Source organism: Streptomyces dysideae (genome assembly GCF_001514305.1).
In the GTDB taxonomy this organism is placed as follows: domain Bacteria; phylum Actinomycetota; class Actinomycetes; order Streptomycetales; family Streptomycetaceae; genus Streptomyces; species Streptomyces dysideae.
Map to the genome: position 1 here is coordinate 1 of NZ_KQ949123.1, position 54958 is coordinate 54958.

General features: G+C 71.8%; 48 protein-coding genes and 12 pseudogenes (1 of these 60 cut by a window edge). 40 read left to right on the forward strand and 20 right to left on the reverse strand.

Features of this window, described 5'->3' with window-relative positions; translation table 11 throughout:
• The 3 genes from AQJ91_RS43295 to glgB all read left to right on the forward strand — a co-directional run.
• The coding region (locus AQJ91_RS43295; RefSeq protein ID WP_199848178.1) for an alpha-glucosidase C-terminal domain-containing protein at nucleotides 1-313 on the forward strand (313 nt) is incomplete at its 5' end.
• 29 nt (nucleotides 314-342) lie between these two features.
• Nucleotides 343-1710, forward strand: a complete 1368-nt coding sequence (locus AQJ91_RS43300) for a maltokinase N-terminal cap-like domain-containing protein (protein ID WP_067034086.1) — start codon at nucleotides 343-345, stop codon at nucleotides 1708-1710.
• A 3-nt stretch (nucleotides 1711-1713) separates the two neighbouring features.
• Nucleotides 1714-3924, forward strand: a complete 2211-nt coding sequence (gene glgB / locus AQJ91_RS43305; protein ID WP_067034089.1) for a 1,4-alpha-glucan branching enzyme — start codon at nucleotides 1714-1716, stop codon at nucleotides 3922-3924.
• A gap of 9 nt (nucleotides 3925-3933) precedes the next feature.
• Here the strand turns inward: glgB and AQJ91_RS43310 are convergent, their stop codons facing one another.
• On the reverse strand, nucleotides 3934-4167 hold the full coding sequence (locus AQJ91_RS43310) for a DUF6480 family protein (RefSeq protein WP_067034092.1): 234 nt from the start codon (nucleotides 4165-4167) through the stop codon (nucleotides 3934-3936).
• 152 nt (nucleotides 4168-4319) lie between these two features.
• On the opposite strand from AQJ91_RS43310, the gene AQJ91_RS43315 reads away from it, so the two are divergent.
• Entirely contained in the window at nucleotides 4320-6227 is a 1908-nt protein-coding gene (locus tag AQJ91_RS43315) for an AMP-dependent synthetase/ligase (protein WP_067034095.1), read from the forward strand.
• Between the two features lies 1 nt (nucleotide 6228).
• Here the strand turns inward: AQJ91_RS43315 and AQJ91_RS43320 are convergent, their stop codons facing one another.
• Together AQJ91_RS43320 and AQJ91_RS43325 are read right to left on the reverse strand one after the other, a co-directional pair.
• Nucleotides 6229-6771, reverse strand: coding sequence for a fibronectin type III domain-containing protein (locus AQJ91_RS43320; protein ID WP_234383395.1), 543 nt, complete (start codon nucleotides 6769-6771; stop codon nucleotides 6229-6231).
• A 20-nt stretch (nucleotides 6772-6791) separates the two neighbouring features.
• Nucleotides 6792-7394, reverse strand: coding sequence for a hypothetical protein (locus AQJ91_RS43325; RefSeq protein WP_067034098.1), 603 nt, complete (start codon nucleotides 7392-7394; stop codon nucleotides 6792-6794).
• Nucleotides 7395-7707: 313 nt separating this feature from the next.
• Between AQJ91_RS43325 and AQJ91_RS43330 the strand changes: the two genes are divergently transcribed.
• The 7 genes and pseudogenes from AQJ91_RS43330 (at nucleotide 7708) to katG (ending at nucleotide 15317) form a co-directional block, all read left to right on the forward strand.
• Nucleotides 7708-9081 carry an NAD(P)/FAD-dependent oxidoreductase gene (locus AQJ91_RS43330; protein ID WP_067034266.1) on the forward strand — a complete coding sequence of 458 codons (1374 nt, stop codon included), beginning with the start codon at nucleotides 7708-7710 and terminating at the stop codon, nucleotides 9079-9081.
• 62 nt (nucleotides 9082-9143) lie between these two features.
• A pseudogene (locus tag AQJ91_RS43335) lies at nucleotides 9144-10546 on the forward strand (FUSC family protein); the annotation flags it as partial.
• A gap of 416 nt (nucleotides 10547-10962) precedes the next feature.
• Nucleotides 10963-11184 carry a hypothetical protein gene (locus AQJ91_RS43340; RefSeq protein WP_067034101.1) on the forward strand — a complete coding sequence of 74 codons (222 nt, stop codon included), beginning with the start codon at nucleotides 10963-10965 and terminating at the stop codon, nucleotides 11182-11184.
• A 15-nt stretch (nucleotides 11185-11199) separates the two neighbouring features.
• Nucleotides 11200-11767: pseudogene (locus tag AQJ91_RS43345) on the forward strand (ornithine decarboxylase); the annotation flags it as partial.
• A gap of 334 nt (nucleotides 11768-12101) precedes the next feature.
• The gene (locus AQJ91_RS43350; protein ID WP_067034104.1) at nucleotides 12102-12557 is read left to right on the forward strand and encodes a cyclic nucleotide-binding domain-containing protein; all 456 of its coding nucleotides are present in this window, start codon (nucleotides 12102-12104) and stop codon (nucleotides 12555-12557) included.
• Nucleotides 12558-12666: 109 nt separating this feature from the next.
• The gene (locus AQJ91_RS43355; RefSeq protein WP_067034106.1) at nucleotides 12667-13089 is read left to right on the forward strand and encodes a Fur family transcriptional regulator; all 423 of its coding nucleotides are present in this window, start codon (nucleotides 12667-12669) and stop codon (nucleotides 13087-13089) included.
• A 35-nt stretch (nucleotides 13090-13124) separates the two neighbouring features.
• Entirely contained in the window at nucleotides 13125-15317 is a 2193-nt protein-coding gene (katG, locus tag AQJ91_RS43360) for a catalase/peroxidase HPI (protein WP_067034109.1), read from the forward strand.
• 193 nt (nucleotides 15318-15510) lie between these two features.
• On the opposite strand, the gene AQJ91_RS43365 is transcribed toward katG, so the two are convergent.
• Nucleotides 15511-16125 (reverse strand): LysE/ArgO family amino acid transporter, encoded by a 615-nt coding sequence (locus AQJ91_RS43365; RefSeq protein ID WP_067034112.1) that lies wholly within the window; start codon nucleotides 16123-16125, stop codon nucleotides 15511-15513.
• Nucleotides 16126-16191: 66 nt separating this feature from the next.
• Here AQJ91_RS43365 and AQJ91_RS43370 point away from each other — a divergent pair, with 66 nt between their 5' ends.
• Nucleotides 16192-17091 (forward strand): LysR family transcriptional regulator ArgP, encoded by a 900-nt coding sequence (locus AQJ91_RS43370; RefSeq protein WP_067034115.1) that lies wholly within the window; start codon nucleotides 16192-16194, stop codon nucleotides 17089-17091.
• Between the two features lie 65 nt (nucleotides 17092-17156).
• Nucleotides 17157-17300 (forward strand): annotated as a pseudogene (locus AQJ91_RS56895) (GNAT family N-acetyltransferase); the annotation flags it as partial.
• Nucleotides 17301-17379: 79 nt separating this feature from the next.
• Here AQJ91_RS56895 and AQJ91_RS43380 read toward each other — a convergent pair.
• Complete coding sequence (locus AQJ91_RS43380; protein ID WP_067034269.1) at nucleotides 17380-18120, reverse strand: hypothetical protein; 741 nt, start codon at nucleotides 18118-18120, stop codon at nucleotides 17380-17382.
• Between the two features lie 286 nt (nucleotides 18121-18406).
• Between AQJ91_RS43380 and AQJ91_RS43385 the strand changes: the two genes are divergently transcribed.
• Nucleotides 18407-18748 carry a DUF488 domain-containing protein gene (locus tag AQJ91_RS43385; protein ID WP_067034121.1) on the forward strand — a complete coding sequence of 114 codons (342 nt, stop codon included), beginning with the start codon at nucleotides 18407-18409 and terminating at the stop codon, nucleotides 18746-18748.
• 22 nt (nucleotides 18749-18770) lie between these two features.
• On the opposite strand, the gene AQJ91_RS43390 is transcribed toward AQJ91_RS43385, so the two are convergent.
• A complete protein-coding gene (locus AQJ91_RS43390) occupies nucleotides 18771-20444 on the reverse strand; it encodes an FAD-binding dehydrogenase (protein WP_067034123.1) in 1674 nt (557 codons plus the stop codon).
• Nucleotides 20445-20461: 17 nt separating this feature from the next.
• Entirely contained in the window at nucleotides 20462-21088 is a 627-nt protein-coding gene (locus tag AQJ91_RS43395; protein WP_067034127.1) for a TetR/AcrR family transcriptional regulator, read from the reverse strand.
• A gap of 188 nt (nucleotides 21089-21276) precedes the next feature.
• On the opposite strand from AQJ91_RS43395, the gene AQJ91_RS43400 reads away from it, so the two are divergent.
• From AQJ91_RS43400 to AQJ91_RS43415, 4 genes and pseudogenes are all read left to right on the forward strand, one after another.
• A complete protein-coding gene (locus AQJ91_RS43400; protein ID WP_067034130.1) occupies nucleotides 21277-21903 on the forward strand; it encodes an alpha-ketoglutarate-dependent dioxygenase AlkB in 627 nt (208 codons plus the stop codon).
• 146 nt (nucleotides 21904-22049) lie between these two features.
• Nucleotides 22050-22649: an acyltransferase family protein gene (locus tag AQJ91_RS43405; RefSeq protein ID WP_107122698.1), complete on the forward strand. Its 600-nt coding sequence runs from the start codon at nucleotides 22050-22052 to the stop codon at nucleotides 22647-22649.
• A gap of 84 nt (nucleotides 22650-22733) precedes the next feature.
• Nucleotides 22734-23156: pseudogene (locus tag AQJ91_RS43410) on the forward strand (MBL fold metallo-hydrolase); the annotation flags it as partial.
• Between the two features lie 102 nt (nucleotides 23157-23258).
• Nucleotides 23259-24533 carry a DUF4032 domain-containing protein gene (locus tag AQJ91_RS43415; protein ID WP_067034133.1) on the forward strand — a complete coding sequence of 425 codons (1275 nt, stop codon included), beginning with the start codon at nucleotides 23259-23261 and terminating at the stop codon, nucleotides 24531-24533.
• Between the two features lie 3 nt (nucleotides 24534-24536).
• Here AQJ91_RS43415 and AQJ91_RS43420 read toward each other — a convergent pair whose 3' ends face one another.
• Nucleotides 24537-25409 carry a universal stress protein gene (locus tag AQJ91_RS43420; protein ID WP_067034136.1) on the reverse strand — a complete coding sequence of 291 codons (873 nt, stop codon included), beginning with the start codon at nucleotides 25407-25409 and terminating at the stop codon, nucleotides 24537-24539.
• A 63-nt stretch (nucleotides 25410-25472) separates the two neighbouring features.
• Between AQJ91_RS43420 and AQJ91_RS51235 the strand changes: the two are divergent.
• The 5 genes and pseudogenes from AQJ91_RS51235 to AQJ91_RS43435 all read left to right on the forward strand — a co-directional run.
• Nucleotides 25473-25631, forward strand: a pseudogene (locus AQJ91_RS51235) (VOC family protein); the annotation flags it as partial.
• 188 nt (nucleotides 25632-25819) lie between these two features.
• Nucleotides 25820-27496 (forward strand): NAD(P)/FAD-dependent oxidoreductase, encoded by a 1677-nt coding sequence (locus tag AQJ91_RS43425; protein ID WP_067034139.1) that lies wholly within the window; start codon nucleotides 25820-25822, stop codon nucleotides 27494-27496.
• Complete coding sequence (locus tag AQJ91_RS43430; RefSeq protein ID WP_067034142.1) at nucleotides 27493-28953, forward strand: ATP-binding protein; 1461 nt, start codon at nucleotides 27493-27495, stop codon at nucleotides 28951-28953. The genes AQJ91_RS43425 and AQJ91_RS43430 overlap by 4 nt, the downstream gene beginning before the upstream one ends.
• The gene (locus tag AQJ91_RS51240; RefSeq protein ID WP_079085648.1) at nucleotides 28950-29306 is read left to right on the forward strand and encodes a UBP-type zinc finger domain-containing protein; all 357 of its coding nucleotides are present in this window, start codon (nucleotides 28950-28952) and stop codon (nucleotides 29304-29306) included. Before AQJ91_RS43430 ends, AQJ91_RS51240 begins: the two co-directional genes overlap by 4 nt.
• 135 nt (nucleotides 29307-29441) lie before the next feature.
• The gene (locus tag AQJ91_RS43435) at nucleotides 29442-32396 is read left to right on the forward strand and encodes a helix-turn-helix transcriptional regulator (RefSeq protein ID WP_067034145.1); all 2955 of its coding nucleotides are present in this window, start codon (nucleotides 29442-29444) and stop codon (nucleotides 32394-32396) included.
• Nucleotides 32397-32536: 140 nt separating this feature from the next.
• Here the strand turns inward: AQJ91_RS43435 and AQJ91_RS56900 are convergent.
• Nucleotides 32537-32787, reverse strand: a pseudogene (locus AQJ91_RS56900) (winged helix-turn-helix transcriptional regulator); the annotation flags it as partial.
• Between the two features lie 137 nt (nucleotides 32788-32924).
• Here AQJ91_RS56900 and AQJ91_RS43445 point away from each other — a divergent pair.
• The 6 genes and pseudogenes from AQJ91_RS43445 (at nucleotide 32925) to AQJ91_RS43465 (ending at nucleotide 39722) form a co-directional block, all read left to right on the forward strand.
• Complete coding sequence (locus tag AQJ91_RS43445; protein WP_067034151.1) at nucleotides 32925-34148, forward strand: serine hydrolase domain-containing protein; 1224 nt, start codon at nucleotides 32925-32927, stop codon at nucleotides 34146-34148.
• Between the two features lie 77 nt (nucleotides 34149-34225).
• A complete protein-coding gene (locus AQJ91_RS43450) occupies nucleotides 34226-35644 on the forward strand; it encodes a CAP domain-containing protein (protein WP_067034154.1) in 1419 nt (472 codons plus the stop codon).
• Nucleotides 35645-35710: 66 nt separating this feature from the next.
• Nucleotides 35711-36382, forward strand: a complete 672-nt coding sequence (locus AQJ91_RS43455) for an AIM24 family protein (RefSeq protein WP_067034157.1) — start codon at nucleotides 35711-35713, stop codon at nucleotides 36380-36382.
• A gap of 127 nt (nucleotides 36383-36509) precedes the next feature.
• Nucleotides 36510-36617: pseudogene (locus tag AQJ91_RS58805) on the forward strand (tetratricopeptide repeat protein); the annotation flags it as partial.
• A gap of 301 nt (nucleotides 36618-36918) precedes the next feature.
• Nucleotides 36919-38544, forward strand: a complete 1626-nt coding sequence (locus AQJ91_RS43460) for a protein kinase domain-containing protein (protein ID WP_079085649.1) — start codon at nucleotides 36919-36921, stop codon at nucleotides 38542-38544.
• A gap of 152 nt (nucleotides 38545-38696) precedes the next feature.
• Nucleotides 38697-39722 carry a hypothetical protein gene (locus AQJ91_RS43465; RefSeq protein WP_067034163.1) on the forward strand — a complete coding sequence of 342 codons (1026 nt, stop codon included), beginning with the start codon at nucleotides 38697-38699 and terminating at the stop codon, nucleotides 39720-39722.
• A 16-nt stretch (nucleotides 39723-39738) separates the two neighbouring features.
• Here the strand turns inward: AQJ91_RS43465 and AQJ91_RS43470 are convergent, their stop codons facing one another.
• From AQJ91_RS43470 to AQJ91_RS56905, 3 genes and pseudogenes are all read right to left on the reverse strand, one after another.
• The gene (locus AQJ91_RS43470) at nucleotides 39739-40236 is read right to left on the reverse strand and encodes a DUF6328 family protein (RefSeq protein ID WP_107122699.1); all 498 of its coding nucleotides are present in this window, start codon (nucleotides 40234-40236) and stop codon (nucleotides 39739-39741) included.
• A gap of 89 nt (nucleotides 40237-40325) precedes the next feature.
• Complete coding sequence (locus AQJ91_RS43475) at nucleotides 40326-41309, reverse strand: aldo/keto reductase (RefSeq protein ID WP_067034167.1); 984 nt, start codon at nucleotides 41307-41309, stop codon at nucleotides 40326-40328.
• A 64-nt stretch (nucleotides 41310-41373) separates the two neighbouring features.
• Nucleotides 41374-41843 (reverse strand): annotated as a pseudogene (locus tag AQJ91_RS56905) (MFS transporter); the annotation flags it as partial.
• On the opposite strand from AQJ91_RS56905, the gene AQJ91_RS54910 reads away from it, so the two are divergent.
• The gene (locus tag AQJ91_RS54910; RefSeq protein WP_067034173.1) at nucleotides 41782-41961 is read left to right on the forward strand and encodes a hypothetical protein; all 180 of its coding nucleotides are present in this window, start codon (nucleotides 41782-41784) and stop codon (nucleotides 41959-41961) included. The pseudogene AQJ91_RS56905 and the gene AQJ91_RS54910 sit on opposite strands and share 62 nt — an antisense overlap.
• A gap of 64 nt (nucleotides 41962-42025) precedes the next feature.
• Here the strand turns inward: AQJ91_RS54910 and AQJ91_RS56910 are convergent.
• Nucleotides 42026-42234: pseudogene (locus tag AQJ91_RS56910) on the reverse strand (FAD-dependent monooxygenase); the annotation flags it as partial.
• 260 nt (nucleotides 42235-42494) lie between these two features.
• On the opposite strand from AQJ91_RS56910, the gene melC1 reads away from it, so the two are divergent.
• A complete protein-coding gene (gene melC1, locus AQJ91_RS43495; RefSeq protein WP_067034179.1) occupies nucleotides 42495-42866 on the forward strand; it encodes an apotyrosinase chaperone MelC1 in 372 nt (123 codons plus the stop codon).
• A gap of 32 nt (nucleotides 42867-42898) precedes the next feature.
• Nucleotides 42899-43723, forward strand: a complete 825-nt coding sequence (gene melC2, locus AQJ91_RS43500; RefSeq protein ID WP_067034182.1) for a tyrosinase MelC2 — start codon at nucleotides 42899-42901, stop codon at nucleotides 43721-43723.
• Here the strand turns inward: melC2 and AQJ91_RS43505 are convergent, their stop codons facing one another.
• Together AQJ91_RS43505 and AQJ91_RS43510 are read right to left on the reverse strand one after the other, a co-directional pair.
• The gene (locus AQJ91_RS43505) at nucleotides 43724-44407 is read right to left on the reverse strand and encodes a ribonuclease H family protein (protein WP_067034184.1); all 684 of its coding nucleotides are present in this window, start codon (nucleotides 44405-44407) and stop codon (nucleotides 43724-43726) included. It lies immediately after the preceding gene.
• 42 nt (nucleotides 44408-44449) lie between these two features.
• Complete coding sequence (locus AQJ91_RS43510) at nucleotides 44450-45250, reverse strand: VOC family protein (protein WP_067034187.1); 801 nt, start codon at nucleotides 45248-45250, stop codon at nucleotides 44450-44452.
• Nucleotides 45251-45396: 146 nt separating this feature from the next.
• On the opposite strand from AQJ91_RS43510, the gene AQJ91_RS43515 reads away from it, so the two are divergent.
• The gene (locus AQJ91_RS43515; protein WP_199848180.1) at nucleotides 45397-46404 is read left to right on the forward strand and encodes a zinc-binding alcohol dehydrogenase family protein; all 1008 of its coding nucleotides are present in this window, start codon (nucleotides 45397-45399) and stop codon (nucleotides 46402-46404) included.
• Between the two features lie 88 nt (nucleotides 46405-46492).
• Here the strand turns inward: AQJ91_RS43515 and AQJ91_RS54915 are convergent, their stop codons facing one another.
• Nucleotides 46493-47074, reverse strand: a complete 582-nt coding sequence (locus AQJ91_RS54915; RefSeq protein WP_067034194.1) for an effector-associated constant component EACC1 — start codon at nucleotides 47072-47074, stop codon at nucleotides 46493-46495.
• Between the two features lie 238 nt (nucleotides 47075-47312).
• Between AQJ91_RS54915 and AQJ91_RS43525 the strand changes: the two genes are divergently transcribed.
• Entirely contained in the window at nucleotides 47313-48200 is an 888-nt protein-coding gene (locus AQJ91_RS43525; protein WP_067034197.1) for an SGNH/GDSL hydrolase family protein, read from the forward strand.
• Between the two features lie 40 nt (nucleotides 48201-48240).
• Here AQJ91_RS43525 and AQJ91_RS43530 read toward each other — a convergent pair whose 3' ends face one another.
• Nucleotides 48241-48723, reverse strand: coding sequence for a VOC family protein (locus tag AQJ91_RS43530; RefSeq protein ID WP_067034203.1), 483 nt, complete (start codon nucleotides 48721-48723; stop codon nucleotides 48241-48243).
• A 163-nt stretch (nucleotides 48724-48886) separates the two neighbouring features.
• Between AQJ91_RS43530 and AQJ91_RS43535 the strand changes: the two are divergent.
• The 3 genes and pseudogenes from AQJ91_RS43535 to AQJ91_RS43545 all read left to right on the forward strand — a co-directional run.
• Nucleotides 48887-49597 (forward strand): annotated as a pseudogene (locus tag AQJ91_RS43535) (alpha/beta fold hydrolase); the annotation flags it as partial.
• 122 nt (nucleotides 49598-49719) lie between these two features.
• Entirely contained in the window at nucleotides 49720-50373 is a 654-nt protein-coding gene (locus AQJ91_RS43540; protein ID WP_067034206.1) for an ATP-dependent Clp protease proteolytic subunit, read from the forward strand.
• A 2-nt stretch (nucleotides 50374-50375) separates the two neighbouring features.
• Nucleotides 50376-50978, forward strand: a complete 603-nt coding sequence (locus AQJ91_RS43545) for a ClpP family protease (RefSeq protein WP_067034209.1) — start codon at nucleotides 50376-50378, stop codon at nucleotides 50976-50978.
• A 3-nt stretch (nucleotides 50979-50981) separates the two neighbouring features.
• Here the strand turns inward: AQJ91_RS43545 and AQJ91_RS43550 are convergent, their stop codons facing one another.
• On the reverse strand, nucleotides 50982-51374 hold the full coding sequence (locus tag AQJ91_RS43550) for a helix-turn-helix domain-containing protein (RefSeq protein ID WP_067034212.1): 393 nt from the start codon (nucleotides 51372-51374) through the stop codon (nucleotides 50982-50984).
• An 84-nt stretch (nucleotides 51375-51458) separates the two neighbouring features.
• On the opposite strand from AQJ91_RS43550, the gene AQJ91_RS57980 reads away from it, so the two are divergent.
• A complete protein-coding gene (locus AQJ91_RS57980) occupies nucleotides 51459-51644 on the forward strand; it encodes a hypothetical protein (RefSeq protein ID WP_067034214.1) in 186 nt (61 codons plus the stop codon).
• 5 nt (nucleotides 51645-51649) lie between these two features.
• Nucleotides 51650-51799 (forward strand): annotated as a pseudogene (locus tag AQJ91_RS57985) (class I SAM-dependent methyltransferase); the annotation flags it as partial.
• Nucleotides 51800-52168: 369 nt separating this feature from the next.
• Here AQJ91_RS57985 and AQJ91_RS53060 read toward each other — a convergent pair.
• Nucleotides 52169-52624 carry an ATP-binding protein gene (locus AQJ91_RS53060; protein WP_107122700.1) on the reverse strand — a complete coding sequence of 152 codons (456 nt, stop codon included), beginning with the start codon at nucleotides 52622-52624 and terminating at the stop codon, nucleotides 52169-52171.
• 756 nt (nucleotides 52625-53380) lie between these two features.
• On the opposite strand from AQJ91_RS53060, the gene AQJ91_RS43565 reads away from it, so the two are divergent.
• Entirely contained in the window at nucleotides 53381-54643 is a 1263-nt protein-coding gene (locus AQJ91_RS43565) for a streptophobe family protein (RefSeq protein ID WP_067034219.1), read from the forward strand.
• Here the strand turns inward: AQJ91_RS43565 and AQJ91_RS51270 are convergent.
• Nucleotides 54640-54958: pseudogene (locus tag AQJ91_RS51270) on the reverse strand (hypothetical protein); it runs 153 nt beyond the window's last position. The gene AQJ91_RS43565 and the pseudogene AQJ91_RS51270 overlap by 4 nt on opposite strands.

The window sequence follows — 54958 nt, forward strand, 5'->3', positions numbered from 1 at the left end:
CCCCGCCTTCGGGCTCGGCTCCTACACGGAACTCCAGTCCTCCAACCCGGCCGTACTCGCCTTCCTCCGCGAGGCCCCCTCGACAGAGGGAAACGCGGACGACCTGGTCCTGTGCGTCAACAACTTCTCCCGCTTCGCCCAGCCCACCGAGCTCGACCTGCGTGAATACGACGGGCGCCATCCCGTCGAACTCATCGGCGGGGTCCGCTTCCCGGCCATCGGTGAACTGCCCTATCTGCTCACCCTCGCAGGCCACGGCTTCTACTGGTTCCGGCTCTCCCGAGTCGCATCCCGCATCGGCCGACGACTTTGAGCGTGTGCCGGCGAAAGGACGCGTCCACCATGCAGAAGTCCGCATCCCTCAGACCGACCCGTACGGTCGTCGCCGACCCCATGGCCTCGCTGGCCGGGCTGCTGCGCGAGTGGTTGCCGCGGCAACGCTGGTTCGCGGGCAAGGACCGGCCCGTCACGGACCTCGCCCTGCTGTCCATGACCGAGCTGTTCCCGGGCTGTCTGCATCTGCTGATCCACGCCGATCACACGGGGATGCCCGCGCCCGGTGGCGCTTCCGCTCCCCCGGCCGGCGACTGCTACCAGCTCCTGCTCGGCATACGCCAGCACCTGTCCCCGCGTCTCGGCCGGGCCCTCATCGGCCGCGCGGAGCAGGGGCCGCTGGCCGGTCTGACGGTCTACGACGCGTTGCAGGACCCCCGGTCGGCGCAGCTGCTCCTGGAACGGCTCCGGCATCCGGGCACCTCGGGCCCCCTGCGTTTCGAGGCCGACCCGTCCGTGCCGGTGCCGGCGGGGCTCGCGCCGCGGGTGCTGGACGCCGAGCAGTCCAACTCCTCGCTGGTGTACGGCGACGCGTTCATCCTCAAGGTGTTCCGGCGCATCCAGCCCGGTGTGAATCCGGACCTGGAGGTGCCGGGTGCGCTGGCCGGGCAGGGCTGCCGCCGGGTTCCGGCGCCCGTGGCCTGGTTCCGGACGGCGCATCCGCAGGAGGCCACACTCGGCGTGCTCCAGCCCTTCCTGCCGGACGCGTCCGACGGCTGGACCCTGGCCCTGAACGCGCTCGCCTCCGGCGACGACTTCACGGCGGCGGCCCACGAACTGGGGCAGGCGACAGCGGAGGTGCACCTCGCGCTGGCGTCGGCGTTCCCCTCCCGGGCCCGCGCCGAGAACGGCCGTACGGCGGCGGCGATGACCGAGCGCCTGGACTCCGCCGCGCACTGCGTACCGGCGCTCCGGCCCTATGTCGCCGGCCTGCGCACCGCCTTCGGCGCGCTCGCCGCCTGCGATCCCGGACCGGCCGCCCAGCGCATCCACGGCGACCTGCACCTCGGCCAGGTGCTGCGGGCCGGGCGCGAGTGGTTCGTCATCGACTTCGAGGGCGAACCGTCCCGCCCGCTCGCCGAGCGGCGCGGTGCCCAGTCCCCGGTGCGGGACATCGCCGGCATGCTGCGCTCCTTCGACTACGCGGCCCGGCAGCGCCGCCCCTGGCGCCCGGAGTGGGCGCGCCGCTGCCGGGAGGCCTACTGCGCGGGCTATGCCGCCCGTGCCGGCTGGGACCCGCGCAAGAAACACGGTCTGCTACGTGCCTACGAGACGGACCGCGCCGTGTACGAAGTGCTGTACGAGGCCCGGCACCGACCCGACTGGCTTCCCGTACCGATGGCGGCGATCGAGCGTCTCGCCGTGAGAGGAGCCTGACTGATGGCCCTGCACGACACTTCCCTCCCCGAGCCGTCCGGACCGGGACGGTACGGCACCGCACCTCCCCTGGACCCCGCCGACCGCGGACGCCTGCTGTCGGGCGCCCACCACGACCCGCACGCGCTGCTCGGCGCCCACCCGGTCCCGGACGGCATCGCCTTCCGGGCGCTGCGCCCGTTCGCCCGTGCGGTGAGCGTCGTGATCGACGGGCAGCGCAGAGCGCTCACCTCGGAGGAGGACGGTCTCTTCTCCGGCGTACTGCCACTGGACGCCATCCCCGACGCCTACACGCTGCTGGTGTCGTACGACGACGGGGAGCACGAGGTCCACGACCCGTACCGCTTCCTCCCGGCCCTCGGTGAGCTCGACCTGCACCTCATCCGCGAGGGCCGGCACGAGCAGCTCTGGAAGGCGCTCGGCGCCGAGCCGATGACCCACCAGGGCGTGGCCGGCACCCGCTTCACCGTGTGGGCGCCGAACGCCCAGGGTGTCCGGGTCGCCGGGGACTTCACCTGCTGGGACGGGACGGCGTTCCCCATGCGGTCGCTCGGGGCGGCCGGGGTGTGGGAGCTGTTCCTCCCCGGTATCGGTGAGGGCGCGCGGTACAAGTTCGAGATCACGTCCCGGTACGGCCACCGCTTCCTGAAGGCCGACCCGATGGCCCGCGCCACGGAGGTGCCGCCCGCGACGGCGTCCGTCGTGACGTCCTCGCACTACGAGTGGGGTGACGCGGAGTGGCTGACGCGGCGCGGTGACGTTCCCGTGCACCAGGCGCCGTTCTCGGTGTACGAGGTCCATCTGGCGTCCTGGCGGCCTGGACTGACGTATCGTCAGCTTGCCGAGCAGCTCCCGGCGTACGTCAGGCAACTCGGCTTCACGCACGTCGAGCTGATGCCGGTCTCGGAGCATCCCTTCGGCGGCTCCTGGGGCTACCAGGTGACCGGCTTCTACGCCCCGACCTCGCGGCTCGGCACCCCCGACGACTTCAGGTACCTGGTCGACGCCCTGCACCGGGCCGGCCTCGGCGTGATCATGGACTGGGTGCCCGCCCATTTCCCCAAGGACGACTGGGCGTTGGCCCGGTTCGACGGGGATCCGCTGTACGAACCCGGAGACACCCGGCGGGCCGAGCATCCGGACTGGGGCACGTTCGAGTTCGACTTCGGGCGCATCGAGGTGCGCAACTTCCTGGTCGCCAACGCCGTCTACTGGTGCGAGGAGTTCCACATCGACGGGCTGCGTGTCGACGCCGTCGCCTCGATGCTCTACCTCGACTACTCGCGCGACTCCGGCCAGTGGGCGCCCAATGTGTTCGGCGGGCGCGAAGACCTGGACGCGGCGGACTTCCTGCGGGAGGTCAACGCCACGGTGTACCGGCGCGTGCCGGGCGTCGTGACGATCGCGGAGGAGTCCACGGCGTGGGACGGGGTGACCCGGCCCACCGACAGCGGCGGACTCGGGTTCGGTCTGAAGTGGAACATGGGCTGGATGCACGACTCGCTCGGTTACATCCAGCACGAGCCGATCCACCGCAAGTACCACCACAACGAGATGACCTTCTCGATGGTGTACGCGTACAGCGAGAACTACGTGCTCCCCATCTCCCACGACGAGGTCGTGCACGGCAAGCAGGCGCTGGTGTCGAAGATGCCCGGCGACTGGTGGCAGCGACGCGCCAACCACCGCGCCTACCTCGGCTTCATGTGGGCCCACCCGGGCAAGCAACTCCTCTTCATGGGCCAGGAGTTCGCGCAGGGCGCCGAGTGGTCCGAGTCCCAGGGGCCCGAATGGTGGCTGCTGGACCCGGCGTACTGCGCGGCGGGCGACCACCGCGGGATGCAGGACCTCGTCCGTGACCTCAACACCGCCTACCGTGCGGCCCCCGCCCTGTGGCAGCGGGACACCGACCCGGGCGGCTTCCGGTGGGTCGTCGGGGACGCCGCCGACGACAACGTGTTCGCCTTCCTGCGCTTCGCCGCCGACGGCACGCCACTGCTCGCGGTCTCCAACTTCTCCCCCGTGGTCCGCCACGACTACTGCCTGGGCGTCCCCGCCGACGCCGTCGCCTGGTGCGAGACCCTCAACACCGACGCGGCGTGCTACGGCGGCGGCGACGTCATCAACCCCGATCCGATCAAGCCGGAGGACGGGCGGATCGAGCTTACCCTCCCTCCCCTCGCCACGGTGTGGCTGACGCCGCTCCCCGTGTGAGGTCCCGTCTCAGAGGATGAGGACCAGGGCGTACACCAGGAAGAAGGCCGCGACCACCACGGCGAGGACGAGGATCGCTGTCAGGGGTGCCTTGGCCCAGCCCTTGGGAGGGTTGCGGGTCTCCCGCGGGCCCGCGCCGGGCATGCTGCTCTCCGCGGGCGGGGTCTCGCCCGGGGGTACCGCGCCTCCGGGTTCCAGGCCGGTGGTGCGTTCGGGTTCCGGATCGGGATTCGTGCCAGTCATGCCATCCGGGTTCCCCGAAAGCGCCGGGAGCACCAAAGCAGGTCTTCTTGTCGGTTCCCGGTACCGTCCGCTCCCACCTGGGCTAGATTCGAGCACCGCCGATAACAGAACTCATCGGTGGAGTCACACCCGGTACACAACAGGAGCAGCGCATGCGCGACTCGGCCCTCGCTCCCCCCGTGGCGCCGCCCCTCACCGGCGGGCTCGCCGACAGCCTCTTCGAGACGGCGGCCCTCGACCCCACCCGGCCGATGCTGGCGCGCCGCCCCGACGCCGCCTCCGACAGCTGGGAGGAGGTGACCGCCGTAGAGGTGCGGGACCAGGTGGTGGATCTCGCGAAAGGGCTGGTCGCGTCAGGGATCTCGCCGGGCCACCGGGTGGCCGTCATGGCCCGCACCCGGTACGAGTGGACGGTCCTCTGCTACGCGCTGTGGGCGGTGGGCGCCGAGGTCGTGCCGATCTACCCGACGTCGTCGCGCGACCAGGTCGAGTGGATCCTGCGGGACGCCGACTGTGTGGGCGTCGTGGTGGAGGACGAACAGGCGGTCATGACGGTCGGCTCGGTGTGCGGGGCACTGCCGCGGCTGCGGCATGTCTGGCAGCTGGACGCGGGGGCGCTGGAGCAGCTGGTGGGGCGGGGCGAGTTCATCCCGCTCGCCACGGTCGAGTCGCTGCGCCGGATCGTGCTGCCGGACTCCACCGCGGTCATCGCGTACACCTCCGGCACGACGGGGCATCCGATCGGGTGTGCGCTGAGCCACCGCGGGGTGGCGAGCCCGTGCGACACCCTGCTGGCGGGCTGGGGCCACACGGTGGTGCCCCCGGGAGGAGGGCAGCCCTCGGTACTCGCCTTCCTGCCGTTCTCCCATGTGTACGGCCTCATGGTGCAGGGCCTGTGCATCCGCGGCGGCATGCTGATGGGCCACGAACCCGATCTGAACGAGGCGGCGCTGTCGTCGGCGCTGCGGTCCTTCCGGCCCACGTACTTCTGTGCCGTGCCGTCGGTCTTCGAGAAGATCTACAAGAACTTCCTGCGCACCGCCCAGCAGGCGGGCCGCGGCGCGCTGTTCGAGCGGGCCGCCGACACCGCGCGGGACTTCGCCGCCGCCCTGGAACGGCACCGGCTGGGCGGCGGGCCCGGTCCCGGTTTCGATCTGCGGCTGCAGCACGCCTTGTTCGAGCGGACGGTGTACCGCAAGCTGCGCGCCGCGCTCGGCGGCCGGGTGGTCCGGGCGACGTCCGGCGGCTCGCCCCTGAACCGTGAACTCTCCCTCTTCTACGAGGGGATCGGCCTCTACGTGAACGACGGCTACGGGCTCACCGAGACCTGCGGCGGCGTCACCGCGCAGCCGGAGGGGCGGGAGATGTCGGGGACGGTCGGGCAGGCGCTGCCGGGCACGGACATCCGGGTGGCCGACGACGGGGAGATCCTGGTGCGGGGGCCGGCGGTGTTCCAGGGCTACGTCCACGACGAGGCCAGGACGCGGGCCGCGCTGCGCGGCGGCTGGCTGGCCACCGGGGACCTCGGCCGGCTGGACTCCCACGGCTATCTGACGATCACCGGCCGCAAGAAGGACGTCATCAAGACGAGCAGCGGCAAGAGCGTCTCCCCGGCCGCCCTGGAGGAGCGGCTGCGGATGCATCCCCTGATCCAGCAGGCGGTCGTCGTGGGCGACAACCGGCCCTGCGTGGGCGCCCTGATCACGCTGGATCCGGACTTCCTGGCGTACTGGCGCGGGTCCCTGTCGGTGCAGAGCGACGAGCGGAGCCGGCAGGCGCGCGAGGAGAACGCGCTGCGGGAGGAGGTCGGGCGGGCCGTGGCGGCGGCCAACAGCGTGGTGTCGCGGGCGGAGTCCATCCGGGTGTTCCGGGTGCTGGCGGAGCCGTTCGACGTGACCAACGGGCTGCTGACACCGTCGATGAAGCTGCGCCGGGACGCGATCGTGCGGCACTACGCGCTGGAGATCGACGCGATGTACCAGGCGCGCTCGCGCCTGCCGCGGCAGAGCGGGCCGGACGAGTTGGCGCAGTGGGACGACGCGGACAACGTGTTCCGCTGAGCTACTCCCCCGTGGTCAGCCGCACGGTGTTGGACCGCTCGCCGAGGACGAAGGCGCGGATCCGGTACGAGGCGTGCTGCTCGTCGGGCAGGGTGACGAGGTCGGTCGTGGTGGTGTTCGGGGCGAGGACGGCGACGGGGTCGTACCTGTCGCTGTTCCGTCTGCGGATCTCCAGGAGGAAACCGTCCTCGTCGGCGGAGCGGTCGGTCCAGGTGAAGCTGATGCCGTCCGGCAAGCCTGTCTGGAGGGGGCGGGACACGGGGCCGCGGTAGGCCCGCAGCCGGTAGTGGAAGGTCGTGTGCGGCACGAGGTCGGGGTGGCGGTAGTGCGTCACCTGCGGGGCCAGGTACCGCAGGACGGTGTAGGGACCGGCCTCCTCCGTCGCGAACTCCAGGACGTGGCCCGCGACTCCGGGCCTGGTGTCCCGCCAGTCGAGGTCGATGTCGGTGGGCGTCGCGAGGGCGCCTGCCAGTGGCTGTTCCTGCTCGGCCGAGCAGGCCGGCAGCGCCAGCGCGATCACCGCCGACGCTGCCAGGTAGGTCATCCTCCGCATCCGGCGGCCGCTTACTTGCGCCAGAAGCGGATGCCGCTCCATTCCACGGTGGCCGGCCCGGTGCCGCTGTTGGTTCGGTAGGCGCCGAGCTTGTCGTAGAAGCTGCCGCCGGGGCTCGCGTAGGTGTGCTTGAGCGAGCCGTTGATGTAGGTGCGGTGCTCGGCGCCGACCTGGTGGACGGTGTTGACGCGGACGGTCGCGCCGACGGTCCCGGCGTTGGAGAGGGTGGTGCCGCCATGGACGGCGTAGAGCCTGCCGCCGCGTTCCACGGCGAGCATGAAGTAGGGGCCGGCGGCGGATTCGTTGAAGGTCTGCTTCAGGCTGATGCGGGTGCCGCTGAGGCTGGTGATGCGGAAGTAGCCCTCGAACTGGCGGGTTCCGCCGGTGTAGGTGGCGTAGCGGCGTTCAGCCCGTTGGTCGCCGCTCGCGGTGGCGCAGGTGAGCCGGAAGGTCAGGCCGTCGGCCTGACCGCAGCCGCGTTCCTGCACGGTGTGGCCGGGTGAGACCGACTGCCAGCCGCCGGGCTCGACTTCGGCGAAGGCGTGCGGGGCGGCGAGCAGCGACGTGACGCACAGCGCCGTGGTGACGGTGAGCGTCCGCAGGCGCGCGAGCATCCTGCCTCCTGAGGGTGTGGGGGGTGACTACCGTTCACGTGAGTGAACGGCGACTCAGTATTCGCACGAGCGTCTCGGACGCTAGGTCCAGACCAATAGCCCGTCAAGACCTTGCGCGTACACGTCTTTCACTCCCGAACCGGTGTGCTTTCACGCCAGGTCGGGCAGGGTGGCCATCGACGGGTTCAGCTGCCTGCCGCACCCGGCTGGCGGAACGGCCGTGGGCGCGGTGGGATCGATGGGATGCGAAGCAGCGATCCAGGGGCAGGCGAACGACGTCAAGGCAGAACCGCCTGGAGCCGCAGGAAGGAAGATCACCGTGACACGACCCAGGATCCTGGTGGTTGGCGCAGGCTTCGCCGGTGTGGGGTGCGTTCGCCGCCTGGAGCGCAAACTCTCCACCGACGAGGCCGAGATCACCCTGGTGACGCCGTCCTCCTACCAGCTCTACCTGCCGCTGCTGCCCCAGGTCGCCTCCGGTGTGCTGACGCCGCAGTCGATCGCCCTGTCCCTGCGCCGCAGCCGCAAGTACCGCACCCGGATCATCCCGGGCGGCGCCATCGGTGTGGACCTCGCAGCCAAGGTGTGCGTCATCCGCACCATCACCGACGAGATCGTCAACGAGCCGTACGACTACATCGTGCTGGCCCCCGGCAGCATCACCCGCACCTTCGACATCCCGGGGCTGACGGACCACGCGTACGGCATGAAGACCCTCGCGGAGGCCGCCTACATCCGCGACCACGTCATCTCACAGCTGGACCTCGCCGACGCCAGCGACGACCCGGACGAACGGGCGGCGCGGCTGCAGTTCGTGGTGGTCGGCGGCGGCTACGCGGGCACCGAGACCGCCGCCTGCCTCCAGCAGCTGACCCACAACGCGGCCAAACGCTATCCGCGCCTCGACCCGCGGCTGATCCGCTGGCACCTGATCGACATCGCGCCGAAGCTGATGCCCGAGCTGGGCGACAAGCTGGGCCGCGACGCCCAGGAGATCCTGCGCCGGCGCGGCATCGACATCTCGCTGGGCGTGTCCATCGCGAAGGCCGGGCCCGACGAGGTCACCTTCACCGACGGCCGGGTCATCCCCACCCACACACTGATCTGGACCGCCGGGGTCGTCGCCAGCCCGCTCATCGGCACGCTCGGCGCCGAGACGGTGCGCGGCCGGCTGGCGGTCACCGCGGAGATGTGCCTGCCCCGCCGGGACGGTGTGTTCGCGCTCGGCGACGCCGCCGCGGTGCCCGACCGGGCCAAGGACGAGGAGGGCGCGATCTGCCCGCCCACCGCCCAGCACGCGATGCGCCAGGCCAAGCGGGTCGCCGACAACGTCATCGCGAACCTGCGCGGTCAGTCGATGCGGCCGTACGAGCACAAGGACCTCGGTCTGGTCGTCGACCTCGGCGGCCGCGACGCGGTCTCCAAGCCGCTCGGCGTCGAGCTGAAGGGCCTGCCCGCACTGGTCGTGGCCCGCGGCTACCACTGGTCGGCGCTGCGCACCAACGTCGCCAAGACCCGCGTCTTCACGAACTGGATGCTCAACGCCGTCGCCGGCGACGACTTCGTGCGCACCGGCTTCCAGGCCCGGCGGCCCACCAAGCTGAAGGACTTCGAGTTCAGCGACGCGTATCTGACGCCGGAGCAGCTGCGGGAGCGGGTGGAGGGCACCGGCGGGAAGGCGCAGTGAGGGCTGTCCCGCGGGCCTCGGGGTGATGTGTGGGAGCAGTGGGAGGGGCAGGCCGGGCGCGGCTGCGTGATCGCGTCGCCGCGCCCGATCCCGAACTGCTGCGGCTGGCCGCCGGGTTGCGGACGGTGGGCGCGATCGCCCTCGCGATCGCCCTCGCGATCGCCGTGCTGGCGCTGCTGCGGGCCGATGTGACCCATCTGGTGGCGGGGGCGATGGCGGCGATGGTCGCCACCTTCGCCATCCGGGAGCAGCAGCGCGGTGCTCAGGCCGTCACGCTCGCCCTGGGGCTGCCGGTGGCGCTGGCCGCCGTGTCGCTGGGGGCGCTGCTGCGCTCCCGGGTCGTGGCCGGTGACGTCTTCTTCGTCGTGCTCATCTTCTGCGCGGTCTACGGCCGCCGGTTCGGCGACCGCGGCACCGCGCTCGGGCTGGTCGGCTTCCAGGTCTACTTCGTGTCCCTGTTCGTCGGCGCCACCGTGTCCGGCCTGCCCGGGCTGTGCGGTGCGATCGCCGTCGCGTTCGTGTGCAGCGCGGTGGTGCGGTTCGCGATCGTGCCGGAGACACCGGCGGGGCTCCTCGACCGGCTGCGGGACGCCTTCCGCGCCCGGCTGGCCCAGCTGGTGACGGCGCAGCTCGAACTGCTCGGCGCCGGCCCGGACGAGGCCGACCGGGCCCTCACCCACCTACGCGAGGGCACCGCGCGCCTGCACGAGACGGCGTTGCTGATCCAGGGCCGGCTGGAGGAGGGGACCTCCGACGAGAGCGTGGCCCGGCTTGTGCAGCGGCGGGTCGCGGACGCCGAGATCGCTGCGGAGCGGCTCGGCCTGTTGCTGCTGACCGCGCGCAGCACCGAACGGGCGGACGCGCTCACCCTGCACCTGCCGGGCGCACCCGTGCCCTCCGGCGGCCGGCTGCCGTGCGGGACGAGACGACGGCCGCACTGCGCCGCGACCTCGATGCGCTGCGCCTGCTCGTGCTGCGCCCCGTGTCCGCGGACGGCGGCACCGCGCTGTCCCTTGTCCGCAACCGGCTCCTCGGCTACCGCGACGAGGAGAACCTGCCCGAGGCGCCGCCCGCCGTACAGGACGTCTTCCGCGGGATCGGCGAGGCCGCCCGGGCGGTCCTCGGTCTGCGCATCGCCCTCGGGGGCGCCCGGGACGAGTCGGACGACAGCCCGGCCACGGCCCGCTCGCGCGAGGAGCTGGACGCCGAGGACGTCGCCATCGACGCCGGCGAGGAGCCGGCCGAGGAGGAGACCGGGCTGCGGCGGCCCACGACGCGGGCGGCCGTGCAGGTGTCCGTGGGGTCGTCGCTGGCCATTCTGGGCGGTGAGCTGCTGTCCAGCCACCGCTGGTACTGGCCGGTGCTGACCTGCTGGATCGTGTTCCTCAACACCTCCTCCACGGGCGAGATCCTCGTCAAGGGCTACCGCCGGCTGCTGGGCACCGTGTTCGGTGTCGTGGCGGGCTTCACCGACCGCGTGCTGCGGCATCTGCAGCGCCTGGACGAGGGTGTGACCGGCCTGGCCCGGCCACTGCACGTTCCGGTCACGGCGGCGCGGGGGTGAGGTCCGCCGGCGCCCGGGTCAGACCCTGCGCCGGTGACGTCCACCAGCCGCCGCACCGGCGGGGACAACTCGCTCAGCTTCAGTGACACTCGCGGCGCGTCGGCCGTGCCCACGATCCACCGTCCGGCGGGCACGTCCAGCACTCTGGCCGTGACGTCCCGGGACCGCGCGTCACTCGACCCCCTCCCGCCGTCGTGGAACCGGTCGCCGCCCGTCCGGCTCCGATCCGGTCGGGCCGTGCCACGGTCCTCAGGTCCATCTCCGCCCCACACGCGGCGGACCCCGGTACTGGGCGGACATGTGGGTACGCGGATGCCATGACCGATGTCGTGGACTCAGACGAACTGCTGCGGCGCATCCAGCGCGCGCGGGCCTGTGCGCTGCGGGAGGAACGGACCTGGCGGGCACGGAGCGACGACCTGCGGCCGGCCGACCCGGACGGGGCCCGCGACGCAGCCGTACGGACGATGGCCTACGAGGCCGTGCTCACGGTGCTGGACGAGATCCTGACCCCGGGCAAGCACCCCGCACCACGCTGACCCCGGTCCCGGCCAATCCGCCTCCGGGGACGACTGTCGTTCACGCCGCCCGGGCACAAGCAGGCCCGCGGCGCCGATCCCGCGGCGCGGGAGGTGCCGGGTGACGCGGTGTTCCTCGGTGACGTGCCGGCGTCGGGCGGTCTCGACGACCGGCTCGCCCGCGGCCGCGTCCTGGAGCGCGCCGAGGAGCTGATGGCCGACGCCGTGCACGCCGAGCACACGTTCTTCACCACGTGCGGCAGCTCCCTGTCCTCAAGGCCGCGACGCCGGCCGTCGCGGGCCCGCACGAGAAGCTGCTGATCGGACGGGACGCCCACAAGTCCGTCGTGTCGGGGCTCATCCTGTCGGGCATCGAACCGGTCTGGGGCGAGCCCCAGTAGGCACCGAACGGCATCTCGCCCATCCCCGTCGGCCGAGGCGTTCGAGGAGACCTTCGCCGCCTGTCCCGACGCGAAGGGCGCGCTGGTCACCAGCCCGACGCCGTATGGCGGTGGCGCGGACCTGCGGGCGATCGCCTGCGATGGACGCCGTCGCCGACATCTGTGTGACGAGCATCCACAAGATGGGCAGCGGGCCGGAACAGGTGAACCTCCCCGACGCGAGCGACCCGCGGCTGGACACGGTCAGGGGGGGCGAAAACGGGCTCCGAGTGAAACCGGTCACGTACCCCGGTTATGGTTTCGCGAAATCCCCGAGATGGTTTACGGTTCACTCATACGTGGAACACGGAGTCGACCGCATCGGTCCTCCGCGCACCACCCTCTTACTGCCCTGGCTGGTCTCCCCCGTCCAGCCAGGGCTTTTCCATGCCCTCGCCATCCGGCCCCGCACGCCGAGGTGCTCACGGCGGCGGCAGCGGCTCAAATGGACACAGGGAAAGCACCGGAGACCGAAGCGTCGACGAGGAGCCCCGTGCCATGACCAAAGCGATAAAGCTGCTGACCGCCCTTCCCCCGCCCCAGCGAGAGCGCCTGATGTCCATCGCCCGGGAGGTCTCCTTCCCGGAGGACACCCGGATCTTCGAGGCTGGCGGCACGGCCGACCGCTTCTGGGTCGTCCGCTCCGGCGCCGTCTCCCTCGACCAGCGCGTGACGTCCCTGCAGCGGGTGACCGTGGCCAGCCTCGGCGCGGGCGATCTGCTCGGCTGGTCGTGGCTGTTCCCGCCGTACCAGTGGGACTTCGGCGCGGAGGCCTTCAGCCCCGTCCGCGCCTACGAGTTCGAGGCGGCGGCCGTGCTGAAGCTGTGCGAGGAGGATCCGCAGCTCGGTCTCTCACTGGTGCGGATCGTCGCCGAGATCCTCGCGCACCGGCTGGAGATGACCCGGGGCAAGCTCATGGAGCAGTACTCGACGCACCGGCGCGGCGTCCTCTAGTACACGTCAGGGGCGTTTCCCCCTGTGACAGGCGTTGCGCTGCGCGCCATCAAACTTGCACCTTTCGTTTTCTTGAACCTTTCGTGTTTCTGGGGGTAGGTTGGGTGCCATGACAGCGCCCCAGCCCCCGACCGCCGCCGAGGAACTGCGCGGTGCCGGCCTGCGGGTGACGGCCGCCCGCGTCGCGATGCTCCAGTCCGTCCGCGACGGTGACCACCTCGGCGTGGAGGCGATCGCCTCCGAGGTGCGCGAGCGCGTGGGCCACATCTCCCTCCAAGCCGTGTACGAGGCGCTCCACGCGCTGACCGCGGCGGGACTCATACGCCGTATCGAACCCCCCGGCAGCCCGGCCCTGTACGAGGGCCGTGTCGGGGACAACCACCACCACCTCGTGTGCCGGTCGTGCGGTGTCGTCGCCGACGTCGACTGCGCGGTCGGCCATACCCCGTGTCTGACCGCGGCCGACGACCGCGGCTTCTCGATCGACGAGGCCGAGGTCATCTACTGGGGCCTGTGCCCCGCCTGTTCCTGAGTATGTGATCCACCCCGTTCGGAAGGATTCCCCCAATGACTGAGAACCACGACAGCGCGGAAGCGAAGTGCCCGGTCGCGCACGACCGCGCCGCGCACCCGACGCAGGGCGGCGGAAACCGTCAGTGGTGGCCGGAGCGGCTCAACCTGAAGATCCTTGCCAAGAACCCCGCCGTGGCGAACCCGCTCGGTGAGGAGTTCGACTACGCCGAGGCCTTCAAGTCCCTCGACCTCGCGGCCGTGAAACGTGACATCGCCGAGGTGCTGACCACCTCGCAGGACTGGTGGCCCGCCGACTTCGGCAACTACGGCCCGCTGATGATCCGGATGGCCTGGCACAGCGCCGGCACCTACCGCATCAGCGACGGCCGCGGCGGCGCCGGCGCCGGCCAGCAGCGCTTCGCCCCGCTGAACAGCTGGCCGGACAACGGCAACCTCGACAAGGCCCGCCGTCTGCTGTGGCCGGTCAAGAAGAAGTACGGCCAGAGCATCTCCTGGGCCGACCTCATGATCCTCACCGGCAACGTCGCCCTGGAGCAGATGGGCTTCGAGACCTTCGGCTTCGGCGGCGGGCGCGAGGACGTCTGGGAGCCGGAGGAGGACGTCTACTGGGGCCCCGAGACCACCTGGCTCGACGACCAGCGCTACACCGGCGACCGTGAGCTGGAGAACCCGCTCGGCGCCGTCCAGATGGGCCTCATCTACGTCAACCCGGAGGGCCCCAACGGCAACCCGGACCCGATCGCCGCGGCCCGCGACATCCGTGAGACGTTCCGCCGGATGGCGATGAACGACGAGGAGACGGTCGCCCTGATCGCGGGCGGTCACACCTTCGGCAAGACCCACGGCGCCGGCCCGGCGGACAACGTCGGCGCCGACCCCGAGGCCGCCTCCATGGAGGAGCAGGGCCTGGGCTGGAAGAGTACCTACGGCACCGGCAAGGGCGGCGACGCCATCACGTCCGGCCTCGAGGTCACCTGGACCGCCACGCCGACCCAGTGGAGCAACGGGTTCTTCAAGAACCTCTTCGAGTACGAGTACGAGCTCACCCAGAGCCCGGCCGGTGCGAACCAGTGGGTGGCGAAGAACGCCGAGGCGATCATCCCCGACGCGCACGACCCGTCGAAGAAGAAGCTTCCGACGATGCTCACCACCGACCTGTCGCTGCGCTTCGACCCGATCTACGAGCCGATCGCGCGTCGCTTCTACGAGAACCCCGACCAGTTCGCGGACGCCTTCGCCCGCGCCTGGTACAAGCTGACCCACCGTGACATGGGCCCGAAGTCGCTGTACCTCGGCACCGAGGTCCCGGCGGAGACGCTGCTGTGGCAGGACCCGCTGCCGCAGGCCGGGGGCGAGGTCATCGGTGCCGAGGACGTCGCGGCCCTCAAGGCCAAGCTCCTCGACTCGGGTCTGACCGTCTCGCAGCTGGTCTCCACCGCGTGGGCGTCGGCGTCGACGTACCGCGGCAGCGACAAGCGCGGCGGCGCCAACGGTGCCCGCATCCGGCTGGAGCCGCAGCGCGGCTGGGAGGCCAACGACCCCGACCAGCTCGCGACGGTCCTGCGCACCCTCGAGGGCATCCAGGCGGAGTTCAACTCCGGCGCCAAGGAGGTGTCCCTGGCCGACCTGATCGTGCTCGGCGGTGCGGCGGCCGTGGAGAAGGCCGCGAAGGACGCCGGCCACGACGTCGAGGTGCCCTTCACCCCGGGCCGGGTCGACGCGACGGAGGAGCACACCGACGCGGAGTCGTTCGCCGCGCTGGAGCCCACCGCCGACGGTTTCCGCAACTACCAGGGCAAGGGCAACCGTCTGCCGGCCGAGTACCTGCTGCTCGACCGGGCGAACCTGCTGACGCTGAGCGCCCCCGAGCTGACGGTCCTCGTCGGTGGTCTGCGCGTCCTGGGCGCCAACCACGCCCAGTCGTCGCACGGCGTCCTCACCGAGACGCCGGGCACCCTGACGAACGACTTCTTCGTCAACCTGCTCGACCTGGGCACGACGTGGAAGTCGACGTCCGAGGACCAGACCACGTTCGAGGGCCGCGACGCGGACACCGGCGAGGTCAAGTGGACGGGCACGCGTGCCGACCTCGTCTTCGGCTCGAACTCCGAGCTGCGCGCGGTGGCCGAGGTCTACGCGAGCGATGACGCGAAGGGCAAGTTCGTGACGGACTTCGTCGCGGCGTGGGCCAAGGTCATGGACCTGGACCGCTTCGATCTCGTCTGATGATCACGGCCTGATGATCAGGACGTCCGGGCCGGCCCACGCGGGCCGGCCCGGACGTTTGCGTTTCCACGGACCAGGTCAGACGCGGTAGCGGCGCAGCGCCGGCACCGCGAGGGCATCCTGGCTGCTCGTTACATCTTTCGAACCAGGGTTCAGTGTCGCAGCCCTGACGGAGTGTTCGTGATCCGCAAGCTCAGGTTCCGGCGATGAGCGTGACGCCGAGGACGATCATCGTCGCGGCGACCAGTCCGTCCAGGACACGCCATGCCGCGGGCCGGGCGAGGTAGGGGCTCAGCAGCCGGGCGCCGAAGCCGAGGACGGCGAACCAGACGAGGCTGGCGAGTACGGCGCCGAGTCCGAACATCCAGCGCAGCGGGCCGCGGTCGGCGGCGATGGTGCCGAGCAGGAAGACGGTGTCGAGGTAGACGTGCGGGTTGAGCCAGGTCATCGCCAGGCAGGTGAGCACCGCCCGCCGCCGTGAGCCGGCCGTCTCACCGTCCGTCAGCAGGGCGCCGACGGGCTTGATCACCCGGCGGGCGGCGAGGGCGCCGTAGCAGAGCAGGAAGGCGCCGCCGATCCAGCCGACCGCGGTGAGCGCCCCCGGCCAGGCCACCACCACGGCGCCCACACCGCCGACGCCGAGGGCGATGAGGACGGCGTCGGACAGGGCGCAGATGCCGACGACGGGGAGGACCGCGTCGCGGCGGATCCCCTGGCGCAGGACGAAGGCGTTCTGGGCGCCGATGGCGACGATCAGGGAGAGGCCGGTGCCGAATCCGGCGGCCGCGGTGGTCAGGGTGCTGGGCATGGCATCGACGCTAGGGAAGCGATCACTCCACGTACAGCTAAAGATTCTTACGTATCATTAGCAATCATGATGACTGACCTTCCGCTCGACCACGTACGGACTTTGCTCGCGGTGGTCGACGAGGGCACGTTCGACGCGGCCGCGGCCGCCCTGCATGTGACGCCGTCGGCGGTGAGCCAGCGGGTCAAGGCACTGGAGCAGCGCACGGGGCGGGTGCTGCTGGTGCGGACGAAGCCGGTGCGGCCGACCGAGTCGGGCGAGGTCGTGGTGCGGTTCGCCCGCCAGCTGGCCCGGCTGGAGCGGGACGCGCGTGCCGAGCTGGGGATGAGCGGCGCGCGGGAACCGACCCGGGTGTCGGTCGCGGTGAACGCCGACTCCCTGGCGACGTGGTTCCTGGGGGCGCTCACCCGCGTACCGGAGGAGCCGCCGCTCAGCTTCGAGCTGCGCCGCGAGGACGAGGCGCATACGGCGGCGCTGCTGCGGGAGGGCCTGGTGATGGCCGCGGTGACCTCGTCGCCCGATGCCGTCTCGGGGTGTTCGGTCCGCCCCCTGGGCCGGATGCGGTATCTCGCGGCGGCGAGCCCGGAGTTCGCCGGGCGGCATCTCGACGGGCCGCTGCGGGAAGCGCTCGCGGTGGCGCCGGTGGTGGCCTTCGACCGGCGTGACGAACTGCAGGACGCGTTCGTGCGCAGGGTGCGGCGCGGGCGGGGCGGGGCGAGTGCGGTACGGCACTTCGTGCCCACCTCGGAGGGGTTCGTGGCGGCCGTCGTCGCCGGCCTGGGCTGGGGACTGGTCCCCGAGGTGCAGGCCGATCCGCTGCTGAGCGCGGGCCGTCTCGTGCCGCTCGCGCCGGACCGGACCGTCGATGTCCCGCTGTACTGGCAGCAGTGGAAGCTGGACTCGCCCGCACTGGCGACGGTGGCCGAGGCCGTGGCGGCCACGGCCGCCGAGGCGCTCCGCGGCTGAGGCATGTGTCGCAGACCCGTCCAAGGCGTTCGTGCGGCGCCTGAGTGTCATGTGATGCTGGCGTGGTGACTGATCAACGCGAGGTTGCCATAGTCCGGTGGCCGGGCCAGAACCCTTCTGCCGAGGACGGGCTCGCCGCGTTGCTGGCGGCCTACCATCTGCGGACGGAAGCCGAGAAAGGCAAGGCCGTTGCCGACGTGAACGGCTTGGCGGCGGATGAGTTCGGCCTGCATCTCGTCGTCCTCGGCGACCAGCACATGTGCGCACACGCGGCGGATCCTAAGGGGTTCAGCGCGCCAGGGAGCCCGCGTCGCCCATGACGACGACGGGGTGGCGGTCGGGGTCCAGGGCCAGGAGCAGCTCCTTCATGTGCTCCTTGGCGATGCTGACGCAGCCTTGGGTGGGGCCGTCGTGGTCGACGTGGAGCCATATGCCGCCGCCGCGGCCCGCACCCAGGGGGCGCGTCCAGTCCAGGGGTGAAGTACCGGGCTTCCGGTTGTAGTTGATGGCGATCACATAGTCGAAGGAGCCGGCCAGCGACTCGCCCTCGAAGCCTGTGCCGGTCGCGGTGAACCCGGGGCCGTGGTGGTACGGGAGGCGGGTGCCGGGGTCGCTGAGCCGGCCGCCGGCGTCGGTGAGGGCGTAGACGCCGACGGGCGAGCGCAGGTCGCCGACGCGGTGGTGATCGGTCCAGCCGCGCAGCGCGTTGTGCGCGGGCCGGCTCGCGCCGGCCTTCCAGCCGGCGTCGGTGCGTTCGTACAGGACGACCGTGGCCTGCGGGGAGTTCTTGCCGCGACCGGTCACGACGACGGCCTGCCGGGTGCCAGGGGGCACCTTGGCCCACGTCCTGGGCCCCAGGCCGGGCAGCTGCTGCGGCGCGACCTCCAGCGAGATCGAGGGCGCGGGCGTGCTCGTCGTGGCCGTGGCGACGCCGGACGGATGGCCCGGCGTCGCCACGGCGCCGCCACCGCAGCCGGTGAGCAGCAGGGAGGCGGCCAGCAGGACGGCACGAGATCTGGGCGTGATCATGCCTCGACCCTGACCGGCACATGTGAGGAACTCGTCAGGATCCACGGCCCGTTGGGCTCCCCCGGGGCACCGGAACGGGGCCGCGCGACGCAGCAGGGTGAGCGCGACGAGCCGGCCGGCGATGCAGACGAGTCCTGCGGTGAGCATCGCGGCGTAGCCCACCGAGGGGCGCGGTCACGGCTTCCCGGCGGAGGACGGTGGTGCGTCTGACGGGCTGTCTTCCCGTGTCGGCAGCGGCCGCGGCACTACGCTCCGGGCAGCACCTTCACCCCAGAAAGGCACGATCGTGAGCATTCGCGTCCGCCGCGTCTACGAACCTCCCGAGCCGGAGGACGGCGTGCGCGTCCTGGTCGACCGGCTGTGGCCGCGCGGCCTGTCCAAGGAGGCGGCGCGGGTGGACGAGTGGCCCAAGGCGCTCACCCCGTCGACCGAGCTGCGCCGCTGGTACCACGCGGGGGAGAGGTCGTACGAGGAGTTCGCGCGCCGCTACGAGGCGGAGCTGGCCGCGCCGGAGGCGGCCGAACTCCTGGAGCGGCTGAGGGCGCTGGGCGACATGACGCTGCTGACCGCGTCCAAGTCGCCCGAGCGGAGCCACGCCACGGTGCTGGCCCGCCTCCTCCAGGAGTGAGGAGACGGGCCGTGAGACACCGTCAGCCGGTCTGCTTGGCCGCGGCCCGGCCCGCCGCCCGGCCGGAGAAGAGGCAGCCGCCGAGGAAGGTGCCCTCCAGGGCGTTGTAGCCGTGGACACCGCCACCGCCGAAGCCGGCGACCTCGCCGGCCGCGTACAACCCGTCGATCGGCGTGCCGTCGGCGCCCAGGGCTCGGGAGTCCAGGTCGGTCTGGATCCCGCCCAGCGTCTTACGGGTCAGGACGTGCAGCTTGACGCCGATCAGGGGGCCGGCGGCCGGGTCGAGGATGCGGTGCGGGGTGGCGACGCGGCCGAGACGGTCGCCGATGTAGCGGCGGGCGTTGCGGATGCCCTGCACCTGGGCGTCCTTGCTGTACGGGTTGGCCATCTGGAGGTCGCGGGCCTCGATCTGGCGGCGGATCGTGTCCGCGTCGAGGAGCGGCTTGTCGGTCAACTGGTTCATCTTCTCGACCAGTTGCTCCAGGTTGGGGGCGGTCACGAAGTCTGCGCCCTTACGCAGGAAGGCGTCGACCGGTCCCGGTGCGCCCTTGCCGAGCACCCGCTCCTTCAGGAACCCGGCGCGGTCCTTGGCGGTGATGTCGGGGTTCTGCTCGGAGCCCGACAGCGCGAACTCCTTCTCGATGATCTTCTGGGTGAGGATGAACCAGGAGTGGTCGTGGCCCGCGATGTCCGCGTCGGTGCGCAGGTGCTTGAGGGTGCTGAGGGTGTCGTAGCCGGGCAGGCACGGTTCGGGCAGGCGGCGGCCGAGGGCGTCGAACCACATCGAGGACGGTCCGGGCAGGATGCGGATGCCGTGGCCGGGCCAGATCGGGTCCCAGTTCTGGATGCCCTCGGTGTAGTGCCACATGCGGTCGCGGTTGACGAGTCGTACGCCCGCGTCGGCGCTGATGTCGAGCATGCGGCCGTCGACGTAGGCGGGGACGCCTGTGACCATCTCGGTGGGCGGGGTGCCGAGCCGTTCGGGCCAGTAGCGGCGCACGATGTCGTGGTTGGCGCCGATGCCGCCGGTGGTGACGACGACGGCCTGGGCGGTGAGTTCGAACTCGCCGATGCCGTCGCGGCTGGAGGCGACACCACGCGCGGAGTTGTCCTCGGCCAGGACCGTGCCGCGTACCCCGCGCACAGCGCCTTCCTCGAGGACCAGCTCGTCGACCTGGTGCCGGTGGTAGAAGGTCAGCAGCCCGTCGCGGGCGGCCTGCTTGGCGTAACCGACGAACGGCGCGACGACGCCGGTGCCGGTGCCCCAGGCGATGTGGAAGCGGGGCACGGAGTTGCCGTGGCCGTGGGCGCGCAGGTCGCCGCGCTCGGCCCAGCCGACGGTGGGCAGGAACTTGATGCCGTGCCCGTCCAGCCAGGCCCGTTTCTCCCCCGCCGCGAACTCGACGTAGGCGCGCGCCCAGCGCACTGCCCAGGAGTCCTCGTCGTCCACCCGGTCGAACTGGGCGCTGCCCTGCCAGTCGTTCCAGGCCAGGTCGAAGGAGTCCTTGATGCCGAGGCGCCGCTGCTCCGGGGAGTCGACGAGGAACAGCCCGCCGAAGGACCAGAACGCCTGTCCGCCGAGGTTGGCGGCGTTCTCCTGGTCCACCAGGGCGACCCTGCGGCCCTGGCTGGTGAGTTCGTGTGCCGCGACCAGGCCGGCGAGGCCGGCTCCGACGACGATGACGTCCGCGTCCATGGCGTCCGTTCCCTTTCTCATGCGGGGTGGTGGCTGCCGTCGGTCAGCAGCGCGGTGAGCAGTTGCCCCAGCCAGGCGCGAGCGTGCTCGACGTCCTTGTCCAGCAGCAGTTGGGTGGTGACCCCGTCGTAGGCGGCGACCACGGCGTGGGCTGCGCCGTCGATGTCGCCCAGTACGGCGGGCAGTTCGGTGTGTCCCCGGGCCCGGGCGAGGCGCTCGGCGACGGCCCGCCGCAGCCGCGTCCGGTGTTCCAGCAGGGTCTGCGCCACGTCCGGGGCGCGGGCGGCGTGCACCAGGAAGTCGGTCTTCACCAGCAGCCAGTCCCGGTCCAGGAGCAGCACCTCGGTGACCCGGTCGACGGCGGCGGGCACGTCGAGATCCGGCCCGCCGAGCGCGAGCGCCCCGGACACCTGCTCGGCGATCAGGTCGGCGCGCTGCCGGTAGAGGGCGAAGAACAGCTCGTCCAGGCTGCCGAAGTTGGAGTAGAAGGCGCCCCTGCTGTAGCCGGCCGCCTCGCAGACCTCCTCGATCGAGACCCGGCCGAAGCCCTTGGCTGCGAAGACGTCGAAGGCGGCGTCCAAGAGGTTGGCGCGCGTACGGACACGGCGCTTGGTCACGCGCCTGGTCTTCTCCTCCACCGCCATGTCCGGACCTCCGTTCGATACACGAATGTATCCGATACATGAATGTATCCAAAGGCCTGCGCGTGGCACGGTTCAGACAATGCGAAGTTTGTTCACATGGCGAACCGCCATCAGCTCCACCCTCAGGCGGTCGAAGCCGCGAACCACCGAATGGGAACATCTATTCGAATCAGGGGTACGCTGGATCCATGACCCCGCACCTCCAGGCCTCCCTCTTCGACCAGACCGACCAGCTGCGGCTCGGCCCCCTGGACGGGATCCGCCGGACCGTGCTCGGACTGGGTGCCTGGATCGACGTACTGCCCGGATGGCTCGGCGGAGCCGACGCGCTGTTCGGAGAGCTGGCCGCCGAGGTGCCGTGGCGTGCTGAGCGCCGGAAGATGTACGACCACGTCGTCGACGTGCCGCGGCTGCTCGCGTTCTACGGCGCGGACGACGCGCTGCCGCACCCGGTGCTGGCCGAGGCGCGCGACGGGTTGTCCGCGCGCTACGCCGCGGAGCTGGGCGAGCCGTTCACCACGGCCGGGCTGTGCTACTACCGCGACGGCCGGGACAGCGTCGCCTGGCACGGAGACCGGATCGGACGCGGCGCGCGCGAGGACACGATGGTCGCCATCCTCTCGGTCGGCGCACCCCGGGATCTGCTGCTGCGTCCGGTGCGCGGCGGCGAGACGGTGCGCCGTCCGCTGGGACACGGCGACCTGATCGTGATGGGTGGCTCCTGCCAGCGGACCTGGGAGCACGCCGTACCGAAGACCACACGTGCCGCGGGACCGCGCATCAGCGTCCAGTTCCGCCCGCACGGCGTGCGCTGAGGCGGCGAGGCGGCCGCTGCGCAAGCACGCGTGGGCTGCCTCCGGCGGGCGGTGCCGGAGGCAGCCCTGCCTCGGTGACCGACGGAAGGCTGTCGTCCCCCGCTCGCGCTCCCCCACACTGACGGCAGCGGGGGGGAGGGCCGGAGATGAGCGCGGAGACCGAGCGGGCGGCGGTGATCAACGCACTGCTGGGCATGGAGGAGGGCTTCGCGGGCTGGAACCGCTGGGCCTATCTGGTGTTCTTCCTCATCGGCCACGCCCTCGCCGACGGCGAGCGGATCCGCGTCGCGATGCGCCGGCTCGCCGTGCCGGCCGGGGTGCTCGGAGTCGTGCTGTTCGTGGGGACGGCGCCCGGGTTCATGGACGGGGACGACCCGTTCACGGCCCGGACGCCGTTCGCGCTGTTCACGCGGGCGCTGTTCGGGGCGGCGGGCTGGTGCTGGGTGGTGGCGATCCTCGGGCTGCTGGACCGGCCCCGGCTGCGCCGGGATCCCGGTCGGGTGATGCTCTACCTCGTCCTGGCCGCGCTGCCGCTGTACGTTCTGCACCAGCCGGTCGTGGTCGCCCTCGCCTACGGGGTGGTGGGCTGGTCGGCGCCGATCCCGGTCAAGTACGCGGCGATCGTGGCCGGTTCGCTGGTGGTGATTCTTGTGGTGTACGAGTGCGCGGTGCGCAGGACGCGGGTGACGCGTCTCCTTTTCGGGATGCGTGCCGCCCCCAACCCCGGTGGGACGCAACGCGGTTGATGCGGACCCGCTGATTCCGCTCCGGTGGGGATCTGCTTTGCTGATCCCGTCGGGCAAAGACCTCAGCAAAAGTCGGGGACAGTCATGCGGGCAGAGGTGCAGCAAGTCGGCGACAGCACATATCTGGTGCACGGCAGCAACACCAACTGGGTGATCCTCACCGAGGGGGACGCGGTCACGCTGGTCGACACCGGCTACCCCGGGGACCGGGAGAAGCTCCTCGCGTCGCTGGCGGAGGTGGGGAGTTCGCCCGAGGCAATCACGGCCGTACTGATCACGCACGCCCACAACGACCACCTGGGCTCGGCCGAGTACCTGCGCGCCACCTACGGCACGCCCGTCTATCTGCACGAGGCCGAAGTACCGCACGCCCGTCGGGCCTTCCTGCACCAGGTGACCGTCGGCGAGGTCATGAAGAACGGCTGGCGGCCGGGTGTCCTGCCGTGGGCGGTGCACGCGATCCGGTCCGGCGGCACCGCGCACGTCCCGGTCACCGCCCCGCAGCCGTCCCGCGCATCACGGTCCGGTCCGTGAAGCGGCTCTACAAGCCCGGGAGCGCGCGCTTTAAGGTGAGGTGACGATCACCGGCGAGGCGAGGACGAACGGCCCATGGCACTGCAGATCAGCGCGACCAACCCGGAGCACCCCGCGCTCCTGCTGGAACTGCCGTGGCAGCTGCCGCTGGAGGAGTGGCCGGACGAGTACCTGGTGCCACTCCCCCGCGGTATCTCCCGCCACGTCGTGCGCTACGCCCGCGCCGGCAGCGAGGTGATCGCCGTCAAGGAGCTCGCGGAACGCCCCGCCCTGCGCGAGTACGAGCTGCTGCGCGACCTGGACCGGCTCGGCATCCCCTCGGTGGACCCCCTCGCGGTGGTCACCGGCCGCACCGACGCCGGCGGCGACCCGCTGGAGCCGGTCCTGATCACCCGGCATCTGGGCGGCTCGATGCCGTACCGCTCGATGTTCGAGACGACCATGCGCCCGGCGACCATGCACCGCCTGATGGACGCGCTGGCCGTGCTGCTGGTCCGCCTGCACCTCGCCGGGTTCGCGTGGGGCGACTGCTCGCTGTCCAACACCCTCTTCCGGCGCGACGCGGGCGCCTATGCCGCGTATCTGGTGGACGCCGAGACCGGCGACCTGCACCCGCAGCTCAGCAACGGCCAGCGCGACTACGACCTCGACCTCGCCCGGGTCAACATCAGCGGCGAACTCCTCGACCTGGAGGCGTCCGGGGCGCTGCACCCCTCCGTCGACCCGATCGAGTTCGGCATGGAGATCTGCGCGCGCTACGGCAGCCTGTGGCAGGAACTGACCCGCACCTCCGTCTACCCGGCGGGCAAGTACCACTACATAGAACGCCGGATACGCCGCCTCAACGACCTCGGTTTCGATGTCGCCGAGATGCAGATCGAGCACGCCCCCAACGGCGACACCGTCACCTTCGTGCCCAAGGTCGTGGACGCGGGCCACCACCAGCGCCAGCTGCTGCGCCTCACGGGCCTTGACGCGGAGGAGAACCAGGCCAGGCGGCTTCTGAACGACCTGGAGAGCTGGATGGCCACCCAGGACGACTACGCCCCGGGCGACCCTCCCCCAGGCTCTCAACTTCGTTCGAGCCGGGGGGACCCCCATGGCGCCCGCCCCGAGGTCCTCGCCCACCGCTGGGTGCGGGACGTCTTCCGGCCCACCGTGCGGGCCGTACCGCTGGAGCTGCGCGGCTCCATGGACCCGGCCGAGATCTACCACGAGCTCCTCGAACACCGCTGGTACCTGTCCGAGCGCGCGCAGCACGACATCGGCCTGGACACGGCGGTCGAGGACTACATCGCGAACATCCTGCCGACGGCGCGGGAGACGCTGCAGCCGACGGCCTCGGACTGACGCTCAGTCGTGCGGGACGACGGCCACCGGGCAGTCCGCGTGGTGCAGGACGCCGTGGGCCACCGAGCCGATCCGGGCGCCCACGGCCGTACGGTGGGCGCGCCGGCCGACCACCATCAACTGGGCCCGCCCCGCCACCGACAGCAGCACCTGCCCCGCACTGCCCATCTCGACGTGCTCGACCACATGGACGCCCGGGAAGCGCTCACGCCACGGCCGCAACGCCTCGGCCAGGGCCTTCTTCTCGTACGGCTCCAGGCCCCCCGCCTCGTCGAGCAGCTTGAGCGAGGCCGGGCTGTACGCGAACAGCGGCGGCAGCGTCCAGGCCCGTACGGCCCGGACCGACGCGCCACGGGCCGCCGCCGTCTCGAACGCGAACCGCAGGGTGGCCGCGCTGTCGTCGGGGTCGCCCTGCTGGCCTACGACGATCTCGCGGCCGCCCGCCTCCGCCGAGGCCTGGTCCCCGGCCCGTACGAGTACGACGGGCCGCGCGGCCTCGGCGATCACCTGCTGTCCGACGGAGCCGAGCAGGAAGCCGACGACGGGACCGTGCCCGCGTGAACCGAGGACGAGCATCTCGGCGTCCGCCGCCGCGCCGACCAGCGTCTCGACGGGACCGTCGCCGAGGACGTCGGTGGACACCGCCAGCCCCGGATGCCGCTCGGCGACTCCCCGGACGGCCTGCGTCACCGCGTCCCGCGCCCACCGGGCCTGGGTGTCCGGGTCCCCGGCGTCGATCCCCTCGTGCGGCTGGAACCGCCAGGCGTGCACCACACGCAGCGCCAGCCCTCGCCGGACCGCCTCCCGGGCGGCCCAGTCCAGCGCGGCGAGGCTCTCCTCCGTACCGTCGACCCCTGCCGTGATCGGGCGCGTCATGTGCGGCTGCCTCCTTGTGTCGTGGTCACGTCTACAGGGGCCAGTCTTCACTACGCTGTCTCCATGGCATTGGAGTGGGAGCAGGTGAACGTGGACGCGGCAGATCCGGTGGCCCTGGGGCGCTGGTGGGCCGAGGCTCTGGGCTGGGTCGTGGTCAATGACTCGGCCGACGAGTACGAGATCCGTCCCGAGAAGGATCGCCTGCCTGGGCTCCTCATGGCGCGCCCCGCCCGGACGACCACGCTTCGCCGAGATTGCCGGGATTCTCCCGGCGGTCACGCCGCGCAGTCGCCGCCGGTGCGGGCCCGAACCCGAGCGAAGCGGACGGATCGAACATACGATGGGCCAGAGCTGGCGCGGTGGCGACAGTGGCGTCGTGCCCGATGGCCGGCACTCGGGGTGGGAGACGTATGGCACAGGCCGCCGACGCAGCGCGGACCGTCATTCTGACCGTGGACGACGATCCGGGGGTCTCCCGTGCCGTCGCCCGCGATCTGCGGCGGCGCTACGGCGAGTCGTACCGGATCGTGCGCGCGGAGTCCGGCGAGTCGGCCCTGCAGGCGCTGCGGGAACTGAAGCTGCGCGGCGATCTCGTGGCCGTGATCCTGGCCGACTACCGCATGCCGCAGATGAACGGCATCGAGTTCCTCGAACAGGCCCTGGACGTGTATCCGGGGGCGCGGCGAGTGCTGCTGACCGCGTACGCGGACACGAACGCGGCGATCGACGCGATCAACGTCGTCGATCTGGATCACTATCTGCTCAAGCCCTGGGATCCGCCGGAGGAGAAGCTCTATCCGGTCCTGGACGATCTGCTCGAGGCGTGGCGGTGCAGTGACTACCGGCCGGTGCCCAGCACCAAGGTGGTCGGGCACCGCTGGTCTGCGCGGTCCTCGGACGTACGGGAGTTCCTGGCGCGGAACCAGGTGCCCTACCGCTGGTACTCGGCGGACGAGCCGGAGGGGCGGCGGCTGCTGGCCTCGGCCGGGCAGGACGGGGAGCGGCTGCCTCTGGTGATCACGCCGGACGGGACGCCGCTGGTCGCGCCGGAGGCTCCCGAGCTGGCCGCACAGGTGGGGCTGGCGACGACGCCGACGGCCGAGTTCTACGACCTCGTCGTCATCGGCGGCGGTCCGGCCGGGCTCGGTGCGGCCGTGTACGGGGCGTCGGAGGGGCTGCGGACCGTGCTGGTGGAGCGGTCGGCGACCGGCGGGCAGGCCGGGCAGAGCTCCCGGATCGAGAACTATCTGGGCTTCCCGGACGGCGTGTCGGGGGCGCAGCTCACCGAGCGGGCCCGGCGGCAGGCGGCCAGGTTCGGCGCCGAGATCCTCACCGCGCGTGAGGTGACGGGACTCGAGGTCAGCGGCGCCGCCCGGATCGTACGGTTCTCGGACGGGTCGGCGGTCGCCGCGCACAGTGTGATCCTGGCGACCGGCGTGTCCTACCGGCAGTTGGACGCGCCGGGCGCCGACGACCTGACCGGCTGCGGGGTGTTCTACGGGTCGGCGCTGACGGAGGCGCCGTCCTGCCGGGGGCACGACGTGTACATCGTCGGCGGCGCCAACTCGGCCGGGCAGGCGGCGATGTATCTGGCGCGTGGCGCCAAGTCGGTGACGCTGCTGGTGCGCGGGGCGTCGCTGTCCGCTTCGATGTCGCACTATCTGATCCAGCAGATCGACGAGGCGCCGAACATCTCGGTGCGCACCGGCACGGTCGTCGAGGCCGCGCACGGCACCGGGCACCTGGAGCAGCTGACGCTGCGCGACGTGGAGAGCGGACGGAGCGAACTCGTCGACGCGCAGTGGATGTTCGTGTTCATCGGCGCGGCCCCGCTGACCGGCTGGCTGGACGGCACGGTGCTGCGGGACGAGCGCGGGTTCATCCTGGCCGGGCCCGACCTGACCGTCGACGGGCGGCCGCCGGCGGGCTGGGAGCTGGACCGGCCGCCGTACCACCTGGAGACCAACGTCCCTGGCGTGTTCGTGGCGGGCGACGCACGCTCCGAGTCCGCCAAGCGGGTCGCGTCCGCCGTCGGAGAGGGAGCCATGGCCGTGATGCTCGTCCACCGCTATCTGGAGCAGTCATGAGCGGGCAGTTGATTCCGTGCAGCCCGGCGGAGATCGGTTCGCTCTTCCTGTTCGAGAAGCTGTCGCCGGAGCAGCTCGGCCGGCTGTGCGGCGAGGGGCGGGTGGAGAGGTTCGAGCCCGGGCCCGTGTACGCCGAGGGCGAGCCCGCCACCTGCTTCTACGTGATGATCGAGGGGACGGTCGTGCTGTCCCGCCGGGTCGGCGGCGACGACGTGGAGGTGACCCGGACCTCGCAGCGCGGGGTGTACGCGGGGTCCATGCAGGCGTACCTCGGGGACCGGGTGCAGCAGACGTACAACAACTCGATGCGGGTCACGGAGCCGTCGCGGTTCTTCGTGCTGCCCGCCGACTCGTTCGCGGCGATGATGCAGGACTGGTTCCCGATGGCGGTGCATCTGCTGGAGGGGCTGTTCTTCGGTTCGAAGAGCACGCAGCGGGCGATCGGGCAGCGGGAACGGCTGCTGGCGCTCGGCTCGTTGTCCGCGGGTCTCACGCACGAGCTGAACAATCCCGCGGCGGCGGCGGTGCGGGCCACGGCCACGCTGCGGGAGCGGGTGGCGAAGATGCGGCACAAGCTCCGGGTGATCTCCGGGGGCTCGTACTCGCGGGAGACGCTGGCGAATCTGATCGACATCCAGGACCGCACGGCCGAACGGGTCGCCAAGGCACCCCAGTTGAGCCCGCTGGAGGCCTCGGACCGGGAGGACGAGCTCACCGACTGGCTCGACGACCACGGCATCGCGGAGGGCTGGCGGATCGCGCCCACGTTCGTGCAGGCGGGGCTCGACATCGACTGGTTGGACCAGGTCGCGGCGGCCGTCGACGAGGAGATCCTCCCGGGGGCGGTCGGCTGGCTCAACTACACGGTCGAGACCGAGCTGTTGATGGACGAGATCGAGGACTCCACCAACCGCATCTCGCACCTCGTCGACGCGGCCAAGCAGTACTCCCAGCTCGACCGTGCGCCGTACCGGATGGCCGACGTGCACGAACTCCTCGACAGCACGCTGCTGATGCTGTCGGGCAAGATCGGCCGGCAGATCAAGGTCGTCAAGGAGTACGACCGTACGCTCCCGAAGATCCCGGCGTACCCGGCGGAGCTCAACCAGGTGTGGACCAACCTGATCGACAACGCGGTCTCCGCGATCAACAGCACCGGCGGGGAAGGGACGTTGACCGTGCGGACGGCGCCCGACCACGACCGGCTGCTGGTGGAGTTCCGCGACACGGGGGGCGGGATCCCGGCCGAGGACCGGGGGCGGATCTTCGATCCCTTCTTCACCACGAAGCCCGTGGGCGAGGGCACCGGGCTCGGACTCGACATCTCCTGGCGGATCGTCGTGAACAAGCATCACGGCGGTCTTCAGGTCGAGTCCGTGCCGGGCGACACGCGCTTTCAGGTGCTGCTTCCGCTCACCGCCGCAGACGACGACACCGCCCCCGAGGAGACCGTATGACCGACGGCAACGGCATCGATCCCAGTGTTCCGCCCAGCGGGAGTGGTTGCGTGGAATGCGACGCGGACGGGGGATGGTGGTTTCATGTGCGACGCTGTGCGGAGTGTGGGCACGTGGGGTGTTGTGACAGTTCGCCTGCGCAGCATGCGACTGGGCATTTCCGGGCCACTGGGCATCCGTTCGTGCAGAGTTCTGAGCCGGGGGAGGTCTGGTTCTGGAACTACGCCACGAATGAGTTGTTCGAGGCCGGGCCTGAGTTGGCGGGGCCGGTGAGTCATCCGGTGGATCAGCCTGCGCCGGGGCCCATGGCGCGGGTGCCGGCTGATTGGGCTGAAGCGCTGCGTGCCCAATGACCCGGGGCTCTATGGCGGCTGCGGGTTGTCTGGGGCTGGTCGCGCCCACGCGGCGGAGCCGCACATTGATACAGCCCCGCGCCCCTGAAGAAGGTCGGCAAAGGTCCTGTCAGTGTTGCGTGCCAGGATGGAATCGTGACGCAGACCTCCTTCAGCACGCCGTTCCTCGGGCGCGTGGACGAACTCGCTCGGCTCTCCGGTGTGCTGGAGCGTGCCCGGGGTGGTGAGGCTCGGGCTGTGCTGGTTGCCGGGGACGCCGGGGTTGGCAAGACGCGGGTGTTGGACGAGGTCGCGGGGCGGGCGGCTGCGGCCGGGATGACCGTGCTCAGTGGGCACTGTGTCGACCTCGGGGACGTCGGGCTGTCGTATCTGCCGTTCACCGAGGTGCTGGGGGTGCTGGCCGGCGACGAGCGGTGCGCCGGTGTGCTCGCGGCTCATCCGGTGGTCGGGCGGCTGCTGGGCGGTGGGAGGGATGCCGAGCGGGAGTCGGGCGGACGGCTGCGGCTGTTCGAGGGCATGGCGGGACTGCTGGCCGATCTGGCGGACATCGCCCCGCTGCTGCTGGTCCTGGAGGATCTGCACTGGGCCGACCAGTCCTCCCGGGATCTGCTGCGGTTCCTGCTCAGCCGCGGCATTCTGCAGCGGACGGCGGGCGGTGCGCGCACCCACCGGCTGGCGGTCCTCGCCTCGTACCGCGCGGACGACCTGCACCGCCGCCATCCCCTGCGCCCGCTGCTCGCCGAGCTCGTGCGGCTGCCCGCCGTGGAGCGGCTCGAGCTGCGGCCCCTGTCCGACGCCGAGGTGACCCGGCTGGTGCGCGCCCTGGAGGAGCGGCCGCTGCCGGACTCCACGGTCCGGCGGATCGTGGAGCGCGCCGAGGGCAACGCCTTCTACGCGGAGGAGCTGGTCGCGGCCACGGACACCGGGGCGGGCGGGATGCCCAGCGGGCTGGCCGACGTCCTGCTCATCCGGTTCGAGCAACTGTCCGACACCGCCCAGCAGGTGCTGCGTACGGCCGCAGTCGCCGGGCGCCGGGTCGGGTACGACCTGCTGCGGGACGCGGTGCGGCTCCCCGAGGACGAGCTGGAGTCGGCGCTGCGCGAGGCCGTCGGGCGACAGCTGCTGGTCCCCGGCGACGGCGACACGTACGCCTTCCGGCACGCCCTCGCGCGGGAGGCGGTGTACGCCGATCTGCTGCCCGGCGAACGGGCCAGGCTGCACGGCGCGTTCGCCCGTCTGCTCGCCGGGCGCGGCCATCCGGCGGAGACGGCGGCGGAGCGCGCCCACCACTACCGCGAGAGCCATGACCTGGCCGAGGCGTTGGCCGCCTCGCTGGAGGCCGCCGACCACGCCCACCGGGTCGGCGCGCCCGCCGAGGAACTACGGCACCTGGAGACCGCCCTGGACCTGTGGTCGGCCGTGGAGCCGGCCGCGCGGCCCTCCGGCGAGGGCGTCGACCGGGTGACGCTCACGCTGCGCGCCTCCGCGGCGGCGGCCCACGCCGGTGAGGCGCACCGCGCGGTCTCCCTGACCCGGTCCGCACTCGCGGGCGTCGGCGACACGGACTCCGAGCTCGCCGCCCGGGTCCGCTACACCCTCGCCGGGAATCTCATCGGCGTGGACAGCCTGACGGCGGCGTTCGCCTACAGCAGCGAGGCGCTGGCCATGATCCCCGCCGAGCCTCCGTCGCGGACCTGGGTGTGGGCGGCAGCCACCCATGTGCTGGCGGCACGTCAGGTCGGGGAGAACGAGACCGCGCTGCGGGTCGCCCGCCGGGCCCTGAGGGTCGCGGAGGAACTCCGGGTGACGGACGCCCGCGCGGACCTGCTGATCTCCCTGGCCGTCCTCGAAGGAGGCGGTCGCCGCACTCCGGAGGGCCGCGAGCAGCTCCGTGCGGCCCGGGAGGTGGCGCGGAGTGCGGGCAACGCGCCGGTGGAGATGCGGGCGCTGTTCAACCTCGCCGTCGGCTGCTTCGAGTCCGGTGACCTCGACGCGTGTCTGCCCTGGCTGACGGAGGGACTGGACCGGGCGCGCCGGGCCGGGCTGCTGTCCTCGCCGTATCCGCTGGAGATGCGGTATCTGCGGCTGCTGGTGCTGTACACGCTGGGCCGCTGGGACGAGTGCGTGCGTGCGGCCGCGGCGGACGCCGAGGTGCTGCCCGGGGCGGGCGGGTACTGGTCCGGCCCCGCGCTGTACGTGGCCCTCGCGCGCGGCGACGTCTCGGCCGCCGACCGGGCCCGGGCCCTGCTGGAGGGGCACTTCGACTGGATGGGCACGCTGGTCGCGGGCATCGCGCTCACCGACGCCGCCGCGCTGCGGGGGGATGCGGAGGCGGCGGTGGAGCGGATGCGGGCCACGGTCGCGGCGCTCACGGACGACGCGGGCACACATCCCGACGCCACGGTCCGGCTCGCCGCGCTCGCCCTGTCCGCGGTCGCCGACCGGGCCGCCGAACTGCGCCGCGCCGGCGACGAGGCCGGTGTGCGGCACTGGGCGGACACGGCGGCCGAGCTGGTCGAGCTCGCGCGGGCCACGGCCGTGCACGGCGAGGACGGCACGCCGCAGGGCCCGGAGGGCAGGGCGTGGCTGGCCCGCGCCGAGGCGGAGTGGGCGCGGGCCGGGTCCGGGCCGGACGCGGAGGCGTGGGCGAAGGCGGTCGGCGCGTTCGCCGACGGCGACGAGTACGAGCGGGCGCGCTGCCGGCTGCGGTACGCCGAGGCCCTGTTGGCGGCGGGCCGCCGCGAGGAGGCGGCCGCCGAGGCGGGGGCGGCCCGGGAGACGGCGGTCAGGCTGGGCGCCACGCCCCTGCTGGAGCGGACGGACGCCCTGATCCGCCGGGGCCGCCTCGCGGACACCGCCGACGCCGCGCACCGCGCCTCTCCCCTCACCGCCCGTGAACAGGACGTGCTGCGGCTTCTCGCGCGCGGCCGCAGCAACCGGCAGATCGGCGAGGAGCTGTTCATCACCGGCAAGACGGCGAGCGTCCATGTGTCCAACATCCTCGCCAAGCTGAGCGCGGCGAGCCGCACGGAGGCGGTGGCGATCGCGTACCGGGAGGGCCTGATATCCCCGGAGCCGTCGGTGTCCTAAGAGGCGTCGCTCGCGCTGTCGTAGGTGGCGCAGTCGAGGGCGGTGAGGTCGACGGCGTCGGCCATGGCCTGCATTCCCCTGTCGTTGGGGTGCAGATGGTCGCCGCCGTCGAAGACGGGGAGGATCGACGCCGATGAACAGCGCCCGCCCTCGACGCGGACCGGGTTCGCGGGCCGGCCGAGGACGGGGCGGGTCTCCTCGTCCACGTCCTCCACCAGGTACCCGGCCTCGATCAGGGGCCGGACCGCCTTGGTGACGGCGGCGGGGACAGCCCGGCGCGGCGGGCCACCTCCAGACGGGTGAGGGGCCCTTGGGACAGGACTGTGGTGAAGATCTGTGAGGCGGCGGGGGTGTTGACCGGAAACGTCTCCGCACGCGGCGTCGGGTGCATGGCAGGGAACCTGGAGCCCTTCTTTTCCGACATCAATAAAAGAAACAGGACTGCCGGATTCGCCCCGCCCAGTGATCCCTGTGTGTCCAACTGTGCGTCGGCTGTGGCGATCTGACGGGGTGCGAGAAGGTTGCCGGATGATCTCAGCAACAGCACGCAGGGGTACGGCGACGGCGACGGCCCTGGTGTGTCTCCTGGCGGTCCCCGCCCATGCCGCACCGGAACCGGCCGCCGCCGCGGCCAAGGCGCTGCCAAGTCCTGACCTCCCGGGACTGCATGGCGTCCTGCTCACGGCGCTGCGGCAGGGCGCGCCCGGCGCGATGGCCCGCGTCGACGACCACGGCACCACCCTCCGGACGGCCGTGGGCATCGCCGACCGGAAGTCCCTGCGGCCCCTCAGCAACACCGACCGGTTCCGGATCGGCAGCGTCACCAAGATCTTCTCCGCCGTCGTCCTGCTGCAACTGGCCGACGAGCGGAAGCTCAAGCTCGACGCCCCGGTCAACCGCTATCTGCCGGGGCTGCTGCCCGACGGCCGGATCACGGTGCGGCATGTGCTGAGTCATCGCAGCGGCCTGTACGACTACACGAACGACATGTTCGCGCGGACGGTTCCCGGCTTCGAGGCCGTCCGCTCCAAGGTGTTCACCTTCCGGCAGCTGGTGGACCGTTCGCTGCGCAAGCCGCGCACCACGCGGCCGGGCGGTGCGTACTCCTACTCCAACACCAACTTCGTCGTGGCCGGCATGCTGATCAAGAAGCTGACCGGGAACTCCGTGCGGACCGAGTACCAGAACCGGATCATCGAGCCGCTGAAGCTGCGCGACACCTTCTACGTGCACCCGCGCACCAAGATCCCGGGCCGCCACGCGCGCGGCTATCTCACGCCGGACACCGCGGGCGCGGCACTGGTCGACGCCACCCGGCAGACGGCGTCCTGGGCGCAGAGCGCGGGCGCCGTCATCTCCACCACACGGGACCTGAACACCTTCCTGTCGGCGCTGCTCGGCGGCAGGCTGATGTCCGCCACGCAGCTGGCCCAGATGCAGCGGTGGGTTCCGGCGGGCAGCACCCAGGCGTACGGGCTCGGGCTGCGGCGCAGGAATCTGTCGTGCGGGGTCTCCGTGTACGGGCACACGGGCGCCGTCCAGGGCTTCTACACCTACGCGTTCGCCTCCAGGGACGGCCGGCGCAGCCTCGCCGCGCTCACCAACACCTCCAACAACGGCGCGGTGCTCAACACCATGCTGGGCTCCCTGGAGTCCGCGTTCTGCGGCAAGCCGGCGAAGCCTCGGCGTGGTTCGGCGGTCGTCGAGCGGTACGAGGACATCGCTCCGGGGGTCGCGCTGAAGCTCGGCTGAGCGGGCGGGAACCCGCGCGTGCCGGTGGACGTTTTCCGGACATCCCCACCGGATCACCAGCACACCAGGACGGCCCGATGAGCGAGTTGGTCCCCGGGGGCAATGTGCCCCTTCCCGGCGGCTCCGTGGCCGTCCGGGTGCCTGGCCCCTTCGATGTGTCCGCGCTCATCACCGACGACGGCGGCAGGGTCCGGGGCGACGGCGACTTCGTGTTCTACAACCAGCCGTCCGCCCCGGGCGCCCGGCTGCAGGCCGACATCCTGACCGTCGACCCGGCGCGGCTGCGCCCCGGAGCCACCCGGGTCACGGTGGTCGTCAGCCCCTCCGACCCCGGCACTCCCCTGGGCCGCCTGCCCGCCCCCATCCTCCAGGTCACCGGCCCGGGCGGCCACCGCATCGCCCGGTTCGCCCCGCCGCGGCCACGGCAGGAGACGGTGCTGCTGCTCGCGGAGCTCTACCGACGCGGCAACGGCTGGAAGCTGCGGGCCCTGGGGCAGGGGTACGCCGACGGGCTGGCGGGGCTCGCGCGCGACTTCGGTGTGGACGTCCTGGAGGACGCGAACCCGTCCCCGGCATCCGCCAGTCGGCCCGGGTACGCGGCACCTGCCACACCCGCCGCGCACGTCAGGCCCACCGCGGCGGCCTCGCCCTCCGTGCACCCCCGGCCCACGCACCCGCCCACGCCTACACCCACCGCACCAGGCCACCATCCCGTCCCCGACCCCGACGGCTTCCTGACGCTGGTCAACTCCGCCCGCGCCAGGGCCGGTTCACCCCCGGTCGTCCTCGACGCACGTCTCGCCTCCGCCGCCCGCGCCCACGCCTGCGCCATGGCGTCCGTCGGCCGCCTCGGCGTGGAGGGCCGGGACGGTGTCTCCGTCCACCAGCGCATCACCGCCGCCGGCTACTCGTATCTGACCGTCGGTGAGCATCTGGTGTCCGGCCCGCGCACCCCCGCCGAGTTCGTCGAGTACTGCCTGGGCGCCGACCAGCCCCGGCGCACGCTGCACGACCCGGTCTTCACCCACGCCGGTCTGGCGTATGTCTCCGGAGGCCGCTCCGGGGACACCTACTGGACGGCGCTGTGGGCCCGGCCGCTCACGCCGGACGGTCTGTCCCGGACGGCGGCGGAGGTCGTCGAGCTGACCAACCGGGAGCGGGCCCGGGCCGGGCTGCCTCCGCTGGCCGTCGACCCCGCGCTCGCCAGGGCCGCGCTGGCGTACAGCGCGGACATGGCGGCGCGCGCCTTCTACTCCCACACCTCGCCCGAGGGGACCCAGCCGTGGGACCGGGCGGCCGCCGCGGGTGCCCGGCGGCGCTCGATCGGCGAGAACATAGCCTGCGGCCAGCGCTCCGCCGCCGAGGTCGTCGACGGCTGGATGAACAGCCCCGGCCACCGCGCCAACATCCTCAAGCGCGACTTCACCCACATCGGGATCGGTTTCGCGGGCGGCGGCCCGGCGGGCACGTACTGGACCCAGCTCTTCGGCGCCTGACGTCCGAGGACGACGACACCCACCGTGTGCTAGGCAGAACGTGTCCCACCGGGACAGGATGCCCGCATGAAGGGTGACCTCTTTTCCAACGAGCACATGGTCCAGCCCGCCACCGCGCCGGGCATGACGGTCGAGAACGCCAAATGCATCAAGTACGCGGTGAACGGCGAGATGCTCGCCCGCCAGGGCGCGATGGTCGCCTACCGCGGCAACCTCCAGTTCGAGCGCAAGGGCCAGGGCGTGGGCGGCATGCTCAAGCGGGCCATGACCGGTGAGGGGCTGCCGCTGATGGCGGTGCGCGGACAGGGCGAGGCCTGGTTCGCGCACGAGGCGCAGAACTGCTTCGTCGTCGACGTCGACCCCGGCGACGAGTTCACCGTCAACGGCCGCAACGTCCTGTGCTTCGACGCTTCGCTGTCGTACCGGATCGCGACGGTGAAGGGCGCGGGCATCACCGGCGGCGGCCTGTTCAACAGCGTGTTCTCGGGACAGGGCAGGCTGGGACTGGTCTGCGAGGGCAACCCGCTGGTCATACCGGTGTCGCCGCAGTTCCCGGTCTTCGTCGACACGGACGCGATCGTCGGCTGGACGGCCGGCCTGCAGACCTCGCTGCACCGCTCACAGTCCGTCGGTTCGATGCTGCGCGGCGGTTCGGGGGAGGCCGTGCAGCTGATGCTCCAGGGCCAGGGCTATGTCGTCGTACGGCCGAGCGAGGTGACACCGCACAAGACCCAGTAGTGCCGAGGTCCCGTGCAGTGACCTGCGCCTCACAGGCAACCCGGCAAGCCTTGCCGACGTCTTGATCGACAACAGTTGATGCCCCGGCCCGCTGGGCCGGGGCACATTTTCGACGAGCTATACAGACGAGCAGGCGCTCGCGGAGTTCCGTGCGATGAGCGAGCCGCGCGGTGAGGCGCTGGCGCGGCTGGGGCTGGCCAAGTCCCGGGCCCGGCTGGGCCGCGAGCGGGCGGCCGGTCGGCGGCGCTGGCCGAGGCGCGCCGGCACGTCGACGCCGTGGCGGCGGCCCTCGGCGACGTACCGCTGGAGGCGGGAGCCGCCGACGAACTGCGGGCGCTGCTGGACTTCCTCGTCGGGCGGGACCTCTGAGACAGGTCGGGTCCAGTCTCAATTCTCGTCATTCGTCGGCCAGTTCCGCGCACGACAGGACCAAAAGGGAAGAGACGCCTTTTGGTCGCGGATTCATTGAACATACACAGTCGTGCGCGTCGTACCTCTGGGAAAGGTGAGAGCCACGGGTTCAACGAGGGATGAACATGGTCGAGGCGCACGTCTCCGCTGCCGAGTTGGTAGCCGAAAGGTACCGGCTCGTCGATGTCGTCCACCGCGAGGCGAATCGCGTCTGCTGGTACGGCGAGGACGTCGAGACCGGATGGCCTTGTCTCATCACACAGACAGACCTCCCGGAGGACGCGGGCGGGGACAGCGCGCGCCGGGCCACCGCCCGGGTGGTCCGCACGTCCGAGAAGATGAGGCTGCTGCGCCCCAAGCAGGTCGCCGCGGTGCTGGCCGCCGTCGAGGTGTCGGGCACCCTGTGGGTCGTCACGGAGTGGATCGACGGCACGCCGCTGGGCGAACTCCTCGCCCAACAGGGCGCGTTCACCCATGTGCGGGCGGCGCGCATCGGCCTGGAACTGCTCGACGTGCTGGAGGCCGCGCACGGTCAGGGCATCACGCACGGTGAACTCAGTCCGGGCCAGGTGTTCGTGCGGGACCAGGGCTCCGTCGTGGTCACCGGCTTCGGGCTGGCCGGCGCGACCCTCGCCCCGCGGGTCGCGGCACCGTCGTACGCCTCCCCCGAGCAGGCCCGCGACGAGCGCATCGGGCCGGCCGCGGACCTGTGGGCGCTCGGCGCGATCCTCTACACGATGACGGAGGGGCGTCCGCCGTTCCGGGAACGGGACCGGGCCGAGTGCACGTTGAAGGGGGTGGACCGACTGCCGCTGCGCCAGCCGCTGCGGTCCGGGCCGCTCACCCAGGCCGTGCAGGGGCTGCTCCGCAAGGACTCCCGGGAGCGGCTGGGCCGCCCGGTCGCGCGCGAGGCGTTCGTGCGGGTGCTCAGCGAGGACCCCGACGCGGTCGTGCGGACGGTGCCGAGTGCGCGCCTGCGCCGCCGGGTGTACGGCACCGGTCCGGGGTGGGGCAGGCGCGCCATGGTCGCCGGCACTGCCCTGGCCGTGGTCACCATCGCGGGCGCCGTTCTCGCCGCGACCACCCGGCCGGACGACTCCGGGGACGCCACGGCGGGGACGGAACCGCGCCCGACCGTCTCGGCCAGCAAACCCGCCCCCACCCCCACGCCGACGCCGACGCCCACCCCCTCGCCCACCAGCCCGAGCCCGAGTCCGACAGCGACTCCCACCACCCCCACTCCGACCTCCACCCCGTCCCCTCCGGCCAAGGATCCGGATGCCCTTCCCGACGGCTTCCGCCGTTACACCTCACCGGAGGGCTTCTCGGTCGCCCTCCCCCAGGGCTGGCGCCCGCTGAGCACCACACGCATGTCCGACCTGGCGTACCGCGTGGTCTTCGGCGCGGCCGACGACCCGCGCACCCTCGCGGTCACCTACAGCGAGCGTCTGGGCCCGGACCCCGTCGCCGTGTGGCGTGACGACGTCGAGCCCGGGCTGAAGAAGGCCGGCGGGTTCCGGCGGATCGGCGAGATCCGGGCGACCACGTACCAGGGCTACGAGGCCGCCGACATGGAGTGGACGGCGGAGGGCGACGGCACCCGGGTCCGTACCTTCGGCCGCGGCTTCCTCATCGGCGAGCACCGGGGGTACTCGCTGCGCTGGACGACGCCGGCGGGGGACTGGGAGGACCGCGACAACCAGCAGGCCCTCGACGTCTTCCTGCGTACCTTCCGGGAGCCGTCGGACTGACCCGCGGGGTGCTCCCCTCGCGTGGAGCGGCCGGTGGTGCCCCACGGCGGTGGGCGTGGTGTGGTCCCTGGCGAATCACTGCCCATGGGCGCACATAGGATTCCGGTCTGCACGTGCGCAGTCCGACCAGACCTGTACCAGGAGAGTCATCCGTGACCCTAGCGATCGTCCCGTCCGAGACGTCCCCCGCGCCCCTGTCCGACCTCGTCGCACGGGACGCCCGCGAGTTCGGGACCTATGCGCGGACCGGCGGCTGGGCCTTCGGCCTGATGGTGGCGCGGAGCGTACGGCCCGGCGGGCAGAGCGCGGACGAGACGCCGAAGGTGTCCGCGAAGGAGTTCGCCGAGCTCGCGGAGTGCTCCCCCGAGCGCGTCATGCGCTACTACAAGGCCTGGGACCGGGCTGCCGACGACGGTCTCGTGCCGCACTTCGAGGCGCTCGCGCCGGGTGCGGAGGTGGAGTTGCCGGACGCGGACATGTGGCTGAGCTACTACGTCTCCCGCAACAGCGCCACCTCCGAGCGCGGCACCGCCATCGCCGAGGCCGCCGAGGCCGAGGGCATCCGCCCGACGAAGGCCCTGGAGGTCGCGGAGAACCCCACCGCGCTGCGCGCCGCGATCCTCGCCGACCCGTCCACGGCCCGCGCGGCCCGCCAGGCGCTCCTCGACCGGGTCCGTGAAGACCCGGAGCTCCAGGCCGAGTTGGCGCGGGACGTGGTCCGCACCGACGACCTGAAGAAGGCCGTCGCCAGCGAGAGCCGGGCGGCCGACCGGATCGGCTACGTCCGCCAGATCGCCGAGTCGGGACAGATCAGGACGCCGGCCGGGCAGACCGTCGACGCGCCCGTCGATCTGCGCCAGGAGGCGGAGCGGCATCTGTCGCTGATCGAGGAACTGGACGAGGACGAGGACACCGGCGAGTGGGCCACCGAGGCGTACGACACCCTGAAGGGCCTCGTCGTCGAGACCGTGGAGGCCGATCCCGAACTGCGCGTCCAGGAGCGGCGGACGAAGTTCTACAGCAGCCTGCAGAAGGCGACGAAGGTGTTCGAGGAGCTGACCTTCGACGATGTGCAGGAGTTCGTCGAGGACGACATGGTGCAGCAGCTGGAGGACCTCCAGCAGGCCATCTCGTCGTGCATCGCGGCGCTGCGCGGGGCGGCGCCGCACCAGGGGTAGCCCGGCACGCCGGGGCTCACCTGGTCGTGTGGCGGCGGCGTGTCCACAGCGGGATTCCGAACCAGCACAGCAGGTACCAGACGACGACGGCCGTGACCAGCCACGGCACATAGCCGTCCTGGGTGGCGACCCGGAGGATCAACAGGAGCGAGGACGTCATCGTGGCGAGGAGCAGGACCAGGCCGACGAAGGTCAGCCTGGAGGCCCACTCCACCGCCCGTGGCTTGATACGCCGGCCGGAGACCAGGCGGTGCAGGGACACCGGCCCGATCAGGGCGCCGGTGGCGGCGGCGCCCAGCACGACCGTCACGATGTAGATCGTCTGGTCCGTGGAGTCCAGGGTGTCGTACTTCGGCGTGAACACGACGGTCAGCAGGAAGGCGAACAGGATCTGCACGCCCATCTGCGCCACGCGGACCTCCTGGATGAGCTCGCCCCACATCCGGTCCGCGCGCTCGTCCTCGGTTTCGTGACGCCCCCTGCGTCCGCTCGCGCCGTCGCCGCTGACCGGCACCGTTCCTCCCGGGTTCGAACGACCTGAGTCTTCCGCTCCCGCCGAGTACCCCATGAGCGGGGGTTCTGTCGGTCACCGGCCGAATGGCCCTACCAGCGGCTCTCCACCTGGTCCTTGATCCGCCGGTCGTAGAGGTCCCGGACGGCGGCCAGCGTGGCCTCGGACAGCTCCGGGAGCTCGGCGGCGGCCGCGTTGGCGCGGGCCTGCTCGGGTGAGCGGGCGCCGGGGATGACGGTGGTCACGCCGGGCTGCTGGATGATCCAGCGCAGGGCCAGCTGGGCCGGGGTGACGCCCTCCGGGGCGAGGGCGGCGAACTCGACGGCCGCCTCGACGCCCGTCCCGTAGTCGACGCCGGAGAAGGTCTCGCCCTGGTCGAAGGCCTCGCCGTGGCGGTTGTAGGTGCGGTGGTCGTTGTCGGGGAAGACGGTGTCCTTGGTGTACTTGCCGGACAGCAGGCCCGAGGCCAGCGGGACGCGGGCGATGATGCCGACGCCCGCCTCCCGGGCGGCGGGGAGCACCTCGCGCAGCGGCTTCATACGGAACGCGTTGAGGATGATCTGCACGCTCGCCACACCCGGGCGGGCGATGGCGGTCAGCGCCTCCTCGCAGGTCTCCACACTGACGCCGTACGCCGCGATGCGCCCCTCGTCGACCATGGTGTCCAGCGCGTCGAACACCTCGTCCGTCGAGTAGACCGGCGTCGGCGGGCAGTGCAGCTGGACCAGATCGAGGCGGTCGACCCCGAGGTTCCGCCGCGAACGGTCGTTCCAGGCGCGGAAGTTGTCGAGGACGTAGTTCTCCGGGATCTGGTCGACCCGGCGCCCCATCTTGGTCGCCACGAAGATGTCCAGCTCGGGCCGGCCGCGCAGGAACATGGCGATGGTCTGTTCGCTGCGTCCGTCGCCGTACACGTCGGCGGTGTCGAAGAAGGTCACCCCCGACTCGACGGCCGCGTCCAGCACCGCCAGGGCTTCCTTGTCGTCCACGTCTCCCCAGTCGGCGCCCAGCTGCCAGGTGCCGAGACCGACGACGGATGCCTGCCGGCCCAACCTACCGATTACACGCTCGTCCATGGCGTCAGTCTGTCATCCGTCTCGGACACCTGCGGAACGGGCTCCTCCAGCCGGGATTCCGGCCGGCTCCCTCCGACGTCTCGTCGCGGGCGACGCGGGTCCCACGTGTCCCGTCCCGTGCGGAGTCGCCAGGGATGGACAGGGCGGTCGCGCAGGCCGCCAGGGCGACCGAGCCGGCGATGGCGAAGGCGAGCAGGTAGCCGTGGGGGTGGGCACGGGGGCGTTCTCGACCATGCTGGTGTGGTGGACCAGTACGGCGGCGACGGCGGCGCTGGACACGGCCTGGCCGATCGTGCGCATCAGGACGTTGACGCCGTTCGCGGACGCGGTCTGCCCGGCCGGGACGGTGTGCAGGACGAGGGCCTGCAGCGCCGAGTACGCCAGCGTGGTGCCGGTGCCGACGACCGCCGCGCCCAGCATGATCATCCACAGGTCGCGGCTGTCCACGATCCGCACCGCGTAGCCGACGGCGATGACCAGCACCCCCGACCCGAGCGTGACGCGCGGGCCGCGGGCGGCCGAGATCCGGGCCGCGTCCCCGCGCGCCCCTCGGTCCGAGCCGGCGCTTGAGGCGGCGCAGCGCCTCCAGCAGGCCCTGTGGCGGGCCGCGCTCTGGATGGACAACAACTCCGGATTGCACCGCTGTTCGTAGCGGGCGAGGGCCTGCGGAGCGCCGGGGGGGCGCACAGCGCGTCAGCCAGGCAATGGCGTCCTCGGACCTCCAGCAGGCGGTGGCGGCCGATGCCGTGCCCCTCGTCGCCGGGCTGCCGGGCCGTCAGGTCCCGGACGTGGGCGACGTCTTCGTTCCAGCGGACGGGGCTCCCCTCGATGGTGCGCGCCGGCTCGGGGTCGTGTGCGTGGAGCCGTCGAGCAGTCCGCGCCACCAAATGACGCCCCAGCCGTAAGTGGAACCCTCCGGATCGCGTCAGCTTCAGCAGGTGAGACAGACCACTGAGGACACACCGGGCCGCGAAACACCACCAGGAACACGGCCTCCGCGAGAAGGAATTCCCCCTTCCGGAGGGCCACGGGTACCCGACACAGCAAGATCATCTTGGTTCAACCTTGCATGACATGTGGGCACTTGTCCGGATCACAGCCAACCGGGTGCGGGCGATTTCTCCCGCCCTCGGCGCTGCCGGTAGGCATGCGGGGTCGTCAACCGAACGAACCCAGGAGGTCCGTATGCCGGAACTCAGCCGTCGCCGCGCACTCACCGCCGCGGCCGCCCTCGCCACCGTGGCCGGTGTCCAGGCGGCCACCGCCCCCTCCGCGCCCGCGGAAGGGCACCGCCAGAACTCCCCGCAGGCCTTCGACGAGGTCTACAAGGGCCGCCTGATACAGGGCCGGCCTGCCGCACGCGGCGGCCACCACCACCACGGCGCCGGCTACGCCGTGTTCGTCGACGGAGTGGAGCTGCACGTGATGCGCAACGCCGACGGCAGCTGGATCAGCGTCGTCAGCCACTACGAACCGGTGGCCACGCCGCGCGCCGCCGCCCGTGCCGCGGTCGACGAGCTGCAGGGCGCCGAGCTGCTGCCGTTCCCCGCCAACTGACCAGTCCTGCAAGCACTCTGGAGCACCCGCACATGACCGTCCGCAAGAACCAGGCCAGTCTGACCGCCGACGAGAAGCGGCGTTTCGTCGCCGCCGTCCTGGAGCTGAAGCGCAGCGGCCGCTACGACGCCTTCGTCACGACGCACAACGCCTTCATCCTCGCCGACACCGACAGCGGGGAGCGCACGGGCCACCGTTCGCCGTCGTTCCTGCCCTGGCACCGCAGATTCCTGCTCGAGTTCGAGCGCGCGCTGCAGGAGGTGGACGCCACGGTCGCGCTGCCGTACTGGGACTGGAGCACCGACCGCTCGATACGGTCCTCGCTGTGGGCGCCCGACTTCCTCGGCGGCACCGGGCGCAGCCTGGACGGCCGGGTGATGGACGGGCCGTTCGCCGCGTCGACCGGCGACTGGCGGATCAGTGTGCGCGTCGACGGGCGGACGTTTCTGCGCCGCTCACTCGGCGGCGCCGTACGGGAGTTGCCGACCCGGGCCGAGGTCGACTCCGTGCTCGCCATGGCGACGTACGACATGGCGCCCTGGAACAGTGCCTCGGACGGCTTCCGCAACCATCTGGAGGGCTGGCGCGGCGTCAATCTGCACAACCGGGTCCATGTGTGGGTCGGCGGCCAGATGGCGACCGGTGTGTCGCCCAACGACCCGGTGTTCTGGCTGCACCACGCCTACGTCGACAAACTGTGGGCGGACTGGCAGCGGCGCCACCCCGGCTCCGGCTATGTGCCGGCCGCCGGGACGCCGGACGTCGTCGACCTCGGCGAGACGATGAAGCCGTGGAACGACGTGCGGCCCTCGGAACTGCTGGACCACACGACGTTCTACACGTTCGACGCGGCCTGATCAGGCCTCGGCCGTGCGGCACTCCGGGTGGCCCCAGCCCTGCGCGTTCTTGGCGATGGGCTCGCCCGCCGCGTAGGGACGGCCGCACACGCAGCGGCCGGGGAACTTGGCCTTGATGGTGCGGGACGAGGAGCCGCCGCTCTTCCGGGCCGCCGCCGGCTTGCGGCGCGGCGCCTTCGACGCCGGGGTGTCCGGGGAGGGCGGCGGCTCCGGGGAGCCGAGGTCGCTGCCCGCGGGCTCCTGGACGGTGGCGGCCTGGCTGGCGGCACGGTCGGCGAAGTCGTTCAGCGGGTCGCCGTCGACCTGGTGGGCGGGGACGTAGCGGAACTCGACCGAGCGGCCGTCGAGCAGTTCGTCGATGCGTACGACCAGGTCCTGGTTGGCGACCGGCTTGCCCGCGGCCGTCTTCCAGCCGTTGCGCTTCCAGGCGGGCAGCCAGGTGGTGACGGCCTTCATGGCGTACTGCGAGTCCATCCGGACCTCCAGCGGTACACCGGGGTCGACGGCCGTCAGCAGGCGTTCCAGCGCGGTGAGTTCCGCGACGTTGTTGGTGGCCCTGCCGAGCGGCCCCGCCTCCCAGCGGGCCGGGGTCTCCTTCTCGTCGGCGACGACCCAGGCCCAGCCCGCCGGCCCGGGGTTTCCCTTCGAAGCCCCGTCGCACGCGGCCACCACACGTTCACGCATGTGCCGATCATGCCATGGGCCGGCGGGCGGTCCGGTCTCGCCTCAGGAGACGTCCGTGGTCTGCGGCATCTCGCCCGAGGTCGTGGTGACGTCGATCACCGAGAAGCTGGCGCCCTGCGGGTCGCTGAGCGCCGCGAACCGGCCGAAAGGGCTGTCCATCGGGCCGAAGCGCAGGACGGCGCCGAGCTTGGTGGCCTTCGCGACGGCGTCGTCGCAGTCGGCGACGGTGAAGTAGACGTTGATGTACGGCGGCACCTCGGGCGGGAATTCCTCGGTCATCTTCATGCGGCCGAGGACGGTATGGTCGCCGACGTTGAACATGCGGAAGTCGATCCCGTCGTCCTCCATCTGCTTCGCCGTGTACGGGAAGACGGCGGAGAAGAACGGGTCGGACTTCTCGGGCTCGCGGGTGAAGACCTCGGCCCAGCAGAAGGCGCCGGGCTGCTCGGGCGGTGCCTCGAACCCCTCGTGCTGTCCCGCCTGCCACACGCCGAAGACGACGCCGCTCGGGTCGCGGCCCAGGCACATGGTGCCGAACTCGCCGACCTGCATCGGCTCCATCAGCACCTCACCGCCGTTGTCACGGATCTTGGCGGCGGTGCCGGAGGCGTCCGGGGTCGCGAAGTAGAGGCACCACTGCGACTGCTCCTCCTGGCCGGGCATGGGCGGCACGACCGCGGCGACCGCCTTGCCGTCCGCGTAGGCCTGGGTGTAGTTGCCGTATTCCGTCGACGCCTCGCCGAAGGTCCAGCCGAGGACGTCACCGTAGAAGCTCTTCGCTCCCTCGACGTCGCTGAACATCGCATCGGCCCAACAGGGTGTTCCCTCTGGTTGTACGGCCATGGCTGCGGCCCTCTCCGGATCGGTGGATGGTCCGCTTCCTCACGCTAGCCATCCGCCGGTCGAACCGCGCGCCGAACGCCTCCGGCCGTTTCAGACTGGGAGGGGACGGTCCACGGCGGACGGGGAGTGCTGTGACGGACGGGACGATGCATGCCTGGTCGGTGGTCGAGCCCGGCCCGGTGGAGGAAGGACCGCTCAGGTTCGTGGCGAAGCCGGTTCCGGTGCCGGGGGACGAAGAACTGCTGGTGCGGGTGCGCGCGTGCGGGGTGTGCCGGACGGATCTGCATGTCACCGAGGGTGACCTGGAGGTGCGTCGGGTCGGGGTGACGCCCGGGCACGAGGTGGTGGGGGTGGTGGCGGGCTTCGGGGCCGGGGTGAGCGGCTTCGAGGCAGGGGAGCGGGTGGGGGTGGCCTGGCTGCGGTGGACCGACGGCACCTGCGCCTACTGTGCGCGCGGGTCGGAGAACCTGTGCCCGGGGTCGCGGTACACGGGCTGGGACGCCGACGGCGGTTACGCGGAGTACACGACCGTGCCGGCCGCGTTCGCCTACCGGCTGCCCGGCGGCCTGGACGACGTGGCGTTCGCGCCGCTGCTGTGCGCCGGGATCATCGGCTACCGCGCGCTGCGCCGGGCGGCGCTGCCACCGGGCGGGCGGCTCGGGCTGTACGGCTTCGGAGGCAGCGCCCATCTGTGTGCGCAGGTGGCGCTGGCCGAGGGCGCCACCGTGCATGTGCTGACCCGTGGTGCGGCGGCGCGACGGCTGGCGTTGGACCTGGGGGCGGCGTCGGCGCGCGACGCGTACGACCTGCCGCCCGAGCCGCTGGACAGCGCGATCCTGTTCGCCCCGGTCGGCGACCTGGTCCCGGTCGCGCTGCGGGCCCTGGACCGGGGCGGCACGCTGGCGATCGCCGGCATCCACCTCAGCGACACGCCGCCGCTGCGCTACGAGAGCGAGCTGTTCTACGAGAAGCAGGTGCGCAGCGTCACCTCCAACACGCGTGCGGACGGCCGTGAGTTCCTGACGCTGGCCGCCCGGCACGGCGTCCTCGCCACCACGCACACGTATCCGCTGTCGCGGGCCGACGAGGCGCTCCGGGACCTCAAGGCGGGCCGCTTCGACGGGGCGGCCGTACTGGTGAACGACCTGTCCTGAGCGGCTCCCGGCGCCGGCCGGCAGACCGGGCCGGGGCGGTCGGGTGCCCCGTACGCCGCCCGTCCGGGTGAGTACGACCGGCGTGTGATCACGCCTGTGTTCGTGATGACGGCAGGCCGTGGCCGGCGAAGTGAAGCAGGAAGGCGCCCGTCGCCGGCCGTGCGGCGGTGCGTACGGTGTCGATGACTTCGGCGGACTCCGTCGGGTTGGGCGGGACGACGCAGTGCTTCCGCCCCCCCACACAGGGCGGGGTCGGTGACCGGCTCGGTGAGCCTCTTGATGTGGACGCCCTGCCGACCGTGGCCGCCTGGCTGGGGCACTGCACGGTCTCCAGGTCGTCCTGAGGCTGTCGCGTGCCGTCCGTGCGGCGGTCCAGCAGGTCCGCGATCAGCCGGACCGTCTCCTCGTCGCAGCGGCCCTGGAGCGTGACCGAGCTGCCGTCGACGGTGAAGGTGACGGACGGGGCGGCGGAGCGGGTCGCGCGCCATGCGGCGTAGGAGAGGGCGAGGTTGAGGGCGGCGATGCCGTGGCCGAGCACGAGGTCGATCAGGTCGGCGGCCCCCATGGCCCCGTCGCCGGGCCGTGCGGAGCCCAGGCTCAGGTCGGCGTGCCGGCGGATGTCCCGGTCCCGGCGCAGCCAGCGGTACAGGTCCAGGGGCCGACGCCCCATCGCCTTCGCCGACCTGGATCTCGATACGCATGGTTCTCCCCTGTCGCGGTTCCTTGCGGGCGCACCACGCCAGGGCTGGACGGCCTTCGCATTCATGGCCGTTGAGGGGCGTCACTCGATCGTGGTGGGCGGCCGCAGTACGTGGATGACGTCCCGAGGCCGCCGCGCATCTTCCCCCTTGGGCCCGGCTGTGCTTGCCTGGGGAGCCCATTTCGGTGGCCGGGGCGGGAGTTGCGGCATGCGGAGACCGTGGACCGTGGGGATGCTGCTGGCCGTGCTGCTGCTCGGCGCGTGCGGGGATCCGGCGTCCGAGCCGGTGGCGGCACCGCCTCCGGAGCTGCCGAGCGCGTCGGCGACCACGCACCAGCCGGCACCCGCCTCGCCGAGCGCGCCGGTCAAGGCGCCGACCGTGCTGTATCTGGGCGACTCGCTGGCGATGGAGGCCCAGAAGGTGCTGGGCCAGGAGTTGCGCAAGGACCTGCGCGCGCGGTACACGAGCGCCCCGTACTCGGGGACGACCCTCTGCGACTATCTGGAGGGCACGGGCGAGCAGTCCCTCGTACCGGTCGCGGACAAGGCGGCCGCCCTGGTGCGCGGGCTGCGGCCGGACTTCGTGGTCCTGCAGTTCTGGGGGAACGCGTGGGGCTACACGCCGTGCATGGGCGGCATCACCCACGACGCCTCACCCGAGCGGTACTTCAAGCGGTACGCGGCCGACATGAAGCGGCTCACCGACCAGATCGCCGCGGCCGGAGGCCCCCGGATCGTCTGGGTGCTGCAGGGCCCCGACCCGATCACGCCCGACCGGGTCCGGCGGGTCAACGCGCTCTACGAGGAGCGGGCCGCGGCCTCGGGCGATCTGGTCGCCGACGCCGGGAAGGCGGTGAGCGCCGCCGACGCCCGCCACCGCTGGGTCCAGTACCTGCCGTGCACGGCGTACGAACGCGATCACCCCGACTACTGCACCCAGCCGGGACGCGACCGGACCGCCCTGCACCGGGACGACGACTATCTGCACTTCTGTCTGGCGCCGACGACGTCCACGCCGAAGCCGTGTCCGGTCCGCTCCCCCGGCATCCTGCGGATCGCCCGGGAGATCACACGGGTGATCGGCGCGAACCCGTAGCGTCGGCCGCCCTTGGCGCGGGCGGCCGACCCGCTACAGCTCACTCGCCCGCGGCCGCCTGCTCCAGGGCCGCGATGTCGATCTTGCCCATCGCCAGCATGGCCTTCATCGCGCGAGCCGCCTTCTCCGGGTCCGGGTCGGTGGTCAGCTCGATGAGGCGGTCGGGGACGACCTGCCAGGAGACGCCGTACCTGTCCTTGAGCCAGCCGCAGGGTCCGGGCTCGCCGCCGCCCTCGGTGAGCCTGGTCCAGTAGTAGTCGACCTCCTCCTGGTCCGCGCAGGCGATCATGAAGGAGATCGCCTCGTTGAACGTGAACTCCGGGCCGCCGTTGAGTCCGAGGAACCGCTGACCGTTGGCCGTGAACTCGACGGTCATCACGGAACCGGCGGGACGCGGACTGCCCTCGGTGTAGTGGGCGACCTTCCCGAGGCTGGAGTTCTTGAAGATCGAGACGTAGTAGTGGGCGGCTTCCTCGGCCTGGTCGTCGAACCAGAGACACGTGGTGAATCCGTCGGTGGCCATGAGTACCTCCTGGGCGTGGAACGCGGTCGTCTGTACCGACTGATCGACCCCCCGGAACTCATCGGCCGGACGGCGCCTTGATATGGATGGCTGTACCACCGATCGGAACTGGCATCGCGACCATGACGTCCTCGCCCGCAGACAGCACCGGCCCTTCCGCACCGAGCTGATGCGCCGCCTCGGCTACGAGCGGTTCGGCGCGCAGGGCGGCGACTGGGGTGCGGCCATCTCCCGCGAGCTGGGCCGCGCGCACCCGGACCGGGTGCTCGGCATCCACCTCAACCTGCTGCCGGGCGCGCAGGCGGCCACCGAGCCGACGCCCGAGGAACTGGCGGCGCTCAGCCCCGAGGAGCGCGAGCGGACGCTCCTGTCGTGGCGCCGGTGGGCCGAGTGGTCGCGCGAGGGCACGGGTTACTACGGCATCCAGCACACCCGGCCGCAGACCCTGGCGTACCGGCTCCATGACTCTCCCGTCGGTCAACTCGCCTGGATCATCGAGAAGTTCAGGGAGTGGACGGACTCGGCGGAGCTGCCCGAGGAGGCGGTGGACCGGGACCGGATGCTGACCGACGTGACGCTGTACTGGCTGACCGGGACGGCCGGTTCGTCGGCCCGGATCCACTACGAGCGGGCCCACGCCACCCACGGCCGTATCGCCCGGCCCGCCGAGCCGTCGACCGCGCCGACCGCACTCGCCCTCTTCCCGGCCGAACCACAGGTCGCGCTGCGGCACAAGGCGGAGCGGACCGAGAACCTCGTGCGGTGGACGGAGTTCGACCGGGGCGGGCACTTCCCGGCGATGGAGGAGCCGGACCTGCTGATCGGGGGCGTGCGGGCCTTCTCCCGGCAGCTGCGCGAGAAGGGCGACGGCTGACCGCTCTGCCCTCGGCGAATCTGCTGCGGGCCTAGAAATCCCCGCCGGGCTCGGGACCGGGCCGAGAGTGGAGATCGCGGCGACCTCCGCCGTACGACATCACGCCTCGACAAGGAGTGCTCATGTCCCCACTCATCGCCGGCCCCGGCCCGGCCCTGCTGCCCCGGGCCGAGGAGGGCGACACCGCGCCCACGCGGTTCGACGACCAGCTGGCCGGCCAACTGCTCGCGCAGCGCATCGTGTTGCTCGGCACCCAGGTCGACGAGGTCTCCGCGAACCGGGTCTGCGCCCAGTTGCTGATCCTGTCCGCGGAGGACCCGCGCACCGACATCAGCCTGTACATCAACAGCCCGGGCGGGTCCGTGCACGCGGGTCTCGCGATCTACGACACGATGCGGCTGATCCCGAACGACGTCTCGACGCTGGCGATGGGCTTCGCGGCCAGCATGGGCCAGTTCCTGCTGAGCGTCGGCGCGGTCGGCAAGCGGTACGCCCTGCCGAACGCGCGGATCATGATGCACCAGCCGTCGGCGGGCATCGGCGGCACCACGGCGGACATCGAGATCCAGGCGGAGAACCTGGAGCAACTCAAGCGGTCCATCGAGCGGATCACCGCCGAGCACACCGGGCAGAGCCCGGAGACGATCTCCCGGGACGGCGACCGCGACCGCTGGTTCACGGCCGAGGAGGCCAGGGAGTACGGCATGGTCGACCGGGTCGTGGAGTCCCTCGCGGACGTCCGCCCGGCCGCCTCGAAGCGACGGATGGAGCTGTAGCGATGGGGACGTACACGATTCCGAATGTCGTCGAGCGGACCCCGCAGGGCGAGCGGTCGTACGACGTGTTCAGCCGGCTGCTGTCCGAGCGGATCATCTTTCTCGGCACCGAGATCGACGACGGCGTCGCCAACGTCGTCATCGCGCAACTCCTCCATCTGGAGTCGGCGGCACCCGAGAACGAGATCGCGATCTACATCAACTCCCCCGGCGGCTCGTTCACTTCGCTGATGGCGATCTACGACACGATGACGTACGTACAGGCGCCGATCTCGACGTTCTGCGTCGGCCAGGCGGCGTCCACGGCGGCCGTGCTGCTGGCCGGCGGGGATCCCGGGCGGCGGTTCGTGCTGGAGCACGCGCGCGTGCTGCTCGGGCAGCCGGCCACCGGCGGCAGCCGGGGCACGGTCTCCGACCTCGCGCTCCAGGCCAAGGAGATGGTCCGGATCCGCGCCCAGGTCGAGGAGGTGCTGGCCCGGCACACACACCACGACATCGCGACGCTGCGCGCGGACATGGACCGCGACAAGGTGTTCACCGCCGAGGAGGCCGTGGCGTACGGCCTGGCCGACGAGGTGGTGAGCCGGCGTCTGGCGGCGGTCTGAGCGTCAGGCGACCAGGCAGAGTCCGTTGTACGGCGTGGTCGACGCCCTGCGGACGGCTGTGTGCCGCTGCCGGGTGAGCTCTCCCTGGGCCAGCGACAGCAGGTCGCCGAGACCGAGTCCCAGGGCGTGGGCGGCGGCCGCGAGGACCTCCGAGGAGGCCTCCTTGCGGCCCCGTTCCACCTCCGACAGGTACGGCATGGAGATCCGGGCCGCGTCGGCCACGTCCTTGAGCGTGCGTTCCTGGGCGAGGCGTTCACGGCGCAGGACGTCGCCGACCAGGTCACGCAACAGGGGTTCCCTGGGCGGGGGCTCGGTGGCGGGGCGGTCGGACACTGGGCGGGCGGTCCCTGGACGCAGGGGGATCACGCGGGCTTGGTTCGGCGCTTGTTCGCTCACCTCTTCAGCCTAGAAGCGTTGGACGCGAGGGGAAGGGGTCAGCATTCTGCCCTGGGTGGAATCGCGGAGGCGGAGGGTGCGGGCATGGCCGTGCGGGAGACCTTCGACGAGGACCCGAAGCTGTACGACCGGGCGCGGCCCCGGTATCCGTCCGCTCTGGTCGACGAGTTGGCACGGACGGCAGGTCTCGGTCCGGGGCGCCGCGTCCTGGAGGTGGGGCCCGGGAGGGCCAACTCACCCTTCCGCTGGCGGAGTTCGGCTGCCAGGTGACCGCCGTGGAGCTGGGGCCGGCCATGGCCACGGCGGCCCGACAGCGTCTGCGGGAGTTTCCTCAAGTCGACGTCGAGGTGTCGGACTTCGAGAGCTGGCCGCTGCCGGACGAGCCCTTCTACCTCGCGGTGTGCGCGACCGCGTGGCACTGGGTCGACCCGGCTGTGCGGGTTCCCAAAGCGGCCGACACACTGCGTCCCGGCGGGCGACTCGCGCTCGTCTCGACCGAGCATGTGGCGGGCGGCAGCGTCGGCTTCTTCGCCGAGGCGCAGCGCTGCTACGAGCGCTGGGACCCGGCCACTCCGCCCGGTCTGCGTCTCCAGCCGGAGGAGGAGATCCCCTCCGACACCGGCGAGCTGGAGGATTCCCCGAGCTTCGGGGACGTGGCGGTGACCCGCTACCGCCAGGACACCACGTACACCGCCGACGAGTACATCGACGTCCTGCTGACGTACTCGGGCCACCGTGCGCTCCGGGAAGACCTCCGGCACGGCCTGCTGACGGCAACTGCCGGTCCGCCGCCCTCACTCCTCGCTGAGTCGCAGCACGGCGCGCACCCGCTTGCCCACCGGCACCCGCTCCACGGCGATCTCGGTGGCCAGCGCGTGCACTATCTCCAGGCCGTGCCGTCCGACGCGTTCCGGGTCCTTCGGGAAGAGCCGGGGCACGGCGGAGCTGCTGTCGTAGACGGAGACCGTCAGTGAGTCGTCCGTGCCTTCGAGGTCCAGGATGTACGGCCCGTTGCTGTGCCGGTCGGCGTTGGTGACCAGCTCGCTGACGACCAGGAGCACCTCGTCCTCGGCGCGGTTGCCGATCTCGGCGCACCACTCGGTCCTGAGCCGGCCGAGGAAGCGCGCGGCGAAGGACCGCGCCTCTGCGATGCATCCCGGTTCGCCGCTGTAATGCGCCGCCCGTCGTAGCGGTTCCACGGGCACGTCGAAACCAGTCGGAATCACTGCCCCGTCCACGTGCTCGATCATGCGTTTCTCTCTCGGAAGCCGGACTGGCCGGAAGCCTGCTGCACCAGTCCTCGTACCCAGTGCCGGGCGCCGCAGTCCCCGCGGCGGCCCGGTGACTCACAGTGCCGGTGACTCCGGAGCACTGTACGTGGACGCCGACTGGGTTGTGGGGGTCGTCGTGTCGGAGGCGAGCGGGGACTCCACGGGGGACGTCTCGGGCGTTTCCGGCTCCGTCGTCGGGGGCTCGGACGTCGGGGGTTCCGAGGTCACGGGCGGTGAAGGGGTCGGGGCCCGTCTTGCCCGCGGACTGGAGGAAGACCTCGCCGCCCTTGCCCGAGCCGCCGTCGCCGCGGCTGAAGACCACGGCGAGGATCACGGCGGCCACCACCACGGTGGTGAGCACCGCCATCCGGGGCACGGACCGCCACCAGGGGCGGTGCGGTCCGGGCTCGGGGGTCTCCCCTCCACCGCTGCCGCCCGGCGGTTGCGAGGGCGGGCCCGAGGGCGGCTGGGAGGGCGGGCCGGAGGGCGGCTGGGAGGGTCCCGACAGAGGCCCCGAGGGCGGTCCTGTGGGGCGACCGGAGGGCGGAGGTTCGACGCTCACGGGGCCTTCTTCCCGACGCGGAATTCCAGCGGCATTTCGATATGTAGTTACCGTTGTCACCGCTATCTGCTACTACCTCACTACTGCGTGCTCCGGGTCCGTGTCGCTCGCAAGCCGACGCGGACGGACCTCCCGGCGGGCGCGTCGCCCGGGCCCTGCTTAGCGTGGGCAGGGTGAGTTCGCGAACCCCCTCCGACCAGGCCGTCGCCCGTCACGGCTGGCCGCAGGCCGTCGCCGTGGTGCTGGCCGGGCTGGTCGCCATGGGGCTGACGGCCGCGCTGGGGCTTTGGGCGGCAGGCGCGGCGGAGCTGCCGGACGGTGCCTTCCCGCGGGTGGTCGCGGCGACCGTGGTCACGGCCGTCGGTGGCACGATCGAGCTCTCGGGGAACGCCGGCGGTCTCGCCGAGTCGGACGCGGGGCTCACCGTGATCCCGCTGTCCGTCACGCTGGTCGGGGCCCTGGTGATCGCCGCCGGCTTCCTGCGTCCGCTGCGGCACCGCGCGGTCGCCGGGGCCGCGGAACTGGCCGGCTGGGCCGGCCGGATCGCCGCACTGTGGCTGCTCGCACTGCTGGCCCTGGCCTTCGCAGCCCGCCAGACCTTCACGTTCTCCGTCGGCGACGAAACGATCGACGAGCTCGGCGACCTGTTCGGTGTCTCGCCGAAGGTCGGCTTCGAGACGGATGTGCCGGTGACCCTGTTCTTCGGGCTGCTGTGGCTGGCGGGTGTGCTGGTGCTGGCCCTGCTGGTGTCCCGCGCAGCGCCGCTGCCGCCCCGGCTGCTGCGGTTCCAGGAGTCGGTGCGGCCGGCCGCGTACGCCATGGTCGTGCTGCTGCTGGCGTACGCCTGCCTGGGCGTCGTCATCGGGCTGGTCGTGGCGGTGACGCGCGGTCATGCGGTGGAGACGCTGGCCGTGCTCCTGCTCGGGCTGCCGAACCTGGCGTGGCTCGCGCTCACGCTCGGTCTCGGCGTGACCTGGAACGGGCAGGTGGAGGGGCCGTTCGGGCTGCCGATGCCGCATGTGCTGGACGAGGTGCTGCGCGGCAAGGACGTCGCCGAGCTCAATCTGAGCACGCTCGGCGAGCAGGACGGCAGGGTGTGGTGGCTGGTGGCCGTGGACGCGGTGCTGCTGCTGGCAGCGGCCTTTGTGATGGCGAAGCGCTCGCCGGCCCGGATGCGCCTGTGGCAGCACGCCGTGCACATGGCGGTGGCGCTCGCGCTCACGGTGCTCATGATCTGCCTCGTCGGCCGGATCTCCGCGCACTACGGCCTGTCGGTGCTCGGCATCGGCGACCTCGGCGGTGATCTGGGCGGTGAGCTGTTCCTGGATCCCGAGGTGTGGACGGCGATCGGCCTGGCCCTGCTGTGGGGGCTGGTCACCGGCTTCCTCGGCGGCCTGCTGGCCAAACCGGTACGCAGGCGGGGTGCGGCCGGCTAGGGAAGCGGCCGGAACACCGGCTCGGCCCAGTGCGGCGGCTGCTTCGGCCCTTCCCTCGGGGGTGCCAGGACCCTCAGGTCCACCTCTGTCGGTGCGTGACCGGTCGCCGGGCCGCCGGCCATGGCGGAGCGCAGGGCGGCGACGAAGTCCAGGCAGGAGTCGTAGCGGTCGTCGGGGCTCTTGGCCAGGGCCTGGGCGAGCACGGCGTCGGCGGGCGGGGGGAGGTCGGGGCGTGCCTCGGTGAGCGGGGGCGGTTCGTCGTACTGGTGGGCCCACAGCAGGGCCACGTCGTCGTCGCGGCGGAAGGGTGGGCGT

Excerpts from the sequence above, each read along its gene's own strand:
- AQJ91_RS54915 (WP_067034194.1), bottom strand. The coding sequence starts at position 47,074 with ATGGGGCGTCGGCCCCTGGACCTGTACCGCTGGCTGCGCCGGGACCGG.
- glgB (WP_067034089.1), top strand. The coding sequence starts at position 1,714 with ATGGCCCTGCACGACACTTCCCTCCCCGAGCCGTCCGGACCGGGACGG.
- AQJ91_RS43370 (WP_067034115.1), top strand. The coding sequence starts at position 16,192 with ATGATGACTGACCTTCCGCTCGACCACGTACGGACTTTGCTCGCGGTG.
- AQJ91_RS43425 (WP_067034139.1), top strand. The coding sequence starts at position 25,820 with ATGGCACAGGCCGCCGACGCAGCGCGGACCGTCATTCTGACCGTGGAC.
- melC2 (WP_067034182.1), top strand. The coding sequence starts at position 42,899 with ATGACCGTCCGCAAGAACCAGGCCAGTCTGACCGCCGACGAGAAGCGG.
- AQJ91_RS43340 (WP_067034101.1), top strand. The coding sequence starts at position 10,963 with ATGACCGATGTCGTGGACTCAGACGAACTGCTGCGGCGCATCCAGCGC.
- AQJ91_RS43540 (WP_067034206.1), top strand. The coding sequence starts at position 49,720 with ATGTCCCCACTCATCGCCGGCCCCGGCCCGGCCCTGCTGCCCCGGGCC.
- AQJ91_RS43380 (WP_067034269.1), bottom strand. The coding sequence starts at position 18,120 with ATGATCACGCCCAGATCTCGTGCCGTCCTGCTGGCCGCCTCCCTGCTG.
- AQJ91_RS43405 (WP_107122698.1), top strand. The coding sequence starts at position 22,050 with ATGAGCGCGGAGACCGAGCGGGCGGCGGTGATCAACGCACTGCTGGGC.
- AQJ91_RS43460 (WP_079085649.1), top strand. The coding sequence starts at position 36,919 with ATGGTCGAGGCGCACGTCTCCGCTGCCGAGTTGGTAGCCGAAAGGTAC.
- AQJ91_RS43420 (WP_067034136.1), bottom strand. The coding sequence starts at position 25,409 with ATGACGCGCCCGATCACGGCAGGGGTCGACGGTACGGAGGAGAGCCTC.
- AQJ91_RS43510 (WP_067034187.1), bottom strand. The coding sequence starts at position 45,250 with ATGGCCGTACAACCAGAGGGAACACCCTGTTGGGCCGATGCGATGTTC.
- AQJ91_RS43320 (WP_234383395.1), bottom strand. The coding sequence starts at position 6,771 with ATGACCTACCTGGCAGCGTCGGCGGTGATCGCGCTGGCGCTGCCGGCC.
- AQJ91_RS43350 (WP_067034104.1), top strand. The coding sequence starts at position 12,102 with ATGACCAAAGCGATAAAGCTGCTGACCGCCCTTCCCCCGCCCCAGCGA.
- AQJ91_RS43455 (WP_067034157.1), top strand. The coding sequence starts at position 35,711 with ATGAAGGGTGACCTCTTTTCCAACGAGCACATGGTCCAGCCCGCCACC.
- AQJ91_RS43475 (WP_067034167.1), bottom strand. The coding sequence starts at position 41,309 with ATGGACGAGCGTGTAATCGGTAGGTTGGGCCGGCAGGCATCCGTCGTC.
- AQJ91_RS43400 (WP_067034130.1), top strand. The coding sequence starts at position 21,277 with ATGACCCCGCACCTCCAGGCCTCCCTCTTCGACCAGACCGACCAGCTG.
- AQJ91_RS43430 (WP_067034142.1), top strand. The coding sequence starts at position 27,493 with ATGAGCGGGCAGTTGATTCCGTGCAGCCCGGCGGAGATCGGTTCGCTC.
- AQJ91_RS43450 (WP_067034154.1), top strand. The coding sequence starts at position 34,226 with ATGAGCGAGTTGGTCCCCGGGGGCAATGTGCCCCTTCCCGGCGGCTCC.
- AQJ91_RS43355 (WP_067034106.1), top strand. The coding sequence starts at position 12,667 with ATGACAGCGCCCCAGCCCCCGACCGCCGCCGAGGAACTGCGCGGTGCC.
- AQJ91_RS43315 (WP_067034095.1), top strand. The coding sequence starts at position 4,320 with ATGCGCGACTCGGCCCTCGCTCCCCCCGTGGCGCCGCCCCTCACCGGC.
- AQJ91_RS43545 (WP_067034209.1), top strand. The coding sequence starts at position 50,376 with ATGGGGACGTACACGATTCCGAATGTCGTCGAGCGGACCCCGCAGGGC.
- AQJ91_RS57980 (WP_067034214.1), top strand. The coding sequence starts at position 51,459 with ATGGCCGTGCGGGAGACCTTCGACGAGGACCCGAAGCTGTACGACCGG.
- AQJ91_RS54910 (WP_067034173.1), top strand. The coding sequence starts at position 41,782 with ATGACCAGCACCCCCGACCCGAGCGTGACGCGCGGGCCGCGGGCGGCC.
- AQJ91_RS43390 (WP_067034123.1), bottom strand. The coding sequence starts at position 20,444 with ATGGACGCGGACGTCATCGTCGTCGGAGCCGGCCTCGCCGGCCTGGTC.
- AQJ91_RS43365 (WP_067034112.1), bottom strand. The coding sequence starts at position 16,125 with ATGCCCAGCACCCTGACCACCGCGGCCGCCGGATTCGGCACCGGCCTC.
- AQJ91_RS43310 (WP_067034092.1), bottom strand. The coding sequence starts at position 4,167 with ATGACTGGCACGAATCCCGATCCGGAACCCGAACGCACCACCGGCCTG.
- katG (WP_067034109.1), top strand. The coding sequence starts at position 13,125 with ATGACTGAGAACCACGACAGCGCGGAAGCGAAGTGCCCGGTCGCGCAC.
- AQJ91_RS43530 (WP_067034203.1), bottom strand. The coding sequence starts at position 48,723 with ATGGCCACCGACGGATTCACCACGTGTCTCTGGTTCGACGACCAGGCC.
- AQJ91_RS43415 (WP_067034133.1), top strand. The coding sequence starts at position 23,259 with ATGGCACTGCAGATCAGCGCGACCAACCCGGAGCACCCCGCGCTCCTG.
- AQJ91_RS43395 (WP_067034127.1), bottom strand. The coding sequence starts at position 21,088 with ATGGCGGTGGAGGAGAAGACCAGGCGCGTGACCAAGCGCCGTGTCCGT.
- AQJ91_RS43505 (WP_067034184.1), bottom strand. The coding sequence starts at position 44,407 with ATGCGTGAACGTGTGGTGGCCGCGTGCGACGGGGCTTCGAAGGGAAAC.
- AQJ91_RS43300 (WP_067034086.1), top strand. The coding sequence starts at position 343 with ATGCAGAAGTCCGCATCCCTCAGACCGACCCGTACGGTCGTCGCCGAC.
- AQJ91_RS43445 (WP_067034151.1), top strand. The coding sequence starts at position 32,925 with ATGATCTCAGCAACAGCACGCAGGGGTACGGCGACGGCGACGGCCCTG.
- AQJ91_RS43515 (WP_199848180.1), top strand. The coding sequence starts at position 45,397 with ATGCATGCCTGGTCGGTGGTCGAGCCCGGCCCGGTGGAGGAAGGACCG.
- melC1 (WP_067034179.1), top strand. The coding sequence starts at position 42,495 with ATGCCGGAACTCAGCCGTCGCCGCGCACTCACCGCCGCGGCCGCCCTC.
- AQJ91_RS43525 (WP_067034197.1), top strand. The coding sequence starts at position 47,313 with ATGCGGAGACCGTGGACCGTGGGGATGCTGCTGGCCGTGCTGCTGCTC.
- AQJ91_RS43325 (WP_067034098.1), bottom strand. The coding sequence starts at position 7,394 with ATGCTCGCGCGCCTGCGGACGCTCACCGTCACCACGGCGCTGTGCGTC.
- AQJ91_RS53060 (WP_107122700.1), bottom strand. The coding sequence starts at position 52,624 with ATGATCGAGCACGTGGACGGGGCAGTGATTCCGACTGGTTTCGACGTG.
- AQJ91_RS51240 (WP_079085648.1), top strand. The coding sequence starts at position 28,950 with ATGACCGACGGCAACGGCATCGATCCCAGTGTTCCGCCCAGCGGGAGT.